This window comes from Anaerococcus porci (genome assembly GCF_009696575.1).
Lineage (GTDB): Bacteria > Bacillota > Clostridia > Tissierellales > Peptoniphilaceae > Anaerococcus > Anaerococcus porci.
Genome location: NZ_VULQ01000012.1, coordinates 1 through 57,671, shown reverse-complemented (window position 1 = coordinate 57,671; position 57,671 = coordinate 1). Strand labels below are relative to the sequence as shown.

Genomic DNA, 57,671 nt, shown 5'->3' with positions numbered 1-57,671 from the left:
TGTCATTAATTGCTACTACAATGAGGATTTATCACTAAATGAAATAGCTCAAAATAACAATAAATCAAAACAGGCAATCTCAGATATGATCCAAAGGTCTGTTGATAAATTATTTGAGTTTGAAAATGAACTTTCTTTATTAAAAAAGAGAAGTCTTTTGAGAGAAGATTTATCTTTGTTAAGAGAGTTGATCGAAAGTTCAAACAAAGAAGCTATTGATAAAATCGATGAGATGATAAATAAAATTTAGGATGTGAAAATATGATTTTTTCAAGTCTTTCTGAAAAATTGCAAGACACTTTAGGTAAACTTACAGGAAAAGGAAAATTAAGCGAAAAAGACATCGATAATGCAACCAGAGAAATAAAACTTTCTTTACTTGAAGCAGATGTTAATTACAAGGTAGTTAAGGAATTTATAAAAAAAATCAAAGAAAGAGCAATGGGTGAAGATGTCATGGGTTCACTAACCCCAGGACAGACAGTTATAAAGATTGTAAATGATGAACTTACAAATCTTATGGGAAAGGAAAATTCCAAGCTTGAGCTTACTGGTTCTACACCACATGTTGTTTTAATGGTAGGACTTCAAGGTTCAGGTAAAACAACCCACTCTGGTAAACTTGTTAAAAAACTTAAAAAAGAAGGTAGAAATCCACTTTTAGTAGCCTTAGATATTTATAGGCCAGCTGCCATTGAACAACTTAAAGTTGTAGGAAAGCAAGCTGAAGTTGAGGTTTTTGATAGGGGTAAACAAGATCCTATAAAAACTGCTCAAGAAGCTAAGGAATATGCAAGAAGAAACAACAATGACGTTGTCATCATGGATACAGCCGGACGTCTTCAAATCGATGAAGATTTGATGAATGAATTAAGAAATATAAAAACAAGTGTAAAACCTAATGAAATACTCTTGGTTGTTGATGCCATGGTTGGTCAAGAATCAGTAAATGTTGCAAAGACATTTGATGATTACTTAGATATTACAGGAGTAATATTGACTAAGCTTGATGGTGATGCAAGAGGTGGTGCTGCACTTTCTATAAGAGAAGTTGTAGGAAAGCCAATTAAATTCATAGGTACAGGAGAAAAACTAGAAGATTTAGAAGCCTTCTATCCTGATAGGATGGCATCAAGAATACTTGGTATGGGCGATGTCCTATCTCTAATAGAAAGAGCAGAAAAACAAGTTTCTTTAAAAGAAGCAAAAGAGCTTGAAGAAAAGATGCGAAATCAGTCCTATACTTTAGATGATTTTATTGAACAAATAAATCAAATAAGGAATATGGGGCCGCTTGAAGATTTACTTTCTATGATTCCAGGTGTCAATAATAAGATGCTTAAAAATGTAAATATTGATGACAGTGGATTTGTAAGGATTGAAGCTTTAATTTCTTCTATGACAAAAGAAGAAAGAGAAAAACCTGAGATAATTGGCAAAAGTCGTAAAGAAAGAATTGCTAAGGGCTCAGGTGTTGATATGAAAGAATTAAATCAACTATTAAAGCAATTTAAAGAACTTAAGAAAATGATGAAACAATTTACTAATATGAAGAAAAAAGGAAGAAAAGGTAAAAGAAAGTTTAATATGCCTTTCTTTTAATTATGGAGGTTATAATGGCAGTTAAAATTAGATTAAAAAGAATGGGACAAAAGAAAAGACCATTTTACAGAGTAGTTGTAGCAGATTCTAGAAGTCCAAGAGATGGAAAATTCATTGAAGAAATTGGTTATTACAATCCAATATCAGAACCAAAAGAATTTAAAATTGATAATGAAAAAGCTAAACAATGGATTAAAAATGGTGCAAAACCAACATCAATAGTTGAAAAGCTATTCAATGACAACAACGTTTTAGCTTAAAGATTAAAAAAATGAAAGATTTAGTCAAACTAATAGTCACAGAGCTTGTAGAAGATAAGGACTCTGTAGGAATAATAGTAGACGAAAATGATGGAGAAGTTGACATTAAAATTAATGTAGCTGAAAAAGACAAAGGAAGAGTTATAGGTAGAGGTGGAAATATTATAAATTCTATTAGAAATATAGCTCGTGCTTGTGCAGTTAAGGAAGATGTCAAAGTTAATATAAAAATATGAAAATAACTGTAGCAGAGATAATTAATACACATGGAATAAGAGGAAATCTTAAGATTAAATCATATTCAGATAATGAAAATAGGTTTAATAAGGACTCAAAACTTTTTTTAGATGATGAGGAAGTTGTTATTGAATCATCTTTTAAGCATAAGGGTAGTATTATTATAAAACTCAAGAACTATGATGATATTAATGAGGTAGAAAAGTTTATTGGACACGAACTTACTATCGATGAAAATGACTTAGAAGATTTAAATAATGGAGAGTATTATTTATTTGATTTGATAGGACTTAGGGTCTATGAAAACGGAGAGAAAATAGGAAGTGTGGTAGATGTTATAACAGGTGTTTATCCTAATGATATCTATGTAATAGAAAAAAATGGGAAAGAGGTATATTTTCCAGCCCTAAATGCTACAATTAAAAATATTGATTTAGAAAACAAAAAAATAGAAGTAGAAAACTTCAAAGATTATGAATAAGATAACTATACTTACACTATTTCCAGAAAGTTTTAAATTTTTAGAAAGCTATGGTGTAATAGGCAAGGCTATCCAAAAAGGACTTATTGAAATTAATGTTGTAAATATAAGAGATTATAGCAAGGACAAACACAACAGAGTAGATGATACAGTATTTGGTGGAGCAGCAGGAATGCTTATGAGGCCTGACCCTATATTTGATGCACTTATTGCTAATAAAACTTCAAAATCAAAAGTTATATATATGTCTGCAGCAGGAGAAATCCTAACGCAAAAATTAGCAATCAAATTCGCAGACTTTAAAGATATGGTAATCTTGTGTGGACACTATGAAGGAATAGATGCAAGAATTACTAATCACTATGTTGATTATGAAGTTTCGATAGGTGACTATGTACTTACAGGTGGTGAAATCCCAGCCATGGTACTTATAGATTCTCTATCTAGATTTATAGATGATGTTGTAGGAAAAAAAGAGTCCCTAGTTACTGATTCACACTATAATGGACTATTACAATATGATGAGTACACAAAGCCAAGAAATTTTAGAGGCTATCAGGTTCCAAGAGAGCTTATAAGTGGTAATCATAAACTAATAGAAGAATGGAAAAAAAAATCATCTCTTTTAAAGACTAAGAGAGTAAGAAAAGACTTATACGATAGATATATCAAGGAGGATCACGATGGAATTAATTAAAAAAATCGAAAATGAACAACTACGTGAAGATAATCCAGACTTTAGAGTTGGAGATACTATAAGAGTAAGCTACAGAATCAAAGAAGGAGATAAAACAAGACTTCAAGACTTTGAAGGTGTAGTAATTAAAATCAAAGAAGGAAATCTCGGAAAAACTTTCACACTTAGAAGACTTTCTTATGGTGTAGGAGTTGAAAGAACTTTCCTATATCACTCACCAAGATTAGAAGCATTTAAAATTGTTAGACGTGGTAAGGTAAGACGTGCTAAACTTAACTACCTAAGAGAACGTCAAGGTAAAGCTGCTAAGGTTAAAGAAAAAACAAATTATTAAGCTTATATCCAAAACCCCTTAATCTTACGAGAATTAAGGGGTTTTATAATGCTGAGAAATGTAGACAATTATAAATTTTTGTATCTTAAAACTTTTATTATTCACTTATATATTATTTTTTTAAGAAAGTCTTTATTAACTCAAGTTTAGTTTTCTATAAATGTTTATAAATCTAAGCTTATATTGAAATTATTAAGTAAATTTCCTATAATAAGGTATATAATGTAATATTTGAGTAAAATTATAGTTAAAATTTAATGTTAAGAATATTTTTATATTATTAATTGTAATATTGTAAATAATTAATAATAAATGTAGGAGACAATTTAATGAATAAAAAAAATGAATTGACTCATAGTCAAATCCAAGAAGAATTAATTGAACTTTTAAAAAAGACAGATGAATTTTTAAGAAAAAATGAAATAGAATATACTATTTCTTATGGAACTTTACTTGGAGCAGTTCGTCATAAGGGATTCATTCCTTGGGATGATGATATTGATATTTCTATGAAAAGATCTGAGTATAATAAATTTTTAAGTCTTTTAAGGAAAAAAAATGAAATAGAAGAAGGAATATCAGTCGAAGGAATTTGCCTAAACAATAACGAAATACCATTTTTAAAAATAGTAAATAATAATATCAAAGTTTGTGAAGAAATCAATGGTGGTTATAATGATGACTATTTGTGGATAGATGTTTTTCCAGTAGATTATGTACCTAATCACTTTCAAAAAATATTTTTTGCCATTATCTATAAATACTATAGAAAATTTTATTATTTTTCAAGATTTTATGAAAAGGGCTGGGAATCTCATGCAAAGAAGTGCTTAGCAAATAGTATATTAGCAAAATTTGCAAAAAGAAAAAACTCTTCTTACTATTCAAGAAAGTTAGATGAGTTTTCAGAATCTATAAAAGAATCAAAGTTTTTAGCTAATAATGTTTTTGGCACAAGTGGTGAAAAAGAGCTAGTTGATGCCAAATTATTTGATTCATATATAGATTATAACTTTGAAAATATAAAGGTAAGGGGAATAAAAGATTATGACACTTACCTTAAGGTAAATTATGGAAATTATATGGAAATACCACCAGCTGAAGATAGGATAACACATGGATTAAGAGCGTGGAAATATGAAGAATAGGATAACATTACTTAATTCCATCTCAGCTTTGCTTTTACAGGTTTTTACAATAATAAGTGGATTTGTAATACCTAAAATAATTCTCTTATATTTTGGATCTAGAGTTAATGGTTTGGTTTCATCTTTAACTCAATTTCTAAGTTATATTTCTCTTGTAGAAGGTGGTATAACAGGAGTTATATATGCATCACTATATAAGCCATTAATACAAAAGGATGAGAAGAAGATAAGCCGTATATTGGTGACAACTAATAAGTTTTATGAGACTATAGGTTTTATTTTTATAATATATTCTATAGTACTGGCTATTATATATCCAATATTTATAAATAAAGATTTTGGCTTTTTTTATGTATTTTTATTAACTATAGTTTTATCATTAACATTGTTTATTCAGTATATGTTTTCTCTGACATTAAAAACATTGTTGATAGCAGATAAGAAATTATATGTTATATCATTTACTCAAATTGGAATAATAATTTTAAACATAACATTTACTTATTTAAGTGCCAAGATATATCCAAATATTCACATCTTGAAATTTATTAGTGGATCAATGTTTTTATTACAACCTATAATGTATAGACGATATGTAAACAAGACTTATAATATTTCTTGGAATGAAAAATATGATAATGAATTATTAAAAGATAGGTGGAATGGCTTTGCAATAAATGTTGCAGCTTTTATCCATACATCAACAGATATAACTATTTTGACTTTATTTTCTAATTTAAAGTCAGTATCGATTTATTATGTTTATGCACTAGTTACAAATGGACTTGGAAGCTTAATAAATTCCATTTCTTCTGGAATAGAGCCTACTATTGGACAAGCCTATGCAAGGGGAGATTCTAAAGAATTAAACCAAAAGATGGATATGTATGAATTTATAATATTTTTTTTAGTAGGAGGTCTTTTTACAGTAGCAGCCTTGCAAATAACCCCATTTGTCATGCTATATACAAAAAATATCACAGATGCTAACTACTATAGGCCATTATTTGGCTATATGTTAGTATTATCAGAAGCCCTATACTTATTAAAATATCCACACTTAAGCCTAGCATATACTGCTAATAAATTTAAAGAAATCACTATTCCGGCATATTTAGAAGCAATAATAAATATTATTATTTCGATAATTTTGGTAAATAAGATTGGACTTTTGGGAGTAGCTATAGGTACAAGTTGTGCCATGCTATATAGGATGGTATTTCATGTTTATTATACTAAGAAGATATTAAAGAATAGAAAACAAAGAATATTTTATAAAAAACTTTTATCTATAGGAATAGCAACACTTATATCAATAGGAATTTCTAGTATAACTAAAATTGATGAGCCAACATTTATACATTTTATTATAGGAGCAGGGAAGGATAGTGTAATAGTTCTTTTAGTATACCTAATAACGGCAATTCTATGTTTTAGAAAAGAACTTAATTATATGCTTTCATATCTTAAGATAAAACATAAATAAAGCTTTATTACAATCATACATTATCAGTATCTTTACTGATTTTTACAAAAATATTTCTTAACAAAGACTAGTTTTACTAGCCTATATAAAATAAATTATTAATTAATAAAAGATAGTGAGGGAAATCATGGACAAAATAGAAATGGATATATTATTATCTATAAAAGATGTAGACTTTGTAAGTCAAGCAGATTTATCTAAAAGATGTGGATATTCACTTGAACTTGTAAATAAATCTTTAAAAAGCTTAATTAAAAAAGGACATCTTGATAAAAGATATAACTTATGTGATATGGCAAAAAAAGCAATTAAAAATAAGTCTCCCCAAAATGCCATAATTTTAGCAGCAGGCTTTGGAATGAGAATGGTGCCAATAAATAGCGATTATCCTAAAGCCTTATTAGAGATAAAGGGTGAAGTTTTAATTGAAAGAATAATTAGGCAGTTAAAAGAGATAGGAATAGTTGACATTTCTATAGTTGTTGGATTTTTAAAGGAGAAATTTGAATACTTAATTGACAAGTATGGTGTAAAATTAATAATTAATGAAGAATATAATATTAAAAATAATCTTCATTCCCTAAATTTAGCTAGTAATTTAATATCAAATACTTATATAATTCCTTCTGACATTTATTTAAATGAAAATTTATTTAGAAAAAACGAATTATATTCTTGGTATATGATTACTAATGAAAAAAATAAGGAAAGCAAAGTCAAAATCAATAAGAATGGTAAACTTATAAAAACAGATGATATAGGAAATACTATAATTGGTATTTCTTATCTAACGGATGAAAATTCTAAAAAATTAGTATCAAATATTAATAAAATGGATAAAGATAGTAAATATAATGATTATTTTTGGGAAGAAGCCCTATATGTTATAGATGAAATACCAATTTATGCTAGAGAAGTTGATCATAAGAAAGCAATAGAAATCAATACCTACGAACAACTTAGGGAGATTGATAGCACTTCAAATCATCTAAAATCTGATGCCATTGATACAATTACAAAGGCTTTAATTGCAAAAGAAGATGACATAAAAAATATAAAAATTTTAAAAAAAGGTATGACAAACAGGTCTTTTCTGTTTGAATGTAAAAATAAAAAATATATTATGAGAATTCCTGGTGAGGGTACAGACCAACTAATAAATAGAAAAGAAGAAGCAGAAGTTTATGATAAAATTAATGGTAGAGGAATTTGTGATAATATAATATATATAAATCCAGCCAATGGATACAAGATTACAGAATACTTAGAAGGATCAAGGGTATGTGATCCAAGCAATATAGATGATTTAAAATTATGTATGAAAAAATTAAAAGACTTCCACAAATTAAATCTAGAAGTTTCTCATGAATTTGATATTTTTAAACAAATAGATTTTTATGAAAGTTTGTGGCAAGGGAAAAAATCTATTTATAGAGATTATATGGAAACAAAAGAAAAAGTTTTTTCTCTAAAAGATTATATAGGTAAGCATATAGAAAGAAAAATCTTATGTCATATAGATGCAGTTTGTGATAATTTTCTTTTTACAAACACAAATGATTTAAGATTAATTGATTGGGAATATGCTGGTATGCAAGATCCAGATGTTGACATTGCTATGTTCTGTATATATGCACTTTATAATAATGAAGAAGTGGAAAGACTTATAGATATATATTTTGAAGATAAATGTCCTTTTGATACAAGGCTTAAAATATATTGTTATATAGCGGCTTGTGGCCTTTTGTGGAGCAATTGGTGTGAATTTAAGAAAAATCTTGGAGTGGATTTTGGAGAATATGCTATAGCTCAATATGCTTATGCTAAAGATTATTATAATTTATTTAAGGAAAAGGTAAATGAGGGTAGATAATGCAATAATACTTGCTGCAGGAATGTCGAGTAGGTTTGCTCCTTTATCCTTTGAAAAACCAAAAGCTTTAATAGAGGTAAAGGGTGAAATATTAATAGAAAGACAAATTAGGCAGCTAAAAGAAGCAGGTGTAAAAGAAATAATAATTGTAACAGGTTATAAGGCTGATAGGTTTTCATATCTTGAAAAAAAATTTAGTGTAAAGCTTGTTTATAATGAAGATTATCTTATTAGAAATAATAATTCTAGTATATATGCGGTTAGAGATTACCTAGGTAATTCTTATATATGTTCATCAGATAATTATTTTTTAGAAAATCCATTTGAGATAGAAGTTGATGATTCATTTTATTCATCAGTATATGTAGAAGGATATACTGATGAATGGTGTATTGATACTTTTGATGATGGATTGATTAAAAATGTAAAAATAGGTGGCAAAGATTCTTGGATTATGCTAGGCTATGTCTTCTGGTCAAATGATTTTAGCAAAAAATTCATTTCTATCTTAAAAGATGAATACGATAAAGAAGAAACTTTTGATAAATTGTGGGAGAGTATTTATATAGAGCATATAGATGATTTGAATATGTATATTCATAAACATCCTAAAAATATTATATTTGAGTTTGATAGTCTTGATGAACTTAGAGAATTTGATAATACATATATAAGCGATACTAGGTCTAATATAATAAAAAATATAGCCTTTAAATTAAAGACTAAAGAAAAAGATATAATAAATATAAGACCACTTAAGGATAAAAATAAGATTCAAATAGGCTTTACATTTGAAGCTAAGGATAAATATAGATATTATTATGGGAAAGATATACTAGAAAAGATATAATAAAAATCAAAGATTTAACTTGAAGATGACCCTTTTGGGTCATTTCTTTATATATTATAAACGTGATAATATTGCATAAATATATGTGAAATTATTTATATAATAAAAATGATAATTAGACTATAAATTAAAAGGGTAAAATATAAATAGTTATTGTTAAAAATTATACATCTATAAATGCTTAACAAATAAAAATTAAGATTTTTTATATAAAAAGCTAGGAGGAATTATGAATATAAATTGGTATCCAGGCCATATGAAAAAAACAAAGGAAGAGATAGAAAAATCTCTGAAATTAGTAGATATAATTTTGGAGGTTATAGATGCAAGGATTCCCAAATCATCAAGAAATCCGCTTATTTCTGAAATTGTTAAGGATAAAGAGACAATTATTATAATGAATAAAACAGACCTTTCAGACCCAAAAGAAAATGAGATGTGGGTAAAAAAGTTTGAAGATGAAGGATTGAACGCTTTAAAAATCAATGCCAAAGAGCCTATAAATACAGGAAAAATTTATAAAGTTGCCAAAAATATTTTGAAAGATAAATTTAAGAAAAATGAAGAAAAACAAATAGAAAATGAAAATATAAGGATGATGGTAGTAGGTATTCCAAACTCAGGAAAATCTACTTTTATAAATAACATTGCTAAAAGGAAGGGAACTAGGGTTGGAAATAGACCTGGAGTTACCCAACAAAAACAATGGATAAAGACAAACTCCAATATACTTTTATTGGACACTCCGGGTGTTTTATGGCCAAAGTTTGATAATGAAACGGGACTTGCCCTATCTTTTACTAATGCCATAAAAGATGAGATCTTAAATATAGAGGAGCTTTGCCTTAAATTTATAGAATTTATGAAAGAATCATACCCAGAAAACCTAGAAGAAAGGTATAAAATAGATTCGAGTAAGATGCCTATTGATATATATGATGAAATAGCAATTAAAAGAGGAGCCATTATAAGAAAGGGAGAAGTAGATTACACAAGATGTGCAAATCTTATATTCAATGATTTTAGAAGTGGAAAATTAGGAAGGATTACCATTGAAAAAGCTTAATTATTCTGAATTTAATGATAATATAAGAAAGGAAATTCACGAAAAATATGATCTTATAGCAGGTATAGATGAGGTAGGAAGGGGACCTTTAGCAGGGCCGGTTGTAACTTGTGCAATCATTATGAAAAAGGACTCCCATATTAATGGAGTTACTGATTCTAAGAAATTGTCTAAAAAGAAAATGAAAGATTTATCTCCAAAAATTATAGGTGAATCAGTGGCATATGCCTTTGGCTATGCCAATAATATACTTATAGATAAGGAAAATATAAAGAATGCTACAAAGATTGCTATGAAAGATGCCTTGGAAAAACTTGAAATAAGACCTGAAATTGTACTAATTGATGCTGAAAGAATAGAAACTGATATAAAGCAACTTAATATAGTAAAAGGTGATTTATATGAATATAGCATATCTTGTGCCTCAATACTTGCTAAGTTAAGAAGGGATAAGATAATGGAAAATTTCGCAAAAATTTACCCTTACTATTCTTTTGAAACTAATGCTGGTTATGGTACTAAAAAGCACTATGAAGGCTTAGAAAAATATGGAGAATGTCCAATTCACAGAAAAACTTTTCTAAGGAAATTTAAGGAAAGGCAGCTTTCTTTTTTATGACACAAACTAAAAAAAGGTCAATAGGAAACTTTGGAGAAGATTTGACATCTAAGTATTTGGAAAAAAATGGCTATACTATTCTTGATAAAAATTATCTTAAATCTTTTGGAGAAATTGATATAATTGCTGTAAAAGATGATATTTTATCTTTTGTTGAAGTTAAGACAAGAAAAAATGATAAATTTAAAAGGGCAAGCCTTGATGTAGGATATTTTAAACAAGAAAGGATAAAAAAGGCAGCTCAGGCTTATATAATTGAAAAAAAATTAGATTCTTTTTTAATATCATTTGATGTCTGTGAAGTCTATCTTGAAGAAAGAATTATCCACTATATAAAAAACGCCTTTGGTGATTGACATGAAAAAGAGAGAATTATTAATTTATTTAAATTTTATATACTTGCAAAATAGTTTAATACTTGATTTTTGTGAAAATCTTGATATGGAAAATTTTTTTGACCTTGATAGGAAAATTTTTAATAAGCTGAGTAAGAAAAATTATGACAAAATTTTTAGTCCGAAAAACCTTGAATCTTTCAAATATTATAAGGAAAAAATTATAAAAGGTTCTTATAAAGTTTCCACAATTTATGATAAAGATTATCCGGAAAATTTAAAAAATATATATGATAAACCAGCCTTATTATTCTATAAGGGTGAAATAGAAGAAGATGATAAATATGCTATAGCCTTTATTGGAGCTAGAAAGTGCACCGACTATGGTAAATGGGCAACTAAGAAGATTGTGGAAGGTTTTAAAGATACTAATATAAGAACAGTTTCAGGTCTTGCTTATGGAATCGATGCTATAAGTCATAAGGTAAGCCTTGATAATGGTATAAAAACAATTGGTGTTTTAGGTTGTGGAATAGATAAAATTATCCTAAAAGAAATAAATTTCTTTATGATAAAATGGAAAATGAAGGACTTATTATATCAGAATTTCCCTTAGGAACAGAACCAATATCTTATAATTTTCCTAGAAGGAATAGAATTATTTCAGGCATAAGTAGAGGAGTTTGTGTGATAGAGGCAAAAGAAAAATCAGGAACTATGATTACAACAAACTTTGCCCTAGAACAAGGAAGAGATGTATTTTGTCTTCCTGGAAATATAAATTCTATATATTCAAAAGGCTGTAATAAGCTAATTCAAGAAGGCTCAAAACTTGTTATGGATGCAAGTGATATAATAGATGAGATTGAAGATTTTAAAAATTTAAAGACAAAAAAAACTATTTTAAACCTAGATTTACTTGATAAAGATAGTGTAGATGTAGTAAAGTATATAATCGATAATCCATCTTCAAGTGCGGATGATATTTCAATTAATTTATCACTTCCAATTGAAGATGTAAGTTATATACTCATTTCTTTAGAGTTAAAAGATTATATAGAAAATATAGGAAATAATGAATACGTAAGTAAGGGTGATTAAATGGCTAAAAATTTAGTAATTGTAGAGTCTCCAACTAAGGCTAAGTCTATAACTAAGATGCTGGGCTCAAACTATAAGGTTAAGGCAACCTATGGGCATCTTAGAGATTTGCCAAAATCTAAGCTTGGAGTTGATATTGAAGATGATTTTGAACCTAAATATATAAAGGTTAGGGGAAAGGCGAAGACTATAAATGAGCTCAAAAAAGAAGCGGATAATGCTCAAAATGTATATCTTGCAACAGACCCTGATAGGGAAGGTGAGGCTATTAGCTGGCATTTACAATATCTATTGGGTCTTGATAAAAATGAAAAAAATAGGGTTGAGTTTCATGAAATAACTAAAAATAATGTAAAAAATGCTATCAAAAATCCAAGAAAAATTGATCAAAATCTTGTTGATAGTCAACAAGCTAGAAGGGTGATGGATAGGATTGTAGGTTATGAAATATCTCCTATTCTTTGGAAAAGAGTTAAATCTGGACTTTCAGCAGGTCGTGTTCAATCAGTAGCACTAAAACTTATAGTAGATAGGCAAAAGGAAATTGATGCTTTTAAGCCAGAAGAATATTGGACAATAAGCGCTAAGCACAAAGAAGAAAAGATAGAATTTGAATCAGAATTTTATGGAACAAAATCTAAAAAGATAAAAATATCCAATGAAAATGGAGCTGATAAAATTCTTAATAAAATAGATAAGGATAAGTTTGAAGTAGTTGATATATCTAAAACAAAGAAAAAAAGAAAGGCTCAAAAACCATACACTACTTCAACTTTGCAACAAGATGCTTCAAATAAACTGGGTTTTTCCACCAAATACACAATGAGCCTTGCCCAACAACTATTTGAAGGAATTGACCTTGGAGATAAAGGTAGAGTAGGACTTATTACTTATATGAGAACTGATGCTACAAGACTTTCTAGTGAGATTATTGGAGAAAGTTTATCATATATTAAGGAAAAATATGGAAGTAAGTATGCTTCAAATGGAAGAAATTATTCCAAGAAGTCAAAACAGACTCAAGATGCCCATGAGGCGATTAGACCAACATCTATATACAATGACCCTATTTCGGTAAAAGATTACCTTACAGACCAACAATACAAGCTATATAAGATGATTTGGACTAGGGTAGTCCAATCCCAAATGACAGACTATGAATACTTATCTACATCTATATCGCTTGATTCAAATGGAATAGTATTTAAGGCTAGTGGAAAGATTACCTTATTTGATGGTTTTATGAAGGTATCTTCGTCTAAGGAAAATGAAAATTTCTTACCAGATTTAGAAAAAGGTGATGTAATAAAGGCAACAAGTATCACAAAAAATCAACACTTCACAAAGCCACCTGCAAACTATACAGAAGCATCTTTAGTAAAGGTATTAGAAGAATATGGAATAGGTCGCCCTTCTACCTACTCATCAACCATAGCTTCAATTATTTCAAGAAATTATGTTGAGTTTGAAGACAGAAAAATACTACCTACTAAACTAGGCATAAGGGTAAATGACTTTTTACAAGAAAACTTTAATGATGTAATAAATGTAGAATTTACAGCAAAGATGGAAAATGAGCTTGATAGGATAGCTCAAGATGAAGTTTATTGGAAAGATGTACTTAAAGGATTTTATGAAGGGTTCGAAAAAGACTTAAATGCTGTATCAAAAGATACAAATGACTATAAAGTAAAAGATAAAATTCTTGATGAAAAATGTCCTAAATGCGGTTCTCCTTTAGCAATTAAGCATGGTAGAAATGGTAAATTTATAGGTTGTACAAACTTTCCTGATTGTAATTTTACAAAGTCAATTATAAAAACCACAGGTGTAAAATGCCCTAAGTGTAATGATGGAGAGCTTATAGAGAAAGTATCCAAAAAAGGCAAAAGATTTTATGGTTGCTCAAATTTTCCATCTTGTGATTATGCTACATGGGATACGCCAACAGGAGATAGGTGTCCTGAGTGTGGAGACTTGTTAGTTCACAAGAAAAATAGGTCAACTGATGAGATAAAATGTAACTCATGTGATTATGTAAAAGAAAAGATAAGATAATAAAGAGTGATGAGCAGGATAAAATCTTTTATCCTACAACATCACTTTTTTAAATAAATTATTTGATTTCTTCTGAAAAACCTTCAAGCTTAGATGTGCAGTGAGGACATCTTGTAGCTTCAATGTTGATTTCACTTTTGCAGTGAGGACAAATTTTTGTAGTAGCTTCTTCTTTAACTTCTTCTTTTCTTTTAGCCTTAGCTAAAGTTTTTACTATCATAAATAGGAATAATGAAATAATTAAAAATGTTATAATTGCATTAATAACATTACCTACTTGTAGTTTTGCACCAAATATATCAAAAACTAAGTCTTTATAGTCAACACCTGCTGTTAGTCCTGAAATAATAGGCATAAGTATACCCTCTACAATAGCATTTACTATTGCTGTGAAAGCAGACCCCATAACAAGACCTATAGCCATGTCAATTACGTTACCTTTTGAAATAAAATCTTTAAATTCTTTCCACATAAAAACTCCTCATATTAATAATTTTTATTAATATACCCAATTTATTTGATGATTTTATTTTTTTTAAAATATAAAGATGTAGTATAGTATAATTAAACAATAGAAAGGTTTTTTTAAATGAAAAGTATACAAGTTGATGATGAATTTTATAAGAAAATTTCAAATTATGCAGTTTTTATTCCCTTAGTTGAAATAAATGGCAAAGATCATATACTTTTTGAGATAAGATCAAATATAGTAAAGCAACCTGGAGAAGTATCCTTTCCCGGTGGAGGACTTGAGTATGGAGAAAGCTTTGAGATGGCAGCCATAAGAGAGACTATGGAGGAGCTTAACTTAAATGAAAAAGACATAGAACTTATGGGATATTCATCTATGATTTTATCTTCTTCAAATAGACATATAAAGGCATTTTATGGTAAAATTTGTAGAGAATTTGAAAATATAAGCTATAATCAAGAAGTATCTTCACTTTTTACAGTAGATATTAATTATTTTATTAATAATCCACCTAAAAAATATACGGCAAAGCTTGATATGAATTTTCCTAAAGATTTTCCTTTTGACAAGATACCAAATGGAAAAGATTATAATTTTCATAATTATTTTCATACTATGTACTTTTATGACACCAAGCCAGTTATATGGGGATTAACTGCCAAATTACTTAAAGATTTTATTAAAATCTATCAAAAGCGATAATTATTATATGAGATTAGCTTTTTGTGGTAAAATTATGATATGTAAGAAAGACTTTGTAAAAGAAAGATAGGGATATGAAAAATTATATTATAGAAAAATTAGAAGATTATTCTAAGTCTAATGATAAAGTCAAAGCTTTATTTTATATAAAAGAAGACAATAATGATGAGCATTTTTCAGAAGTTTATCTTCTTATGAAAGAGATTATTATTTCTAAGATGAAAGAAGACTTAGAAATAATATTTGATGATTTTGTTTTAATTAATAAGAAAAAAGGTTATTTCAGGATAGAGAAAAGAGATCAGCAATTTACAAAATTCGAAATATTTACCTTGGATTCCACAAAAATTACTGTAAATATCATTCATAATGACTTAAAAGTTGATTTTATAAAAAGTCTTAAGGGTGATTTAAATTTTATATACGATGAAGATGGAATAGAAAGTGAGTTAGAAAGAGAAGAAAATTTATATAAGATGCCTAAGGCATATGAATTTGAAGAGTGTAGTAAGAATTTCTTCTCTATGTCTTTAGATACTTCTTTCTCACTTTTATCAAGGGATAAGATAAGTGCAAGTTTTAAAATGCAAGCTTTAAGAGATGAGCTATATAAACTATTAAATTGGTACATAATAGATAAGTACAATGGAGGAATGGATATAGGTCTTTATGGTAATAATCTTATCCATACTCTTGAAGCAGATATCAGAGATGATCTCGTAGAAATTTTTTCGAATTCTGATATTATAGATACTTATACAGCAATATTTAAATCTTGTCAGATATTTAGGAAAATTGGAATGGAATTTGCTAAGAAAAATAATTTTACCTATCCAAAAAGAGATGATGTGTATAGCCTTAAGCTACTTAGAAAAAATTACAAAAAGATGGAGAGTCTTTTAGCGTAGGAGTATAGATGAAAAGAGGGAAGAAAACACTTATATTTTTCTTAAGTTTAATCTTTATAATCTCTCCACTTGTTTCTTTTGCTGATGATAGTGAAAGACAAGCTGGAGATAATATTGTAGGGGTAGATGAAAATGTAAGAGCCTATATAATAGGAAATGAAGAAAATGGAGATATATTCTATCAAAAAGATGCAGAGACTAAATATCCTATAGCATCTATGTCAAAGCTTATGACTTTTCTTTTGGTAAGAGATCAAATTGATCAAGGCAAGCTAAGTCTTGACACAAAAATAAAGGGAACAAAAGAGGCTGAAGAACTTACAGGGCCAGGATATTCAAAGCTTGGAATAAAAGAAGGGGAAGAATATACTGTAAAAGAACTCATTACAGGTTTAATTGTAGTAAGTGGTAATGACTGTGCAAATCTTTTGGCAACAAGTATTTCTGGAAGTGAAGATAAATTCGCGCAAAATATGAATGAAAAAGCAAAAGAATTAGGTCTTACTAGTCAAGAATTTTATAATGCTTCTGGCCTTAATACAGAAGATAATAAGCAAAATTCCTCATCTGCCAAAGATTTATTTGAGCTTGTAAGAATTATTCTTGATAAGTATCCAGATATATTAGAATATTCTAAAATTAGAGAGATAAATGACTCAAAAAGAGGAATCAACGAGAAATCTACTATTCCGCTTATAGGAGAGATTGATGGTGTAGATGGACTAAAGACTGGAACAACTGAAGAGGCAAAGAGTTGTCTAACTACAACTATAGATATGTCAAAGCTTAATAATAAAAATAATTATAGGGCAATAGGCATAGTTATGGGTGCTAGTGATAAAGAGGTCAGGGATATGGCTATGACTGATTTAATATATTATGTATCAAGAGTTTTTAACTTCAAAAAAATAGCTGATACAAATCATCCTTTAAAGTCCGTAAGGGTAAACTCAGTAAAAGAAGGTTATGTAGAGCTTTATCCAAGTGAAGATTTAAGTTTTATTGTAAAAGATAATACTATGCCTAGTGTAAAATATGACATAAATAAAAATATTAAGGCTCCTATAAAAAAAGGAGAAGTCTTTGGTAAGGCCAATATTTCATATAATGATAAGAATTATGAAATTGACCTAGTTAGCAATAAAGAACAAGAAAGAGCAAGTGACTTTACGAGATTTAAAAGAACTATATCTGATGCTTGTGATTTTTTAGTCAAATGTATAATAGCTAGATAGAAAAAGTTTTACTTTTTCTATCTTTATGTTATACTTATAAAGTAAGTCTTGGTAGCTCAGCTGGATAGAGCACCGCCCTCCTAAGGCGGGTGTCGGAGGTTCGAATCCTCTCCAGGACGCCAAAATTATAAGGGAAAGATTGATTTACAGTCTTTCCTTTTTCTTATCTTAAATAAAATATATAATAATAAACTAAAAAATTTAAGGAGAAATTATGGACGATAGATTTTACATGAAAGAAGCCATAAATGAAGCTAAACTTGCAAAACTTGAAGATGAAGTTCCTATAGGATGTGTTATTGAAAGAGGTGGAAAAATTATAGGAAGGGGTCATAACTATACCTTTAAGGGAAAATCCGCCTTAAAACATGCTGAAATTATTGCCATAGACAAGGCTACAAAAGTTGTAGGAGATTTTAGGCTATCAGATTGTACAATGTATGTAACAATGGAACCTTGTTCTATGTGTGCAGGTGCTATAATAAATTCGAGGATAAAAAGACTAGTAATTGCTCTTGCTGATGTAAAAAGAGGAGCTTGTGGGTCAAATACCAACATAACTGGAGATAGGACTCAGTTACACTACCTTGATGCAGAATTTGGTTTAATGAAAGATGAAAGTCATAAATTGTTGAAAGATTTTTTTGAAAATTTAAGAAAAAGAAAAAAGCCGAACTAAGTCGACTTATGTATCTGCAATTATTTGCCAATGAACATTATATTTATCAATAAGAGTTGTGAATAATTTCTTATTAATTTTTTGGGGTTCCATTAAAATTATAGATTCTTCTTTTAATTTTTGAAAGGCCTTATATAAATTTTCGCTATTTGTTTCTATAACAACCCTTCCATTGTTACCATTTACCCAATGTTTATCATCTGTAGTATCAAATAAATAAACATTATTACCATATATCTCAAGCTTTGAATTATAAATCCTATTTCTTACATCTTTAGGGAAGTTATAGCACTCGAAGTCTGAGTATCTTATTATTTTTTTCGGGAAATCTATACCAAATATATCACAATAATATTCTATTGCTTCCAAGCATTTTCCCTCTTTAAATGAAATTCCTACTGCCATTATTAAATCCTTTCTTTAATTAAATTTATCATATTGGTATAATATAATCAAGATTATTAAGTAAATATAAAAGGAGTAATTATGAAAATATCTTTAATAGATCCGTTAGTTGTAGATGATAAAAAAATTAAGGCTCACAAAAAAAAGCTAGAAGAATTAGGACACGAATTTGAATATTTCAAAGAAAGTGCTAAAGGTGATGATGAGATTATAAAAAGACTTGAAAATAGTGAAGTTGCTATGATTACTAATAATAAATTTTCCAGAAATGTAATAGAAAACACCAATCTTAAATTGATAGATGTTGCCTTTACAGGTGTTGATCATGTTGATCTTAAGGCTTGTGATGAAAATAATATTATAGTTGAAAATGCAAGTGGGTATTCCGATGATTCAGTAGCTGAGCTTGTAATTGGACTTATTATTTCAGTTATGAGAAAGTTTGACCTAAATAAGAAAAATATGTATGAAGATGAAAATAATAATCTTTTAGGACAAGTAATTAAAGGGAAAAAGGTTGGAGTAGTTGGTACAGGTAAGATAGGACTTAGGGTAATAGAATTATTAAAGGCATTTGGTGCAGAAATCTTAGCCTATAATAGAAGTGAAAAAGATAAGGCTAAGAAATTAGGAGCTAAGTACGTAAGTCTAGAAGAGTTGTTAAAAGAATCTGATATTGTTACAATTCATCTTCCACAAAATGATGAAACAATTGGATTTATTGGACAAAAAGAATTAGATTTGATGAAGGATAAGTCTATTTTAATAAATTGTGCAAGAGGGCCAATAGTAGATAATAACTATCTTGCTAAGTTATTGAATGAAGATAAGCTTAGGGCAGGAATTGATGTATTTGATATGGAACCTCCAATAGATAAGAATTACCCATTAAGAAATGCTAAGAACGCAGTTTTGACTAATCATATAGCATTTTTTACCCAAGAGGCTATGAATATAAGATGTGATATAGTATTTGACAACTTATATAAGTTCTTGAATGGGGAAATATCAAATAGAGTAAATTAAGATGGAAAGTAAGATTATTGCTATAGCAGGGGGATCTGCAAGTGGAAAAAGCACTATTGTAGATTATATTAAAAATTACTTTGCTGATGATTTATTTGTTATGGGTCATGATAATTATTATAAAGCCCATAATGATATTCCTTTTGAAAAAAGGGAAAAATTAAACTATGATGAGCCTAATGCCTTTGACAATGAAATGTTTATTAGGGATTTAAAAAGACTCAAAAGTGGTAAGGAAATTGATATGCCTATCTATGATTATAATATCCATACTAGAAGCGATAAAACTGTCCATGTATCACCTAAAAAGATTATCCTTATTGAAGGAATTTTAGTTTTATATGATAAAATGATAAGGGATATTACTGATACTATGGTATTTGTAGATGCTGATAGCGATGTTAGGCTTCAAAGAAGAATATTAAGAGATACAAAGGAAAGATCAAGGTCGCTTGATTCAGTACTAACTCAATATATTAAGCAAGTTAAGCCTATGCATGAAAAATATGTAGAGCCTACAAAAAAATATGCAGATATCATAATTCCTAGAGGAGCAAAAAATACTAGGGGTATTGAAATACTGATAAAACATATAGAAGATTTATTAAAGGAATAATATGGATGTTAAAATTTTGGATGTTGATTATGAAAATCTAAAATCCTATATAAGTGGAGATAACTTTACGGCTTTTGATATTTTTGGAGCAACAAAGTATGAAGATGGTTATATATTTAGATTATATGCACCTAATGCAAATAGGGCCTTTATAAGAGGTGATTTTTCAAATTGGGAAGATATTGAAATGTACAAAGATGAAGAATTTGGATATTTCTTTAAATATATAAAGGCAAAAGAGGGAGATTTTTATAAGTATCTTTTGGAAAATAATGGATTTAGATTTGAAAAATTTGACCCTTATGCAAACTACCTTGACCAAGCTCCTCAATTTGCATCAAAAATTGTAGATACGTCATTTGAATTTACAGATGATAAATGGCTTAAAAAGAGAAATAAAAATTTTGATAAACCCTTAAATATATATGAAATTCATATAGGTTCTTGGCTAAAATATGGAAAAAATTTAAATATACTTGATATAGCAGATAAATTGATTTTTTATATAAAGAAAATGGGGTATAGCCATATTGAGCTTATGCCTCTTACAGAACATCCTTATTATCCTTCTTGGGGCTATCAAGTTTCAGGCTTTTTCGCATTTACTTCAAGGTATGGCTCTATCAATGATTTACAAAAATTTATAAATCTTTGCCATAAAAATGATATAGGAGTAATATTAGATTTTGTCGTAGTTCATTTTGCTGAAGATTTTTATGCTTTGAAATACTTTGATGGAGATAGCCTTTACGAACCTGATTATAAAGATTTACAATACTCACAGTGGGGATCTTTAAACTTTGATTTTTCAAAGGGCCATGTTAGAAGTTTTATGAAATCAGCTATAAATTTTTGGATAGAAAAGTGTCACTTAGATGGAATAAGGATAGATGCAGTATCTAATATGATTTATAATGATGGAAATAAAAATAGGGGTTTAAATAAAGCTAATATTAGATTTTTAAAAGAACTTAATTCCTATTTAGATAAAAGGTATCCAAGTTTAATGAAAATTGCAGAAGATTCATCTTCTTATGAATTTGTTACAAGTAAGAATGGTAATGATAGCCTTGGATTTGACTATAAGTGGGATTTAGGGTGGATGAATGACACTTGTAAGTACTTTGAAATTGATTCTATTAATAGGATTAAGCATCAAGGAAAGATTAATTTTTCTATGTACTATTTTTATAGGGAGAATTTTATACTTCCACTTAGCCATGATGAGGTAGTTCATTTAAAAAAACCTATGATTTTAAAGATGAATGGATCTTATATTGATAGGTTTAAAGAACTTATGCTTTTATACACATATCAAATAACTCATCCTGGGAAAAAACTTAACTTTATGGGAAATGAGTTAGCAACCTTTGATGAGTGGGACGAAAATGAGTCTTTAAATTGGGATATATTGAAATTTCCAATCCATGATAACTTCAAAAAATATATTAGGTCTTTAAATAACCTATATTTAAAAAATAAGGCCTTTTATGAAAAAGACTTTGTTGAGGATGGTTTTTCGTGGAAGGTTGTTGACGATAATCAAAATTCAGTCTTTGTTTATGAAAGAAGAGCCAATGATTCGAGATTTCTTGTGGTATTGAATATGACAAATACCTATAAGAAATCTTATGAGGTTTCATTTGATGAAGACTTAACTTTTATAGAAAGATTAAATAATTTATCCAAAGATTTTGGATATGATAAAGAAAAAAGAGATGATATAAAAATTAGCAAGGGGGAGAATCTTAAACTTGAGCTTTGGGAATATGAAGCCCTAGTTTTTGAAATAAAATAAGATGGCAAGAAATGATAAAGCTATCAATCTATCATGGTTGGTAGAAAAATGGACAATTTGGGATAATCCATATCTTAAAAATATTTGGTTAAATTTAAAAACGCTTGATCTTGTAAGAATTATGGAAGATGTAGACACAAATGAAGATATAGAAGAATCTTATATTGATATAGAACAGAATATGGAAGAGTTTGTCTGTATGCCTGGAAAAGAGGCTGTAAATGGGAAGCTTGCTCGTGAAGCTTTTATAGATATGCTTGATAGTCACATTAAGGATAGGTTCTTTGAAAACTATAATGAATATGCTCAAGGTGAAGAGTTTTTAGATATTATTTATGAATTGGGTCTTGAGAATAAACTTCAGGCTTTTAGAGAAAAAATAGCTGGCGATATCTTATTGAATTGGGCTAATGAAGAGAATATTAAGGTTGTTAAGGATATGGATACAATTAATATATATAATAGGGATAAATTTTAATTTATGATAAAAAAAAGCGTATTAGCTCTTATACTTTTACTTAATTTAACTGCTTGTTCTAATAAAGAAGTTAAGAAAGTAGAACCTGCATCAAAAGAAAGTTTAGGTATAGAGGATAAGAAAAAATCTAGCAAAGATGATACAAGTGCATCCGAGCTTCAAAAATATGAAACAAGTATATATGATTATTTTGATACTATAACATCTTTTACAGCTTACTGTAAAAATGAAGATGAATATAATAAGTATAAGGAATTAGTAGAAAGTGAAATGGCAAAATACCATAAACTTTTTAATAATTATGATTCATATAAAGATATAAATAATATCACAACCATAAACGAAAAAGCTGGAAAAGAGAAGGTAAAGGTTGATCAATCCATAATAGATCTTATAAAAGAAGGTAAGAAATGGTACAAAGAAACTGATGGTGATATTAATATAGCCTATGGAAGAGTATTACAGATTTGGTCGGATTACAGAGAAGAGGGTCTAAATAACAAGGATAAGGCAAGACTTCCTAAAGATGAAGAATTAGATGAAGCAAGTAAGCATAAAAATATAGATGCTATTGAAATTGATGAAAATGAAAAAACAGTATATATAAGTGATCCTGATGTTCAAATTGATATTGGTGGTATAGGTAAGGGCTATGCAACAGAACTTATAAAAAGAGATTTGATTAAAAATGGACTTAAAAGTGGTCTCTTATCAGTTGGAGGAGATGTGGCAATAATTGGAAATAATCCAAAAAAAGGTGTAGATAATTTTAAGATTGCTATAAAAGATCCTTCTTTATCTGAAAAAAATCCTTATGCTGCAATAGTATCTGTAAAAAATACTTCAGTTGTTACAAGTGGAGATTATGAAAGGTTTTATGAGGTAGATGGCAAAAGATACCATCATATTATAGATCCAAAGACAAACTATCCATCAACAAACTTTAAATCAGTTTCAGTTATCCTAGATGATATTGGCCAAGCAGATGCGTTATCTACAGCTCTTTTTATAAAAGATCTAGATGAAGGTAAGAAACTGTTAGAAAAATTTAAGGCAGAGGCAATGTGGATAGATAAAGATAATAAAGTGTATAAGAGTGCTGGTTGGGATAAATTTGATGTTAGTGATGAAAATTAGGTACGTTTTATCGTATCTTTTTTTTATTTTATATAAAAAAGTCATTTTTTATATGGTATAATGTAATCTGTATTATAGGAGGTAGGTATGGAAAAAAAAGCTTTTAATAATGATAAATATATAGAAATTCAATCAGAAAAAATTGAAGAAAGAATTAAAGAATTTGACAAGTTATATCTAGAATTTGGTGGTAAACTTTTCGATGATGCGCATGCATCTAGAGTTTTGCCAGGTTTTCTACCTGATTCCAAACTTCAAATGTTGAAGAAACTTAAGGATATTACTGAAATAGTAATAGTAATAAATGCAAATGATATCGAATCAAATAAAATTAGATCAGATCTTGATATAGGTTATGATAGTGAGGTTTTAAGATTAAAGTCTGCTTTTGAAAATTTGGGATTTTTTGTAAACTCTGTAGTTATAACACAATTTGATAATCAACCACAAGCTATTAAATATGCTAAGTATCTAGATAGTCTAAATATTAAAAATTATAAGACATATGATATAGAAGGTTATCCAAATAACATTCCTAATATCATAAGCAAGGAAGGATTTGGAAAAAATGATTATATAGAAACTCAAAGAGACCTTGTTGTAGTTACAGGACCAGGTCCAGGAAGTGGAAAACTTGCTACTTGTCTTTCTCAGATGTATCTTGAAAATGAAAGAGGAATAAATGCAGGATATGCTAAGTTTGAAACATTTCCAGTATGGAATCTCCCACTAAAACACCCTGTAAATATTGCTTATGAGTCTGCTACAGCTGATCTTAATGATGTGAATATGATAGATCCTTACCACCTAGAGGCTTATGGAAAAACTACAGTAAATTATAATAGAGATGTAGAAGCCTTTCCAATATTAAAGCAAATGTTTGAAAGAATATCAGGATCTTGCCCTTATAAGTCACCTACAGATATGGGGGTAAACATGGTTGGTTTTTGTATAGAAGATGAAGATAAAACTATAAAGGCCAGCAAGGATGAGATTATACGAAGATATTATAATGCTTTAGTTGACTATAAACTTGCAAAAATAGACTTTAAACCAGTAGAAAAAATAGAATTTTTAATGAGTGGACTTAATCTTGAAGCAAGTGATAGAAAAGTAGCTGTAAGAGCACGTGAAAAGCAAAAACAAAGTCATGTAGAAAGTTTCGCTATTCAACTTAGTGATGGAGAGATAGTTACTGGCAAAAAATCAACTCTTATGTCTGCACCTGCAGCCTGTATTTTAAATGCTTTAAAAAAAGTTGCTGGTATAAATGATGACATACCACTTATATCACCGCATATACTTGAACCAGTGTTAAAGCTTAAAGAAGATATTTTAAAAGAAAAGGATGAGTCATTGTCAGTAAATGATGTTTTAATAGCTTTATCCATATCTGCTACAACTAATCCTGTGACTCACCTTGCTATGGAAAAATTAGCTTACCTTAAAAATTTAGATGTACATTCAACAAATATTTTAGATGAAAGTGATAAGAAAACTCTTCTTAAAATGCACTTTAACCTAACTCAAGAACCGGTTTTGTCACAAGATTATATAAATTTATAAAAAGCACCCTATGGGTGTTTTAATTTTAAGTTGCTTGACAAAAATTAAACAATAGTATATCATATAAAATATAGTTAGAAATCGTTATATAAATTTAAAGGAGATTTACAATGAATAATATTAAGCTAAATGTTGAAAATGAAATTGCTTATGTTACTATCGACAGACCAAAAGCTCTTAATGCTCTTAATACTGAAACTTTAAAAGAATTAAATGAAACTTTTAATGACATTAGAAGTAGAAAAGATGTTAAAGTTTTGATTCTTACAGGTGGTGGAGAAAAATCTTTTGTAGCTGGTGCTGATATCTCTGAAATGGTTAACTCTAATTCTCAACAAGCAAGAGATATGAGTTTACTCGCTTATGAAACATTTAATATGCTTGAAGAAATGCCACAAGTTACTATAGCTGCTGTAAATGGATTTGCCTTAGGTGGTGGATGTGAAATTTCTATGGCTTGTGATATAAGAATAGCAAGCAAGAATGCAAGATTCGGTCAACCTGAAGTAGGTCTTGGAATAATACCAGGATTTGGTGGAACACAGAGGCTTCCTAGATTAGTGGGAAAGGGAATTGCTAAAGAATTAATATTTACAACAGACTCAATCAAAGCTGATGAAGCTTATAGAATTGGTCTTGTAAATCATGTAGTTGAAAAAGAAGAGTTAATTGATTATTGTACACAAATGGCTGAAAAGATAAAAGCTCAAGCAAGTTATGCAGTAACTTTAGCAAAACAAGCCATAAATCTTGGACTAGAATCAGATCTTCATACAGGTATCCAACTTGAAGCAAATACTTTTGCATCAACATTTGATACTCATGATAAAAAAGAAGGGATGACAGCATTCTTAGAAAAAAGAAAAGCAGATTTAAAAGACTTTTAAAAAAATTAATGAAAAATGACTATTGCAGATTCTGCAGTAGTCATTTTTTTAAATTAAGAATTATTTTAATTTCTTATAAATAAAAATTAATGGGCTCTAAGTCAAAATGACAATTTTTATGAAAAATTCCATATAAATGGGGCAATATATAGTAAATTTAATGATGAAATTATTAAATAAAATGATAATGAATAATTTAAAAAGGTAAAATGTGATTACGATTTAAATATATAGTTATCTATACTTTAAGATGAAATATGGGAATATAATTTTAATGGTAACAATTTAATAATTATTATTAAGTTTACATATGATTTGAAAATCGGTCTGTTGCAATTAGTGATGTGTACTTTCTTTACTTGTTTTTCTAGTAAAGAGAGTACATATCATTAATAAGAAGTTCTTATTTTTTATCATCATATTCTACATAGGCAAAGTAATGATCTCTTTCATTTAAGTCTTCATTTTCATAGGTTTCAATGACTTCACTATTTATTGACTTAACAAGATCGATTATATAAGAACGAAGATTTGCCCTTCCAAGAATTTTCCTTCCCATATTTTCTTTTATATCAGTAACTTTTTTATATGATACAATAAATTTAGCTATATCAACTCCCTTAACTGCTCTTTTTTTCAAGATAAACTTAGCAATAAAGGTTAAAAGCTGATGAAGATTATTTGATTTTCTTTTTATATAAGTTATTATACCTTGGAAAAAAAGTCCCCTACTAGTAAGAAGAGTATCGAAAAATTCATCTTTAGATCCATTTTTTTCAAATGAAATATTTTTAGTTAAAAATTCAAAGATTTCATTTATTTCACTTTCACAATAATCAATAACTGTATCAGTTATAGAAAAATCCGGGTTGTTAAGTTTTGCCATAAATTCTACTACATAAGATGGAGTGCTTTTTTCATTTAAGTTTTTGTATTGATAAATATAGTTCGAAAAATCATAAAGAGTTTGGTCATGATTTTTGCCTATAGGCATAGAAAGTACCTTTTTCATAAGCTTATCATAATAATAAATGATATTGTCTGTGGTCATAATCTTATCTTCGAACTGCTTTACCAATATTTCTATGCACTCTTCTAAATCACTCGTTTTTATATAGGCATGAGATCTATAAGCATCTATTTTTATAAATGATTCATCTTTAAGTTTAATATAAGATACATCACCAAACTTATCAATGTGAAATGGAAATTTATCCATGTATTTATCAAAAATTTCTTCAAGATAAAGTTTATTTGAAAGATGTATTTTTAGCGTTCTACTTAAATTATTTAAGATTAGTTCTTTTATATCCATATTTGAAATCAATGGGTTTTTAGCCATTGAATGGACATAGTTAAATAATACATCCTTTAGACTTAATTGATTTTCTAGGGCATATTTTATGGAATTACTTATTTTCTTATCTTCACCCTTTAAGTCAGTAAATTCAAATGATTTTATAAGCTGAGTTTTCATATCAAGTGAAAAACCCTTAAAATCTTCTATATCATCATAAGCGTTAATTTGTCTTATAGGGAGGGGATAAGTTACAGTAGAGCCTGTTTGGATATTAAATATTTCATTTCCACATTTTGACTTATATTTGGCAGTTCCATTTTCATGGAGGTGACCTGTAAAGACAAATTTAACTTTCATATCAGCCAAAACTTCTATGGGTAGTTTATTATTTATACGCTTATCGGAATCTTCATATTTTTTATTCCAATTTTTAATGATAAAAGGTCCAAGTACCAATCTTTGATTTCTGAAGTTTGGAATTAAGGCATGGTGAGCTAGGACAAAAATCATATCCTTTCTTTTTTTAGCTTTTTCAATCTCATCTACGGCCCATTTCATAAGATTTTTATCAAGAGCTCCAACTACATTATTTTTTCTATCTTTATGATTTTGTTCATAGTCTAGTGAATAAATTGAAGAATCTAAAAATATTAGAGATATAGAATTTTTATTTGACAGCTTATCATCAAGTCTTGCTGCAAAAGAAAGATAACCCTGGCAGTAGTATTTATCCCTATCATCTCTTGCATATTTTTTATTAAGTATATCTAGATATTTCTTAAAATGATAACTATCCTTATAAAAACTTATAATATTGTTTTTATAAGTAAAATCATATATATCGAAAAAATCTTTAGGTTCAATAGTTTTAGTATTTTCAAGTTTTCTATAATTATATGCTTGGTAGTTATTTATATCGTGATTTCCAGGAATTAGAAAGATTCGCCTATCCTTATCTTCATCTTTCCATTTTTTAAGGATAGAGGATACTTCAAGGTGAGATTTTAATTCACCATCTTTTGTCAAATCTCCTGGTATTAGAAGATATTTACTTTCATTTGTGCTTGCAAGTTTTAAGGCCTCTTTTAAAAGTCCTTGCCCCTCTACTAAAAATTTCCTATCATATTTTACAGCCATATTAAATTCTTTATTATCTGCCATTAATTCTCTAGATAAAATATGGGTATCAGAAATAATGGTAAAGCTTATCTTATTTTTATCTTTATTCAAAATTACACTTCCTTGTACACTTTCTTTATATCAATATACCATAAGAGTCTTGATTTATAAATTCTAAGATTATGAGTTGAATTTTATAAACGTTTATTTTTTATAGCGGTTAATTTTGATGACTCAGATTACTTCACTCAACCAGGTCTTTTATACAATGCTATGACTGAAGATCAATATGTGAAATACTGCAAGGGCTATTGGGAATTCAACATATCAAATTAAACATAGGTGGATTGATTTATACTATCAAGCTGATTAAGACTATGGAAAAAGGCTTGCAAAAGCTTTAGAAATTGATATAAATGATGTAGACTTAAATCTTCCAAAAAGAGACAGTGAAGAAAGAAATTTTAAGGCAAACAATGATCATCCAGAATTAAATAAACCATCTAGGAACTTAAGTGAAAAAGATTGGAAAGAGATAAAAACAGATTATGATCCTACAAAGTTTATAGATCCAGAAGATGATCCATATCTATTATAATGATATAATAAATTTTTAAGAAAGCTAGCCTTAAAAAGGTTAGCTTTTTTTGTGAAAAATTGTATAATCTATTTAATAAACGTCCTATAAAAAATTAAGAAAGGATTTTTATGATAGAAAAATCAAATAAGAAAAATGATGCCTTGTTATTTGCTATAATAAGTTCGATTGTTTTATTTTTATCACAATATTTACTGGTTTTTTCTTTAAGTATTCCCATACTTATGACTATAAAATTAGGAATGTATGATAAGAAAGAAACTTTTATATACTTGTTTTTAACAGGTTTATTTTCATCTATTCTGGATTTAAGCCTTACACTTATAGTTTTATCTCCAAGTCTTATCTTTTCATTACTTATTATTTTTTTAATAAGAAGAGATATAGAAGATAAAACTAGCCTTTTTATATTGACGTCACTTACATCAATATTTATATTGACTTTACTTGGGTATATTTATAGTAAAGGTTACATAGACTTTAAAATAATCGTAGGCGAGTTGTCAAAAGCTTTTGAAAGTGAGGGAGTTGAACTTGATGAAATATTTATAGTAAACGCTCTTAGAACAATTCCTGCAATGTGTGTAATATTAAATCTTATTTATAATTTTATTTGTCTAAAACTTATAAGAAATTACCTTAATTACAGGGATGATAAGATTAGGGATTTAATAAGTATAAATAGATTTAGGTTGGAAATTAAGGATATTATTATATTATTTATAATATTTTTATTAATTTCCACCTTTGCATATTTTCTAGGTTTAGACTTTGAAATTATTAAATTAAATGCTTTATCAGTTACAATGAGTCTGTTACAGATAAATGGTCTATTGTTATTAGATTATTTTTCAGCAAAAAAATCAAAGCTTACTAGATTTATAAATTGGGTTTTGATATTCTTTGTATTTGCAATTTTATCAGATGTTTTTGCTGTAATTGGAGCAATTGATGTAGTATTTAATATAAGAGAAAAAGTGAGGCAATATGAAAGATAAACTTAAGTTTTTTACTAAAGAAAATTATATATTTTTACTTATCTTACCTATTTTAGTATCTATAGTATTATTTTTTTATGAAAAAATATTTGCAACTATTGGATTGATACTTTCTATAGTCTTATATTTTTATATAAAAAAACTAGATGAGGATAAGAGAGATTTTTTTCAAGAATATATAGATGAGATGGATTATTCCTTTGATGAAATAACAAAAAATGTTGTATTTCAAATGCCCTTTCCAATTGTTATACTTGAAGATGGTAAAATGATAAAATGGCATAATTCAAATTTTAAAGATATATTTGAAGCCAAACATTTAATAGGCAAAAGTGTAAATAATTTTATAAGCGATTTTAGCGAGGTAGATTTTGATAGAGAATCATCAAAGCCTATTACTGTAAAAATATATGATAAAACTTATGAATTTTATTATTCAACCATAAAAAGGGATAAGTTTGATAAAGATCTTACCTTTGTATATGGAATAGATAATACAAGTGATGAAAATATAAAAAAGATATTTAAAGATAGAAGACTTGTTGTATTGTCCATGTATATAGACAATTATGATGATTTAAGGCAATCTACTAAGGCAAGTGATAGATCCTCTCTTACAGGTGAGATTGATAGGATTATAATGAACTACTTTGAAGAGTATGGGGCTATGGTTAGAAAGTATGAAAATGATAGATATATAGTAATGCTACACTTTGATGATTATAAAAAAATCTATGAGTCAAAGTTTAAGATTCTTGACCTTGTAAGAGAAGTGGATAGGGGAAATACTATTCAACCTACTTTATCAATAGGGGTAGGCCTTGCGGGGAAAAAACCATTAGATGTATATGAAGATTCAAGAATATCAATAGACATTGCCCTATCTCGTGGCGGAGACCAAGTTGTTATTAAAGAGGGAGATAATTATGAATATTTTGGAGGAAAATCAAAAGCAACTGAGAAAACTTCAAAAGTTAGATCAAGGGTGATATCTCAAGCTCTAAAAAGACTTATTGAGTCTTCTTCAAAGGTTTTTGTTATGGGTCATAACAATCCGGATATGGACTCCTTTGGCTCAGCTCTTGGAGTTTATGAAATAGTAAAAAGTACTGGAAAAGATTGTTATTTCTTACTTAATGAAGTTAATAAACCCATAGAAAATATATATAATAGGACAGTTGATAGTTTAGACGGATTTAGGGAGAATGTAATAACAGAAGTTAGGGCACTTGAATTAATGGATCAAGCATCCCTTGTAATTGTTACAGATAATCACAGGAAAAATTCAACTGAAGCTCCATCACTTCTTGATAGGACTGACCAAATTGTAGTAATAGATCATCATAGGAGAGGGAATAATTATATAAGAAATGCAACGATTTCGTATATAGAGCCTTATGCATCAAGTGCAAGTGAGCTTGTAACAGAGATTTTAAATTACTTTGATGAATCCTTTAAGGCAAGAGTTCCGGTTGCAGAGGCCCTTCTTGCAGGTATAACCGTAGATACTAAGAATTTTGTTTATCAAACTGGTGTAAGGACGTTTGAAGCTGCATCAATCTTAAAAAGATGGGGGGCAGATTCAATTATTATAAAAAGAATGTTTAAAGATGACTTTGAAATAGTAAAATATAAGTCTGAGGTTATAGCTGACTCCTCTGTTGTAAATGACTTCATAGCTATAGGACATTTTAATAGAGAAATGGATGGCTCAACCTTAATAGCAAGCCAGGCAGCAGATGATTTGTTAAATATAAAAGGAGTTAAGGCAAGTTTTGTTTTAACAAGATCAAATGATAGAATTCACATATCTGGTAGAAGTCTAGGTGATATATCTGTCCAACTTATTCTTGAAAGAATCGGTGGAGGTGGTCATTTAACAGCAGCCGCAACCCAACTAGATATGGATATAGATGAAGCAGAGCTTATGCTTAGGAAAGCAATTAATGAATACTTAGAAGAGGAGATGACAGAAGATGAAGATAATTTTAACTGAAGATGTTAAGAAAATTGGGAAAAAGGGTGAAGTTGTAAATGTAAAGCAAGGATACTTTAGAAACTATATCCTTCCAAACAATCTTGGAATCGAAGCTAATAAGGAAAATTTAGCTAAGCTTAGAGAACATCAAGCAGAGATTAAAAAGCAAGAAGATGAAAATATAGCTAAGGCTAAGGAAAATAAAGAAAAAATTGAAAATACTGAAATCACTATTAAGGTTAGAGCTGGAGAAGAAGGAAAATTATTCGGTTCTATTACCAGCAAGGATATAATGGAAGCTTTAAATAAAAAGAATATTGAAGTTGACAAAAAGAAAATAGATAAGACTGATAAGATTGATTCTTTGGGAGAATATACAGTAGATATCAAGTTATACCAACAAATAAGTGCAAGTTTAAAAGTTATAGTTGAGGCAGAATAATGGAAGAAAGTCTTAGGCAAATGCCTAGTGACATTCGTTCAGAAATGGCTATAATTGGATGTATATTAACAAAAAATGAAACCATAGACCAGGCTATAGAATTAATAAAGCCATATGAGTTTTATGATTCAAGATGTCAAAGAATTTATAAGACTTTGATTTCTATGTATCAAAAGGACATAAAAATAGATGAAGTAAGTCTTATATCAAAATTAAAATCAGAAAACATTTTGGAAGAAGTAGGGGGAGAGGAGTTCATTGCAGAGATAACACTCTCCTCATTTTATACTCCAAATATTGACCAATATGCTGAAAATGTCAAAGAAAAGGCCTTACTTAGGGCTCTTATTACAACATGTGAAGAGATAGTAGGAGAATCCTATAGTGAGAAAAAAGAAGCTAAAGATGTAATAGAGAAAGCTGAGTCAAGGATATTTGAAATAAGCCAGAATAATCTTGATAAGGGTCTCATTAGAGTCTCCGATACCATGGATGATACCATAAGACAACTTGAGCTTTTAAGTTTAAATGATGGAAAGATAACAGGGGTTACAACAGGTCTTTCAACAGTTGATGATAAACTTTCAGGTCTTCAAAACTCTCAATTAATTCTTCTTGCAGCAAGGCCAGCTATGGGAAAAACCGCCTTAGGACTTACTATGGCTTGGAATGCAGCAAAAGTTGGAAAATCAGTAGCGTTTTTTTCGCTTGAGATGTCTACATATCAGCTTAATCAAAGGCTTATCTCAATGGTTTCTATGATTGAGCTTGAAAATATAATAAATGGTCAACTTGAAGCAGATGAGTGGATTGCCATAGTTGAAGCTATAACAAGTATAAAAGAAAAAGATCTTTATGTTGATGAAACGGCGGGAATTACTTTATCGGAATTAAGGAGTAAGTGTAAAAGACTAAAGGCTGAATCAGGCCTTGATCTTGTAGTCATAGATTATTTACAGCTTATGACAGGGGAAGGAAGATTTGACAATAGACAACAAGAGATTGCAAATATTTCTAGGGGGCTTAAGTCTTTATCAAAAGAAATAAATTGCCCAATTCTTTCTCTTGCACAGTTATCCCGTGAGGCTGATAAAAGAAGTGACCATAAGCCAATCTTATCAGATCTTCGTGAATCAGGGGCAATAGAGCAAGATGCCGATGTTGTAATGCTTTTATATAGGGAAGATTACTATGACGAGGAAGACAATCCGAATGTTGCAAAAGTAATACTTGCCAAACATAGAAATGGTCCAACAGGTATTATGGAACTATTCTTCCATAAGAAATGTACAACCTTTACAGACCTTAGCTTAAAAGAAGAGTAATATGGAAATAATTGGAAAAGATGAAGAAATTTACCTAAAAGAAATTGATATAGATGATGCTTTTGATTTAAGATATTGGAAACTTTTCGAAGATGAAAGGCTTAGGGGATATAATTATGGAAATTTTACAGAAATTGACAGTGAAATCTGGTATAGGAATGTAAAGGGATTTAGGAAAAAGTACTTTGCAGTCAGAAGAATTAAAGATGATAGATTTATAGCCTTTATAGGGCTTAAGGATATAAATAAAATCATAAAAAAATCAGTCCTTGGTATAGTCTTTGATCCAGCTTTTACATCAAAAGGGTATGGATTTAAAGCTATGACTATACTACTAGATTACTATTTTAATGATATGAAATTTTATGAGCTTTATCTTGAGGTCAACGATTTTAATGTAAGGGCAAAAAAATTATATGAAAAGCTTGGTTTCAAAAAGATAGGTACAAGTTTTGAAGTCTTTGAAAACCAGGATGTTGAAATAGATGGTGAGTTTTTTGTAAAAAGATATAACAAGGTTTATTCAAAGATAAGCCAGATGAGAATTAGAAAAGGTGAGAGGTAGAAAATTGGAATTTAAAATTCAAAATTTAAGCCTTGACATGGGTGAAACTTCATTTGAAAATATGTTTCTAAATACCTATGTTCCAATGGCTGATGGTGATAGCCTAAAACTTTTCTTGCTTGTTTATAAGGACTTGAAAAATGAGGGAAGTGTCGATTTAGAAAAGATAAAAAAACAGCTTCTTTTTGATGATGAAAAACTTGAAAAATGCCTGAATTATTGGGTTAATATGGGAGTTTTTAGAAAAAAGGATAAGGGAAATGGTGAGTATTTTTATGAAATCATATCTCTAAGACAGCTTTATTTTGGAGAAAGTAAAAATGAAGATTCATCTTCTATGCTTGATATATCAAAAAGAAAGTCGGTTATGTTTGACTCTGTGGAAAGAATTATACAAAGAAAGCTAACCCCTCAAGATATTAGAAGAATTCAAGAAACTCTAGATGAATACAAGCAAGATCCAGAACTTGTAACAGAGGCTTTTAGGCAGGCAAAAGAGATAAATAATGTTGATGTTAAATATGTAATGGGTTTTTTAAAAACTTGGAGAGATCAATCTATATTTAGCCTTAATGATTTAAAAATTAAAGAAGAAAGAGAAAAGCTTTTAAGGCAAAAACAGTCTAAGAAAAATATTAGGAAAAAAATCTTCACTTCAAAAAATAAAAATTCAGCCAATAAGTCTTTCTCTCAAAAAGCAAGGGAGGAGAGATTTAGAAGAATTCTTGAAGGAGATGATAGGTAATGGATATTAAGGACAATATTTCAAGAATACTAGAAAATAGAAGGATAAAGGATAAAGAAGATCTTCAAAAAAGAAAAGAAGAAATCTATGAGAAATTCCCTAGAGTAAAAACTATAGATAATACCATTAAAGCATTTGGATTTAAGGCGGCATCTATGGCCTATGATGGTTTTGATGTAGAGGAACTTAAAAAAAGACTAAAGGAACTTGAAGAAGAAAAACAAACAATACTTTTAGAAAACTTCTACCCTAAAGACTACCTTAAAATTCACTATCATTGCAATATTTGTAAAGATACAGGCTTTATTGGAAATGATATATGTAGATGTAGAAGACAACTTATAATTGAAGAAAGATATTCCCAATCAAATATCAAAAATTTACTTCAAAGAGAAAACTTTAGAACTTTTAACCCAAATCTTTATTCTAAAAATCTATACAAGGATTATCCTATAAGTCCTTATGAAAATATTATAAGGGTTGGAAAGGATGCAAAAGCCTATATAAATAGCTTTGACAAGTCAAGCACAAACCTTTATATCTTTGGAGATGTAGGAAGAGGAAAGACATTTTTAATAAATTCTATCGCAAAAGAGCTCTTAGATAGGAATTTTTCAGTAGTTTATATGACAGCAACTAAAATTTTTTCCTTTATGAATGATTATCTTTATGCTTTTTCTGAAAGAAAGGAATTTTTACAAGAGGAGTATGACCTTATATTTAAGTCAGATCTTTTAATTATTGACGATTTGGGTAGTGAAAATGATAGAAATTCCAATGAGTCTAATCTTTTTGATATTGTAAATGATAGGATTATAAATAAAAAATCTATTATATTTTCATCAAATTATTCAGAAGATGAATTAAGAGAAATATATGGAGAGAGAATTTTTTCAAGAATCATGGGTTCATCTCATGTTATAGAGATATATGGAGACGATTTAAGACTTTTATTTTAGGAGATATTATGATAATTGTAGATAGAGAAACTATGAAAAATATTGATGCATATGCTATAAATGAGCTTAAAATTCCATCTATTTGTCTTGTAGAAAGAGCAAGTCTTGCTGTTTTGAATAATATAAATCTTGATATAAGAAATTCTTTTGGAATTGTTGCAAGTGTTGGAAATAACGGGGCAGATGGTATGGCTTTAGCACGTAACCTACTCTCTATAGGCAAAAAAGTAGAAATTTATATAGTTGGAGATATAAAAAAAGCAAGTACTGATTTTCTAATAAACTTTGAGTCTTGTAAAAAAATGACTGACAAAATTTTTGAGATAAGGACTATAGACGACATAGAATTTTTTAAAAATAATTTAGAGAAGATAAATACAATAATTGATGCAATATTTGGAACAGGCCTTAATAGGACAGTTTCTGGAATTTATTCTTATGTGATAGAGATAATAAATCTAAGCAATATTTTTACTATATCAATTGATATTCCATCAGGTTATGATTGTGATGGAGAAATGGACTTTGGAACATATGTAGATTCTGATTTTATAGTATCAATGCAACTTATGAAAAAGGGTCTTTATTATGATACTTATTTTAGAGATAAGATAGTTGTAGAAGATATTGGAATTGCCCAAAAAGCAATAGATAAATTTATTAATATTTGAAAAAAATAAAAGAAAAAGTATACTAATAATAATTGAATAAAGCAATGATAAGAAGCAGTAACTAGAAATAGCCTTTAGAGAGAAGATGTTTGGTGAAAATCTTTGGTGAAAGTTAGTGAATCCGTCTTTGAGCTTATAATTAGAGTGAATGAATAATTTTCATTAAATTGGGTGGTACCGCGATAATCTCGTCCCTTTTGGGAGGAGATTTTTTTATTATAAAAATTAACTTTGAAAATTATTTATTAAGAGAATTTGGAGGAAATATGTTAGATATTAAATTTGTAAGAGAAAATCCTGAAGTTGTTAAAGAAAATATTAAAAAGAAATTTCAAGATGAGAAATTACCATTAGTTGATGAAGTTATAGCACTTGATGAGAAACTTAGAGATGTAAAAACCGAAGGTGACAACCTTAGGGCTAAAAGAAATAAGACATCAAAAGAAATAGGTGTTCTTATGGGTCAAGGGAAAAAAGACGAAGCTGAGAAAGTTAAGGAAGAAGTTGGAGAAATAAACGATAGACTTGTTCAAATTGAAGAAGATACCAGAAAATTTCAAGACGAGTTAAAAGAAAAAATGCAAGTTATTCCCCAAATCATTGATGATTCAGTTCCAATAGGAAAAGATGATTCGGAAAATGTAGAAATAGAAAGATTTGGAGAAAATTATACAACAGATTTTGAAATTCCTTATCATGTTGACATCATGGATACATTTAATGGTATTGACCTAGATTCAGCAAGAGATACATCAGGAGCAGGATTTTATTATCTTAAAGGAGATATAGCTAGACTTCACTCAGCGATTCTTTCATATGCAAGAGACTTTATGATTGATAAGGGATATGAATACCATATTCCACCTTATATGATAAGATCTGATGTTGTGACAGGCGTAATGAGTTTTGCAGAAATGGAAGATATGATGTATAAAATAGAAGGGGAGGATTTGTATCTAATAGGTACAAGTGAGCACTCTATGATTGGTAAATTCATAAATACAATTACAGATGAAGAAGATATGCCACTAAAACTTACTTCATATTCACCATGTTTTAGAAAAGAAGTAGGAGCTCATGGGATAGAAGAAAGGGGTGTTTATAGAATTCATCAATTTGAAAAGCAAGAAATGGTAATTATCTGTAAACCAGAAGAATCTAAGAAATACTATGATGAATTATGGAAAAATACAGTGGAATTTTTCAGAAGTCTTGATATTCCAGTAAGAACATTGGAATGTTGCTCAGGAGATTTGGCAGACTTAAAGGTAAAATCATGTGATGTTGAAGCATGGAGTCCAAGACAAGGTAAATACTTTGAAGTAGGTTCATGTTCAAATCTTGGTGATGCCCAAGCTAGGAGGCTTAAAATAAGGCTAAGAGGGGAAAATGGAAATTACTTTGCCCATACCTTAAATAATACAGTAGTAGCACCTCCAAGGATGCTTATAGCATTTTTAGAAAATCTTTTACAAGAAGATGGATCTGTAAGAATACCAGAGCCACTTCAAATGTATATGGGCGGTAAGGAAAAAATTGTACCTAAAAAATAATTAATGATTAATAAAAATGCTATTGCAAGGATTAATTAATCTTTGCAATAGCATTTTCTTAAATTATTTTTTTATCACTTATAATCATATCAAGTTTTTCGTCAAGTGGATCAAGATTAAGGTTAAATGACTCGCTTATATCATAAAATAACCCTATATAAAAAGACTCATTATCCTTTATGAATTTATCATAAAATCCACCACCATATCCAATCCTATGCCTATTTTTATCAAAGGAAAGACCAGGTACAAGTGAGATTTCGATTTTATTACTTGTTTTCCTGTTTTTTGAAGTTTCTATATCATATAATCCATAAGTTAAATCATTAAACGATTCTAGTAAGACAGGAATCATTTTTCTATCTTCTGTGATTTTTGGTATATAAACTTTTTTTCCCATTTTCCAAGATTTTTCTATGATTTTTCTTGTATCGACTTCATCATTTTTAGAAAGATAGGTGAAAATTTCTGATGCATTTCTAAATTTATCAAGATTAAAAAGTTTTTTTCTTATCTCTTCATTCCAAGTTTCTCTTTCGTATTCACTTATCCTATCTCTTAAAGCTTTAAAATATCTTCTCATTTCTCTTTTCATCAACCTACTCCAAAATCCGTAATATTATATAGATAATCTATTTTTGGATTGTTCTTTAAAATTTTATGGTATTTATAAACAAACCATTCTACCAAATCGTCATCTCTTTTTACATCAGTTGAATTATTATTAAAGATATTTACAGTAGCATGAGGAAATTTATTTAAGATAATATCCATATCCCTATCTATCATATCTTTTGTCTGACCTTCAATACCTACCATAATGCATGGAGAATCAAAATATTTTAAAATATCCTTATAGGTCTTAAAATTTGCTCCTTTATTTAGGTATTTTTCTCTAAATTCATTATCAAAGCTTTCAACACCAGTTTTTAAAATTATTTTTTGTTCTTTAAAATATTCTCTTATCTCATTAACCCTACTTCTATAAATCCAATGAACTTCAAAAAATAAGGTGTGAATATTTTTCTTTTTTACAAGATCTTTTATCATTACTAATGTATTTTCCGTAAGTTCAAAAAATGAAGCAGAGTTTATTACTTCAACAGCCGAATAAAGTCCAGTAACTTTAGATAAGGCTTTTTCATTTATTTCATCTATTATTTTATCATCTATTTCATTATCATTTATATAGTCACAAAATCTGCATTGGCCCCACTTGCAGGGTTTAGCTTTTAGTAGGACTATTTCCCTTTTATATTTTTCATTTATTGTTGAATATCTTTTCACTGTTTTAACCTCTTTTTACTATTACTAACTTTCATATAAGTTGCTATTATTTCAGCCCCCAAAATAAGAGTTAGTGAAAACAAAAGCATCCAAGCTAAAAGAGCAATTATTCCTGCAAGCGTTCCATAGATTACTGACATATTGCTCATATTCTGTAAAAAGAAAGAATAAGCAAAACTTGCTACAGATACCATGATAGTTGCTGAAACGCTACCTATAAGGGCATCTTTAAAGCCGATTTTTATGGAATCATTGAACGGTGCTGATTTGTATAAAAATGTAAGAGAAAGAATTAAAGTAAGAGGTGGTATAATTGCAGAAAATAAATTTATTAATACTGAAAATTCGCTTAATGAAAAATCTGAATTAATAAGTCTTAGTATATTTTCAACAAGTCTTAGGAGACTATCGGCATATATTTTTAATAAAAATAAGAAAAATACTATAAAGATAAGGATAAAAGTATAAAAAAATCCAAATATCTTATTTTTTATCATAGAGTGATCATCCTCAAGCCCATAAGCAACATTTATAGCTATAAGGATTTTAGAAACACCTTTTGAAGCTGACCATAAGGCGAAAAGTAGGGTGATAGTTGAAATAGTTGTAATTGATGATGAGTTAAGAATTGAATCAACTATCATAGTTATAATTGCTCTGATAGATTCTGGCATAAGAGCAATAAATTCAAGGATTACATCTTCATTACCCTTCATGTATTTTGTAAGAATATTTAATAAAACTAAAAGCATTGGTATAGATGCTGATAAAAAGTAGTAAGAAAGTGATGAGGCAAGGGTCATTAAATCATGTTCTCTTACTCTTTCAATTAAGGTAAGGACAAAGTGTTTGACCTTGTCCTTAGAAAAATCTTTAAATATATCTCTCATTTTAAATAAGTATCAAACCATTCTTTGATAGCTTCAAGTCTTTTTATTCTTGCCTTAGGTTTACCAGATCTTGAAAGCTCATGGTTTTCTCCATGAAAAATATACATTTTACTATCTACGCCATTTTCTTTAATTCTTGTATACATTTGAAGACCTTGTTCTAAAGGACATCTATAATCTTCATCTGAATGGATAAACATGGTTGGTGTTTTTACATTTTTAGCGTGTTTTATTGGTGATTGTTCCCACATCTTATTAAGATTATCCCAAGGATTTGCTCCAGTTTGGTCAGGTGCAAAATAATAGCCTATATCAGATACTCCATAGAAGGAAGTCCAATTTGAAATAGATCTTTGTGAATTTGCTGCTTTAAAGCGGTCTGTATGCGATACTATCCAATTTGTCATAAAACCACCATAGGATCCACCATATACGCCCAAGTTATTTATGTCTATTTGGGGATATCTTTTTATAGCTTCATTAGTAAATTTCATTAAATCCTCATAATCGATACTGCCGTATTTTCCTCTTATATCAGAATATGCTACCCCATTTCCACTTGAACCATGTGGGTTAGTATAGATTACTATATAGCCATCATTCGAAAAAACTTGGTGTTCGTGGTGAAAAATATTTGAAAACTCAGTTTTTGGTCCTCCATGTATTGAAAGAAGGGTAGGATAAATCTTATTCTTATCAAAATCAGTAGGAAGAAGGACAAATCCTCTTATCTTATCACCATTTGATTCAAAGTAAAATTCTTCAATCTTTCCTATAGCAGACTTTACCTTATTATCAATAAGGATTTCATCATTATTTAAATCTTTTAAGTGACTTAGTCTTTTATCATCCATTGCAAAATAATAAATTTTATTATCTCCAACAACAAATTCTTCCACACAGCCATCTTTTAATAATTTTAGATTTTTTTCCTTATCAAATGAGTAAAGCTTAGATTCTTCTTTTTCTGTGACTAGAAAATAAAGAGTAGAATTTTTAAAGTAAAAGCTACGACCTGAGCCAAATCTTGCATCAGTACCTATGGAATTACCAAAAGATTTATCAAAATCATCAGGACTTATTTTTATATAATTTCCTTGAAAATTGATTTCATATATAAAACAGTCTTCATTTATTCCACCCTTTTTATGATCAGATCCAACAAAAACTATTCTATCATTATCAAAGAAAATATCATAATATGAAAATTTATCTCTTATGATAATTTTTTCTATATTTTTTTTAAAATCTATAAGGATTAAGTCTTCTTTGAGATTTCCTACCCCATTATAGCTTTTTAGTACAGTTACAGCGATCTTATCTAAATTATCATTTATAGCAAAGCTTTGAAGCTTACTATTATCAAATTTTCTTATTTCTTTTAGTTCATCTTTATCCTTATCATAAAAGTATAGAGATTCTATTTTATCATTATCATAGCCTAGACCATTATAATAGAAAGGAACTTTTGTAATTTCTTTATAAAAAGAATTTTCTTTTTCTTCCTCTCTTTCTTCTTTACTTAACTTATCACTTGCTTTAATTAGAAATCTTCCATCTTTTAGAACTTTTATAAAGGAAACATTTTTATTTATTTTAAAACAAGGTTGTGAAACATTTAAAGTCATATCTTTTTTATAAAAATAATCATATTTATCATCTGATTTTTCTTTAAAAATTAATATATTTTCTCTATCAAAGAAAAATAAGTTTATATTATTATTATCACTTACCTTATATGAAGCCTTTTTTTCTATATCATAAAGGTTAAGGAAAGAATCATATTTATTTTCTTTTAAATTTGCCTTGCTAGATTTAAAGGCCAAATATTTATTATCGTAGGATATCTCTAGATTCGAGTAAAATTTATAATCTAGAATATCTTTAATTTTAGTCTTTTCCATATGTCCTCCTATTTATATATATTATACATTATTTTCTAGTAAGAAAAAACTCTAAGGTTTATAAAAATATAAAAAGGGTATATATTTAATAACAAAATGATGGAGGTAGCCATATGAAATTAAATATTAAGGGAAAAAATATTAATGTTTATGATAGCTTAAAACGAGAGGCTCAAGAGAAATTTAATAGGTTGGATAAGTACTTCAATGGTGAAGAGGAAATGGACCTAAAATTCTCAACTGAGGGTAATCTTAAGAAAGTTGAGGCTACAATTTTTCTAAATGGAGGCACAATACTTCGTGCTGAAGAAGAAAATGGAGATTTTTCTACAGGAATCGATAGGGTAATTGATGCCTTAGTTAGACAAATTAGAAAACATAAGACAAAACTTGAAAGAAATCGTAAAAATGGAGAATCTATTAAGTTTGACTTGTTTGATGATGATGCAGAATTAGAAGAAGATGATAGTCCGAAAATTGTAAGAACTAAGGAGCTTATTCTAAGACCTATGAGTGATGAGGAAGCTGTTCTACAAATGGAGCTTTTAAACCATGATTTTTTCTTATATCTAGATGATATAGAAATGAAACAAAGACTAGTTTATAAAAGAAGAGATGGAGATTATGGACTAATTATCCCTGAATAAGGATTATGAGGCTAGCTAAGCTAGCCTTTTTTTTATAGGTGAATTTTGGTATAATATAAAAAAATATTTATAAAAAAAGGTGTAAAATGAAAAATATAGCAATAGTAGGTCTTGGTTTAATGGGTGGTTCGTTTGCCAAGGCTTTTATAAAATATACTAATAATAATATTTTTGTCTATGATATAGACAAAAAAAGTCTGGAAGATGGGAAAAATTTTGGAATAAGGGAAATTTTAAATTTAGAAGATTTATCCAAAATGGATTTAACAATAATTTGCTTAAATCCAAATATTATTATGAATTTTGTTAAAGAAAATCATAAATATTTTAAAAATACTGTAATGGATATAGCAGGAGTAAAAAATGAAGTCTATCCTTTGATTAAATCTTTTGAAAGTGAAGGTTCATTTATTTATAAATCAATCCATCCCATGGCAGGTAGAGAAATTTATGGTTTTAAATCATCTATAGATGACTTATATAAGGATGCTTCTATGATTTATGTGGATGAATTAAATGAGGAAGAAGTTTTTCTATTTAAATCTATAGGATTTAGTAAATTTGTAAAAGCATCTTGTGAAGTACATGATAAAATGATATCTTTTACCTCTCAGCTTTGCCATGTGATTTCAAATGCTTACATATTAAATGATAAGAGTTTAAATTATGATGGATTTGCTGCAGGAAGTTTAAAGGATATGACAAGAGTAGCAAAGATTAATGAAAAACTTTGGTCTGAGCTTTTTTTAGAAAATAGAAAATTTTTGCTTGAAGATATAGATATCCTTATTGATAACTTAAAAAATATAAAAAATTGTTTAATATATAATGATAGAAAATCTCTCGAAGACATACTTTTGAAGGGATCTAATATAAGAAAGAAGATGTGGTAATGAAACTTAGAGTAGATTTAGATAAGCCATATGATATAGAAATAAATGCAGGCTCAATAAATTGTCTTAATAGATATTTAAAAGAAAATTATAAAAATTCAAAGATTCTTTTAGTTAGTGACGACTTGGTATTTAATATACATAAAGAAAAAATACTTAAAGAATTAGATGGCTTTTTTTATAAGACTTATATACTTAAAAATGGTGAGAGTTCTAAAAATACAGAAAATCTTATTGAAATGTTAGAATTTGCAGCTAAAAATGAATATAGAAGATCTGATCTAGTATTAGCCTTTGGTGGTGGAGTTGTCGGAGACATAACAGGACTTTTTTCAAACCTATATCTTAGAGGACTAGACTTTATAGCAATTCCTACAACATTTTTATCAGCTATAGATTCATCTGTTGGTGGAAAAACAGCTGTAAATTTAAAGGAAGGTAAAAATTTATGTGGGACCTTTTACCAACCTAAGAAGGTCTTTATAGATACTGATTTCCTTAAAACTTTGTCTGACTACACTTTTAATGATGGATTAGCTGAGGCAATTAAGTATGCAATGATAAGAGATAAATCTCTACTTAAAAAACTCATGCAAGAGAAGATAGATAAGAATTATGAAAATCTTCCGTTAGTAATAAAATCTTGCCTTGATATAAAAAGAGAAGTTGTTAGAGAAGATGAAAAAGATTTAGGTATAAGACAAATTTTAAATTATGGTCATACTTTTGGTCATGCCATAGAAAAAAAATCCAATTTTAAGATAGGTCATGGTCATGCTGTAGCCTTGGGTATGTTAATTATGGTTAAATATTTTAATGAAGACTTTTATAATGATTTCTTAAAATTATTAGAAAAATATGGCTTATATGATAATATAGATTTCAATACGGAAGAAATATTAAAGCTATGCATGGTAGATAAGAAGTCTAGAAAAGATAGAATAACTATTATTGCAGTAAAGGAAATAGGTTCATGTGAGCTTATTGAAATAGGGTTAAAGGATTTAAGAAAGATATATGAAAACAGACAAGATTACAATTAAAAAGGGAAAGTTAAAAGGAGAGATTGATGCAATCTCTTCTAAATCTTTCGCTCATAGAGCTTTAATAATGGCAGGACTTTCAGATAGTCCAACAGAAATTTTTATTAATGAATTTTCTAAAGACATTAATGTTACCATTAAAGCCTTAGAAGATTTAGGTGCTTATATAGAAAGATATGAGGATAAGATAATACTAATACCAAGTAAAAAGAAACTAAATAAGGCTATAATTGATATGTATGAGTCAGGTTCATCTTTGAGATTTTTTACAGCAGTAAGTACTCACTTTGCAAAAGAAATTAAAATTATAGGTGAAAAAAGATTAAGCCAAAGACCGAATCTTGCTTTGATTGAAAACTTAAGAGAAAACGGACTTTCTATAGATAATGATAGACTTCCCTTTACTATTTCAGGAGATTTTTTGGGAGGGAATTTTAAATTATCCCATGATGAATCTAGTCAATATATTACGGCTCTTCTACTTGCTGGAAGCAAGAGTGCTAGAACTTTTATTGAACTTGATAATCTTGCAGAATCCGTTGGTTATGTAGATATTACAATTGATGTCTTGAAGGATTTCAATGTAGATGTTATAAAAGAAGGATTCTCCTATAAGATAGAAAATCCTAAAATTATATCACCCAAAAAATACTATGTAGAAGGAGACTGGTCAAATTCAGCCTTTTTTTATGGAGCGAATCTTTTGGGTTCTGATATAAAAATTAATAATTTAAATTTCAATACATCACAAAAAGATAAGGAAATAATAAGTATAATAGAAAGAATAAAAGAACATAAGAATAATGGAAAAACTCTTAAAATTGATATATCACAAATTCCAGATCTTGCTCCAATCACAGCTATCCTTCTTACAACATTAGATAAGCCCTCTTATATAGTAAATGGAAAAAGACTTAGGATAAAAGAAAGTGATAGGCTAATATCAACATGTCAAATGCTAAACAACCTAGGGGCAAAAGCTGAGATAAGGGGAGATGATCTTAAGGTGGAAGGAAAAATTAAAGGAGGAGTTGTAGATTCTTTTAATGACCATAGAATAGTAATGGCAGCAAGTATTGCATCAAACCTTGCGAGTGAAGATATTACAATACTAGACTATAAAGCAGTTAATAAGTCTTATCCTAACTTTTTTAATGACTTTGAAAAATTAGGGGGAGAATTAAGATAGGTGAATAAATGAGAAATATAAAAGATATAAGATTTGACATAGATAAGGTAGATGAGAAACTTATAAAATTGTTAGAAAAGAGATTTGATCTTTCAAAAGAGGTTAGCTTATATAAAAAAGAAAATAATAAGCCTATTTTTGATAAAGAAAGAGAGAATGAAATTCTTAAAAATTTGGAAAAAGAAAATAAAAAATATGGGCCGTATTTTAGAGAAATCTACAAAACTATTATGGAACAGTCGAAAAATTTGCAAAAAAAATGTGAAAGGTATGGACTCTTAGGGAAAAAACTTGGTCACTCTTTTTCAAAAATAATTCATGAAAAAATTGGAAACTACACTTATGAATATTTTGAAAAAGATGAAGATGAACTTAGTGATTTTTTTCAAAAAAGAGATTTCAAAGCTATAAATGTTACTATTCCATATAAAAACGATGTTATAAAATATTTGGATGTAATATCAGATAAGGCTGAAAAAATAGGGGCTGTAAATACTATAGTAAATATAGAGGGTAAACTTTATGGTTACAATACTGATTATGAAGGCTTTTTATATAATCTTAAAAAACACAAAATTGATATAAACGGAAAAAAAGTCTTAATTCTAGGAAAGGGTGCTACAAGTAATACCGTAAAAGTAGTTTTAGAAGATTTAGGTGCTAAAAAAATTGTAAGACTATCTAGAAGATTTAAGCCCTTCTTTAAGGATGTAAGCAATTATATAGATTATCAAATTATTATAAATACAACTCCTGTTGGTATGTTTCCTAATAATGAAAAAAAACTTTCTGATATTAACATTGATGATTTTAAAAACCTTGAAGCTTTTGTTGATTGTATATATAACCCTTTTATGACAAACTTATCTATAGATAGTAAAATTAAGGGGATTACATTTGCCACAGGTCTTGATATGTTAATAGCCCAAGGAGTTAGGGCTGCTGAATACTTTTTAGGTAAAAAAATTGATGATAAAAAAATTTGCCAAATAAGAAGTTCGATTTTTAAAGAACAAATGAATATAGCTCTTATTGGAATGCCAGGCTCTGGCAAAACAAGCATTGCTAATATACTTTCAAAAAAACTTGATAGAGAATTCATAGATATAGATTGTGAATTCGAAAAAAAATATGGAAATATAGAGGACTTTTTTAAGAGATATGGAGAAGATGAATTTAGAATAAAAGAAAGTGAAATTTTAAAAGAATATGGCAAAAAGGTTGGTCTTGTTATAGCCTGTGGTGGAGGAGTAATAAAAAAAGAAATAAATTATTATTATCTTAAGCAGAACTCTTTTATTGTTAATATAAAAAGAGATTTAGATAAGCTTGCCATAGAAGGTAGACCACTATCACTTGAAAAAAGAATTGAAGACTTATATAAGGAAAGAAAGGACTTGTATGAGAAATTTGAAGATGTAAGTGTTGAAAATATTGATATTAATGATTGTAGTGATGAAATTATAAGGATATTTTATGAAAATATTAGTTATTAATGGACCTAACTTAAATATGTTAGGAATAAGGGAAAAAGAGCTTTATGGGAAAAAAAATTATAAAAATCTAATAAAGACAATTAAAGACTATTGTGAAAAAGAAAAAATGACGGTTGAAATCTATCAGTCAAATTATGAGGGGGATTTGGTAAATAAAATCCAAGAAGCCTACAAGAACTATGATGGTATAGTTATAAATCCTGCAGCTTACACACATACATCAGTAGCAATACTTGATGCCCTTAAGGCTGTTTCTATACCAACTGTCGAAGTTCATCTTACAGATGTAGATCAAAGAGAAGAATTTAGAAAGATATCTTTTGTTTCTTACTATGCCCAAAAAACAATAAAGGGATTAGGCTTTGATGGCTATTTGAAAGCCATAGATTTTTTAAAAGAAAATTACAGTAAAATTTAATAAAAATATTTTACATTTGAAGGATTTTCATTTAATATTATATTTGTGAGAGTTTAATCCTAGCAAATTGAATAATATAAGAAAAATGGTAGGGTATACAGTGAATTAGAGGTGAAGAATTTGGCGTTATTAAATTTATTTAAATCATTTAGTCAAAAGGAGATAGACAACAATAAAAAGATTGTTGATAAAATCCTTGCTCTAGATGAAGATATGCAAAAATTAACAGATGAACAGTTACAACACAAGACGGTAGAATTTAAAGAAAGACTTAAAAATGGAGAAACACTAGATGACCTTCTAGTTGAAGCTTTTGCTACAATAAGAGAGGCAAGCGATAGAGTATTAGGAATGAAACACTACCCAGTTCAACTTCTAGGTGGAATTGTTCTACATAATGGACAAATAGCAGAAATGAAGACAGGTGAAGGTAAGACCCTTGTAGAAACAGCACCTGCTTATCTTAATGCCCTTGAAGGAAAAGGAGTTCATATAGTTACAGTAAATGATTACTTAGCAAAAAGGGACCAAGAATGGATGGGAAAAGTTTATTCATTTTTAGGCCTAAGTGTAGGTTGTATAATTTATGGACTTACAAACTCAGAAAGACAAGAAAATTATGCTTGTGACATAACTTATGGTACAAATAATCAGTTCGGTTTTGACTACTTAAGAGATAACATGGTTATATATAAGGATAATATGGTGCAAAGGGGACTCCACTATGCCATAGTTGATGAGGTTGATTCAATTCTTATAGATGAGGCAAGAACCCCACTTATAATATCAGGTGAGGGAGATGAGTCTACTGATACTTATCAAAGAGCAGATGAGTTTATAAAGGGACTTGAAGGAAGAATATTAGATCCAAATGAAGATTTAGACCAAGATCCGTTTGATAGGGAATTTGTTGTTGAAGATGTAGACTTTTTAGTTGATGAGAAAAGAAAATCATCAAACCTTACAGAAAAAGGTACAGCAAAGGCTGAAAAGTTCTTTGGGATAGATAATTTATCAGACCCAGAACATCTTGAACTTTCCCACTATATTAATAACGCACTTAAGGCAAATACTACAATGACAAGAGATATAGACTATGTAGTAAATAATGGTGAGGTTATGATAGTAGATGAGTTTACAGGTCGTATTATGCAAGGAAGAAGATATTCAGATGGTCTTCATCAAGCAATAGAGGCCAAAGAAGGTGTAGAAGTACAATCAGAATCAAAAACTTTAGCTACAATTACCTTCCAAAATTACTTTAGAATGTATGATAAGCTATCAGGTATGACAGGTACAGCAAAAACTGAAGAAGAAGAATTCTCAGAAATATATAAGTTGGATGTAGTTGAAATACCAACAAATAGACCTATTCAAAGAGTAGATGATGTTGATCATGTTTATATTAATGAACGAGGAAAATTCAATGCTATAGTTGAAGAAATAAAAAAAGTACATGCTACAGGTCAACCAATCCTTGTAGGTACAATTTCAATTGAAAGTTCAGAAAAGCTTTCAAATGAACTAAAGAAAGAAAAGATAAAACATGTTGTCTTAAATGCTAAAAATCACGAAAGGGAAGCTGATATAGTTGCCCAAGCAGGAAGGCTTGGATCTGTTACAATAGCAACCAATATGGCAGGCCGTGGTACAGATATTATGCTAGGTGGTAATGCAGATCACATGGCAAAGCAAAAACTTAAAAAAGAAGGGATATCAGATGAATTATTGGAACAAGTAGATTCCTTCCAAGATACAGACAACCAAGAAATCCTTGAAATTAGGAAAAAATACAGACATTATAAGTCACAAGTTAAATCTGGAATTGACAAGGAAGCTGAAAAGGTAAGAGAACTTGGTGGACTATATATCATAGGTTCTGAAAGACACGAATCAAGACGTATAGACAATCAGTTAAGAGGTCGTTCAGGTAGGCAAGGTGATCCAGGTAGATCAAGATTCTTTATTTCTCTAAAAGATGACCTTATTAGACTTAATGTAGGGGAGCAAGTATCTAAATTTGTAGAAAACCACAATTATCCAGAAGATGAACCTATAGTTTCAAAAATGGTAACAAAATCTATTGAAAAGGCCCAAAAAAGAGTAGAGGCAAATAACTTTGCAACAAGAAAAAGGGTTCTTCAATATGATGATGTTATGAATAAACAAAGAACTATAATCTACAATGAAAGAAAACAAGTTTTATATGGGGAAAATATGAGGGATTCAATCTTAGGTATGCTTAAGGATTCAATTACATCAGCAGTATACTCTTTTACAAATCCACAAATAAAACCTGAAAATTGGGAAATGGTGGCCTTATTAAATCATCTTAACACAATGGGTATACCTGTAGAAAACCTAAGATTTCCAAATATAAATGAATACACCCAAGAAAAGTTGATAGATTATATATATCAAATAAGCCTTGATAAATATATGGAAAAAGAAAAACAGTTTGGTGAAGATAACATGAGAGAGGTAGAAAGAGTTGTACTTCTTAGGGTTATAGATACAAAATGGATGGAACATATAGACTCAATGGATCAAATGAGAAAAGAAATAGGTGTAAGAGCAATGGGTAATGATGATCCAGTTAGAGCTTACACTAATACTGGATTTGATATGTATGAAGAAATGACAAAGTCTATTCAAGAAGAAACTGTAAGACTTATGATGGGTGTTGAAATTAGACAAAACATCGAAAGAAAGCAAGTACTAAAACCAGAAGAAGAAAAAACTCAAAATCCTCAAGAGGAAGAAGAAGCTACAAATAGGGCTGAAAGAAGAAGACTTAGAAGAGAACGAAATAAATCCAAGATAAAAAGATAGGTAATTATGGCAGAAATTTACGAATTAAAAGAGATGATTGAAATTGAGAATAAAAACTTAGAAATGATCGGGGTTCGTCTTTGACCCAGATAGCTTAAGTGAAGAGATAAAGATTTTAGAAAAAAAATCTATGTCAAAAGACTTTTGGGATAATAGTCAAAAAGCTCAAGAAATTATGACTAGTTTATCTGAAAAAAAGGATAAGTTTAATAATTATAAAAGATTTGTAGATGACTTAAAAGATTATAGTGATCTATTAGAAATAATAGAAGAAACTAATGAAACTAATGTGCTAAATGAAATTGAAGATTCACTAAAACAAATACAAAAAGAACTTAAAAAATTCAAAATACAAGTTGAACTTGATGGAGAATATGACAAAAATAATGCTTATATGGTAATACATGCAGGAGCAGGAGGGCTTGAGGCAACAGATTGGGCTCAAATGCTTATGAGAATGTATACTAGGTATTTTGAAAGAAGAAATTTTAAATTTGAGCTTCAGGACCTAAATAATGAAGAGGCTGGTGGAATAAAATCTGCTACCATACATGTAAAAGCTCCTTATGCATATGGTTATCTTAAGGGAGAGAAGGGAGTCCATAGACTTGTAAGAATATCTCCTTTTGATTCATCAAAAAGAAGGCATACATCTTTTGCATCAGTAGATATATTTCCTGAATTAAATGATGATATGACAGTTGAAATAGACCCGAAAGATATTAGGATAGATACCTATAGGGCAAGTGGAGCAGGTGGTCAACATGTAAATAAAACTGACTCTGCAGTTAGAATTACTCATATTCCAACAGGGGTTATTGCCTCATCTCAAGCTGAAAGAAGCCAAACACAAAATAAAGAAACAGCTATGAAACTTCTTTATGCTAAACTTATTCAAATTAAGGAAGAAGAACATAGGGAAAAAATAGAAGACATTCAAGGAAACTACACTCAAATTGCTTGGGGTAGTCAGATTAGATCTTATGTATTTCATCCATACACACTTGTGAAAGATCACAGAACCAATTATGAAGTAGGTAATGTGGAGGCTGTTATGGATGGAGATATAGATGGTTTTATAGATTCATATCTAGCAAGTGGAGAAAGCAAATAGCTTTTTCTAGAATTAAGCTGTTTTGAGATTTTTCTTAAGACAGCTTTTTATATAAGGAGAAAAAATGAAAGATATAATACTTACAGCTGATAGGCCGACTGGAAAACTTCACCTAGGTCATTACGTTGGTTCACTTAAAAATAGGGTTAAGATTCAAAATGAAGGAAACTTTGATAAGATGTATGTAATGATAGCAGACGCACAAGCTCTTACTGATAATTTTGATAACCCTCAAAAAATAAGAGAAAATATAACAGAGGTGATGCTTGATTACTTGTCAGTAGGGCTTGATCCAGAAAAGGTAACAATCTTTGTCCAATCGTATGTTAAAGAGCTAACAGAATTAACTTTTTATTTACTTAATCTGGTTACAGTATCAAGACTTGAGAGAAATCCAACAGTAAAAAGTGAAATAAAGCTTAGAAATTTTGAAACTAGCCTTCCTGCAGGATTTTTAATCTATCCTGTAAGTCAAACATCAGATATTATTCTTTTTGATTCAAATATAGTTCCAGTAGGAGAAGATCAAGAACCAATGCTCGAGCAAGCTAGAGAATTGGTTCGCTCCTTTAATCATACCTACAAGGAAATTTTTAGAGAACCAAAAGCTGTAATTCCTGAAAATAAGGTATGTAGAAGACTTCCAGGAACTGATGGAAATGCTAAGATGAGCAAGTCACTTAATAACTGCATATATCTATCTGACTCAAAAGAAACAGTTAAAAAAAAGGTAATGAGTATGTTTACAGACCCTGATCACTTAAAGATATCTGATCCAGGGAAGGTTGAAGGTAATACGGTTTTTACCTATCTTGATGCTTTTTGTGATGAAACTCATTTTAAAAAATATCTTCCAGATTATAAGAATTTAGATGAATTAAAAAATCACTATAGACGTGGTGGACTTGGAGATGTTAAAATAAAGAAATTCTTAAATAAAGTACTTGAAGATGAACTTGAACCTATAAGAGAAAGAAGAGCATATTATGCTAGAGATATAAATAAACTTTTTGAAATCCTTGAAAAGAGTTCTAAAGAAGCGAGCGAATATGGTCAAAAGAAACTTGCTCAAGTAAAAGAAGCTATGGGTATAAATTATTTTGATGATAGGGATTTAATTCTTAATCTTCAAGCAAAATATGAAAAGTAGAATAAAAATCGAAAAGTAGATTGTTAAAAAAAGTGTAAGTTTTCTTGCACTTTTTTATTACTATGTTATAGTGAAAAAATAGTCATGAACGAATCTATATTTATTTGATTAGATAAATATAGATAAAAAGGAGTATTTAGAGAAATGAACAAAACTAAAAAGAAAAAATTAGGGTTAATACCTAAGCTTTTGATAGCGATTGCCCTAGGTACTATGGCAGGTTTATATCTACCAGAATGGTTTGTAAGAATAGCGGTAACATTCTCATCCATTTTTGGTGCTTTTTTAAACTTTGTTATACCACTTATGATTATCGCTTTTGTAACTAAGGGAATTGCAGATCTTGGAGAAGGGTTTCGTGTCATAATAGTGATAGAGGCAAATAGTTATGTAAATACAAGGAATTCAAGACTTCTACCAAAGTTTAAAACTCAAAAAATAAATAATTGGTGTGCTGCTTAGAGTATCCATTTTAATAATGGATATTGTAAATAGCATACCAATAAAACTAAGAATTCTTTAAAGAGTCTTATTTTGTGATGAAAATTTAATATGTAAATCTCAGACGATAGAAAGCAATAATTCTATCGTCTTTTTAGTACCATAAATAGTGTAAGAAAGGAAGTAATTCCTATCTTGCACTATTTTTGTATAATGAAGAAGTAGTATGACGAGGGTCTTTTAGGGTTAAAACATCCGACATAAAAACTGTCAACTACCTTTTCATTATTCATATTCGATTAAGCAGGTAGGGCAAAACGTCCGTGTCACGAGCTAAAATGAGTGTAATGGTGGTGTAAATGTCAAGTGAAAAATGGTCCACTTATAGTAAAAATATAAGTTATTAATTCATTTACCTTTCCCCATCACTGTTACTAGAAATTACATCTTCCACTATCAATTCATCAGCATCTAAAGAATACTTTTTCAAAACCTTAATTATCTGATCTAAATCTTTATCTTTATATTTTTCAATTAATTCTATGAATTTTTTTGGATTTTTGGTAAAATACTTATCAAGGCATATTTTCTAATTATCTTTACACTACCTTCTACATGTCCCTTCTCATTACCAGAAAAACAATTAGTTACATTAATCGAAAAGCCATAGTAGTTTGCAAATTCAAGAAGTCTATAATTAAGTTTCTTCTCATTTTTACCAATGAATTTACTAACAACATTTTTCATATTATCATAGACTATTTCCTTATACATACCACCAATCATTCAAAAAACCTCACTTGAGAATCAAAAAACACATCTTTATTTTGACTTTTGTACAGATAAGCCCATCTAAAATTTGTGCAGGTGAGCTCATAACAGCCAAATTTAATTTTTCTAATTTACCATCAATTAAAAGTTTAACTTCTCCAAAATCATATTCTAATCTATCAGCAAAGTCATATTGTTGTTTTATGAAACATTCTTTTGTCTTATTTCTTTTCTTTCTAACATATGCTGCAATAGATGGATATGATATATCATAACCTTTATCTAAGATCATCTTATGAATTTGAACAGCACTTAAACTTTGTTTATGATTTCTAAGTCTTATTATTGCATGCTTATCCATTAAATTAATCACCTCACATACCTCCGTATTTTTATTTTACATATGGAGGATAAACTAAAACAAGTGGACCATTTTTCGATTAGAATTAATCGATTTTTGGACCACTTTTAGTTTATCATTTACAATTGTAAAGATTGTACAAATAAATCTTTTTGTATTCGATGTTCAGGCGTTGCACACAGTGAATCTGGTAATTATCTCAAATCTTATGCTTTTGCATGTCAAATGGCAGAAGTTAGACATTACAAATATAAGCAAAGAGAGGAGGATTTTTAGAATGAGAGTTAATGAGAATAAACAAGTTTTTACCAAACCTGTTGTTCATCAAGGAGAAAGCAAAGTTATACATGTAGTATGTAAATCAGCTAATTGTAGTGGAAGTTCTACTAATATTTCAATCAATAAACTTGATGAAGTGACAAAATCTAAAGTTGCATAGTTTATTGATAAATAGGTCATCTTATAATTTTAATTTCGAAAAGTCGTTTCCAATATCTTGATAGTTAGAAACGACTTTTTTAGTGACAAGATTTTAAATATAATTTTATAAAAATAAAAATTTATTTTTTATGGTGAGGGGAGAGAAATCACGAATAAATCTAATTCTCCATAATAAAAATATAAAGTGAATGATACTTGGAAAGTCAGGATTCTAAAATAGGAAATAAAATTTTAGAATCTCGGCTTAAACTTTTCATTTATTTCAAATTTATATTTTCAAGAGCGAACGAAGTGAGTTTATATACCATTGATAATTACAAAGGACTGATTTTAAATCAGTATCTTTATTGCTCCACGCAAGGGTAAAAGCTCTGCAGGAGGCAAGACACCTAAAAGGTGTATAATTGCGCCCTTAGAAAATCTAAGGGAAATTGATTAGTGAAAGGAAGTGAGAAAATAGCAGAAAGTTTTCACTTTTATATCTCCATGATTAGTAGGGGAAAAGGAAAAAGTGCCGTAGCAAGTGCAGCATATATCTCTTGTAAAAAACTAAAAAATAAATGGGATGGTATTACACATGATTACCATAATAAAAAAGGACTACTCCATGAAAAAATATATCTACCAGAAAATGCAAAAGAAGAATTTAAAGATAGAAACACATTATGGAATAGTGTTGAACTAAATGAAAAAGCAATCAACGCACAACTTGCAAGAAATTTTATTATTGCTCACCTAAAAGAGTTAAGCGTTGATGAAAATATAAAAATGATGGAAGAATATATCAAAGAAAATTTTATACAAAAAGGAATGATTGCTGACTAATGTATTCATGATGAAAGTGATGAAAAATCATAATATCCATGCACATATTATGACAACTGTTCGACCATTAAATCCAGAAAGTGATTAAAGATTTTTCTTACACTATTTCTACAAAACAAATGAGAGTACCAAATTTTGGAATAATAGATATTGGAAATGCTAAATATAGGTATTTAACAGAAAGAGAATGTTTAAGACTCATGGGTTTTGATGATAGTGATATAGACAAACTAGAGGGAGTACATCCAAGAAGAAAAAATTGCACCTCAAGTAAACTATATAAGCAGGCCGGCAATTCTATTGTGGTCGATATTTTAATGGAAATCATTAAAGTGTTAATGTAGGTTAGTGTAATTAATATACTAAAGATGATATAATATCTACAAGCAGATTTTTTATATACTAGTAGAATCTGTATGCTATTTTAAAGGAAGGGAATAAAATGAAGAAAATATTTTTTAGAATCTTTTTAATAGTTATTATTTTAGTAGTTTTAGTTTTTATTCTTAGAATATATAATGACTATAAGTATAAAGATACCAATGCTTTGAAATCTCCTGAATATTATAATGATGTTACTAATATAAGTTTATATCCTACAGATATTGACGGAGTTGATGTAACTTATGTAGATGAGGGTAGGATGCAAGGCTTTAGATTTATACCTAAAGAAAAATCACATAAGGGTCTTGTAATTTGTTTTGGAGGTTCTGAGGGAAGTCCAAATTTTGAAACTGCTAAAAGATTGGCTGAAGAGGGATATGAAACCTTTGCACTATTTATGTTCGGCATGAAAAACCAAGAACAAACTTTGAGAAAAATCCCTTTAGAACAATTTAAAGATGTTATCAATTATATAAATAAAAATATAAAAGACAATAAGCCAATAAGTGTTTTGGGAGCGTCAAAAGGTGCAGAATATGCCCTTAATTTAGCTAGCAAATATTCTGAAATAGATAATCTGATTTTAATAGCACCTTCATCTTATAATTTCGCCGGTCTAGATTTTAATGACTATGGTTCATCATGGACATATAAAGGAAAGGAACTTCCATATATAGATATAAAAAAATCATCATTTAACTCATTTTTAAAAAATATTATTGTTCCGAATATTATTAAAAGTCCTATTAGCTATAAAGAAACTTATAATAGTGCAATAGAAAAAGACTCATCAAGCCAAGAAAAACTAATACCAGTCAAAGATGTTAAGGCAAATATATTGATGATTGTAGGCGAGGATGATTTGATGTGGGATAGCCTTGCTATGGCAGATAAAATAAAAGAACAAAACCCTAAGGCAAAGATTTATTCATATAAAGAAGCAGGGCATATATTTGCTAGCAATGGTGTTTTAAATTTAGGAAAAATTAGAATTGCAACAGGTGGGACAACTGAAAGCAATGATAAAGCAGAAAGTGAATCAAGAAAAACTATTGATGCTTTCTTAAAAGAAAACCATAAATAGAAAATTACTTGGATATTTAAGGACGGTAGAAAATTAAAATCTATCGTCTTTTTTTGCTCTAAAAAGGAGGTAGGAAATGCAAGTAAATGATTTTAAGAATATACAAGAAGCAATAAAGTATGAAGTGTTACAAGATGAAAAAGAATATTTAAAACTCTTAAAAGTTATAGGCAATAATCAGAAATATGATTT

General features: G+C 28.9%; 55 protein-coding genes, 1 tRNA gene, 4 pseudogenes and 1 other annotated feature (1 of these 61 running past the window's edge). Of the genes and pseudogenes, 51 read left to right on the top strand and 9 right to left on the bottom strand.

The genetic code is table 11. The features are described from left to right. The 16 genes and pseudogenes from ylxM to topA all read left to right on the top strand — a co-directional run. Window positions 1–250, top strand: partial view of a YlxM family DNA-binding protein gene (gene ylxM / locus FYJ26_RS08930; protein ID WP_154541663.1) — the 3' portion only. The gene continues 71 nt to the left of window position 1, outside the view; only the last 250 of its 321 coding nucleotides appear in the window; its start codon lies off the left edge, out of view; the stop codon is at window positions 248–250. Between the two features lie 11 nt (window positions 251–261). Then, a complete protein-coding gene (gene ffh / locus FYJ26_RS08925) occupies window positions 262–1,602 on the top strand; it encodes a signal recognition particle protein (protein ID WP_154541661.1) in 1,341 nt (446 codons plus the stop codon). A gap of 14 nt (window positions 1,603–1,616) precedes the next feature. After that, the gene (gene rpsP / locus FYJ26_RS08920) at window positions 1,617–1,862 is read left to right on the top strand and encodes a 30S ribosomal protein S16 (protein ID WP_154541659.1); all 246 of its coding nucleotides are present in this window, start codon (window positions 1,617–1,619) and stop codon (window positions 1,860–1,862) included. 11 nt (window positions 1,863–1,873) lie between these two features. After that, window positions 1,874–2,098, top strand: a complete 225-nt coding sequence (locus tag FYJ26_RS08915; RefSeq protein ID WP_154541657.1) for a KH domain-containing protein — start codon at window positions 1,874–1,876, stop codon at window positions 2,096–2,098. Next, complete coding sequence (gene rimM / locus FYJ26_RS08910; RefSeq protein ID WP_154541655.1) at window positions 2,095–2,580, top strand: ribosome maturation factor RimM; 486 nt, start codon at window positions 2,095–2,097, stop codon at window positions 2,578–2,580. Before FYJ26_RS08915 ends, rimM begins: the two co-directional genes overlap by 4 nt. Next, window positions 2,573–3,277: a tRNA (guanosine(37)-N1)-methyltransferase TrmD gene (gene trmD / locus FYJ26_RS08905; protein ID WP_154541653.1), complete on the top strand. Its 705-nt coding sequence runs from the start codon at window positions 2,573–2,575 to the stop codon at window positions 3,275–3,277. The genes rimM and trmD overlap by 8 nt, the downstream gene beginning before the upstream one ends. After that, window positions 3,264–3,611, top strand: a complete 348-nt coding sequence (gene rplS, locus FYJ26_RS08900; RefSeq protein WP_154541651.1) for a 50S ribosomal protein L19 — start codon at window positions 3,264–3,266, stop codon at window positions 3,609–3,611. The genes trmD and rplS overlap by 14 nt, the downstream gene beginning before the upstream one ends. A 329-nt stretch (window positions 3,612–3,940) precedes the next feature. Then, a complete protein-coding gene (locus FYJ26_RS08895) occupies window positions 3,941–4,759 on the top strand; it encodes a LicD family protein (RefSeq protein ID WP_154541649.1) in 819 nt (272 codons plus the stop codon). Then, a complete protein-coding gene (locus FYJ26_RS08890; protein WP_154541647.1) occupies window positions 4,749–6,245 on the top strand; it encodes a lipopolysaccharide biosynthesis protein in 1,497 nt (498 codons plus the stop codon). Before FYJ26_RS08895 ends, FYJ26_RS08890 begins: the two co-directional genes overlap by 11 nt. Window positions 6,246–6,372: 127 nt before the next feature. Next, window positions 6,373–8,118 (top strand): phosphotransferase, encoded by a 1,746-nt coding sequence (locus FYJ26_RS08885; RefSeq protein ID WP_154541645.1) that lies wholly within the window; start codon window positions 6,373–6,375, stop codon window positions 8,116–8,118. Next, a complete protein-coding gene (locus FYJ26_RS08880; protein WP_154541643.1) occupies window positions 8,105–8,968 on the top strand; it encodes an NTP transferase domain-containing protein in 864 nt (287 codons plus the stop codon). Before FYJ26_RS08885 ends, FYJ26_RS08880 begins: the two co-directional genes overlap by 14 nt. 229 nt (window positions 8,969–9,197) lie before the next feature. Then, entirely contained in the window at window positions 9,198–10,034 is an 837-nt protein-coding gene (gene ylqF / locus FYJ26_RS08875; protein ID WP_154541641.1) for a ribosome biogenesis GTPase YlqF, read from the top strand. Then, complete coding sequence (locus FYJ26_RS08870; RefSeq protein WP_154541639.1) at window positions 10,021–10,653, top strand: ribonuclease HII; 633 nt, start codon at window positions 10,021–10,023, stop codon at window positions 10,651–10,653. Before ylqF ends, FYJ26_RS08870 begins: the two co-directional genes overlap by 14 nt. Next, entirely contained in the window at window positions 10,650–11,009 is a 360-nt protein-coding gene (locus FYJ26_RS08865; protein WP_154541637.1) for a YraN family protein, read from the top strand. The genes FYJ26_RS08870 and FYJ26_RS08865 overlap by 4 nt, the downstream gene beginning before the upstream one ends. Before the next feature lies 1 nt (window position 11,010). Beyond that, window positions 11,011–12,089 (top strand): annotated as a pseudogene (gene dprA / locus FYJ26_RS11460) (DNA-processing protein DprA). Continuing rightward, window positions 12,090–14,147: a type I DNA topoisomerase gene (gene topA / locus FYJ26_RS08855; protein ID WP_154541635.1), complete on the top strand. Its 2,058-nt coding sequence runs from the start codon at window positions 12,090–12,092 to the stop codon at window positions 14,145–14,147. It begins immediately after the preceding pseudogene. A 58-nt stretch (window positions 14,148–14,205) separates the two neighbouring features. On the opposite strand, the gene mscL is transcribed toward topA, so the two are convergent. Further along, window positions 14,206–14,619, bottom strand: a complete 414-nt coding sequence (mscL, locus tag FYJ26_RS08850; protein ID WP_154541633.1) for a large conductance mechanosensitive channel protein MscL — start codon at window positions 14,617–14,619, stop codon at window positions 14,206–14,208. 117 nt (window positions 14,620–14,736) lie between these two features. On the opposite strand from mscL, the gene FYJ26_RS08845 reads away from it, so the two are divergent. The 5 genes from FYJ26_RS08845 (at window position 14,737) to FYJ26_RS08825 (ending at window position 18,143) form a co-directional block, all read left to right on the top strand. After that, a complete protein-coding gene (locus FYJ26_RS08845) occupies window positions 14,737–15,321 on the top strand; it encodes an NUDIX hydrolase (RefSeq protein WP_154541631.1) in 585 nt (194 codons plus the stop codon). Window positions 15,322–15,395: 74 nt separating this feature from the next. Further along, window positions 15,396–16,229, top strand: a complete 834-nt coding sequence (locus FYJ26_RS08840) for an aminoglycoside 6-adenylyltransferase (protein WP_154541629.1) — start codon at window positions 15,396–15,398, stop codon at window positions 16,227–16,229. 8 nt (window positions 16,230–16,237) lie between these two features. Continuing rightward, window positions 16,238–17,464, top strand: a complete 1,227-nt coding sequence (locus FYJ26_RS08835) for a D-alanyl-D-alanine carboxypeptidase family protein (RefSeq protein WP_154541627.1) — start codon at window positions 16,238–16,240, stop codon at window positions 17,462–17,464. Between the two features lie 45 nt (window positions 17,465–17,509). Beyond that, window positions 17,510–17,586 (top strand) — tRNA-Arg (locus tag FYJ26_RS08830). A 92-nt stretch (window positions 17,587–17,678) separates the two neighbouring features. Then, window positions 17,679–18,143 (top strand): nucleoside deaminase, encoded by a 465-nt coding sequence (locus FYJ26_RS08825; RefSeq protein WP_154541625.1) that lies wholly within the window; start codon window positions 17,679–17,681, stop codon window positions 18,141–18,143. Between the two features lie 6 nt (window positions 18,144–18,149). Here FYJ26_RS08825 and FYJ26_RS08820 read toward each other — a convergent pair whose 3' ends face one another. Further along, on the bottom strand, window positions 18,150–18,548 hold the full coding sequence (locus tag FYJ26_RS08820) for a VOC family protein (RefSeq protein ID WP_154541623.1): 399 nt from the start codon (window positions 18,546–18,548) through the stop codon (window positions 18,150–18,152). Window positions 18,549–18,629: 81 nt separating this feature from the next. Between FYJ26_RS08820 and FYJ26_RS08815 the strand changes: the two genes are divergently transcribed. The 7 genes from FYJ26_RS08815 (at window position 18,630) to FYJ26_RS08785 (ending at window position 26,056) form a co-directional block, all read left to right on the top strand. Then, the gene (locus FYJ26_RS08815; protein ID WP_154541621.1) at window positions 18,630–19,574 is read left to right on the top strand and encodes an NAD(P)-dependent oxidoreductase; all 945 of its coding nucleotides are present in this window, start codon (window positions 18,630–18,632) and stop codon (window positions 19,572–19,574) included. 1 nt (window position 19,575) lies between these two features. Beyond that, entirely contained in the window at window positions 19,576–20,190 is a 615-nt protein-coding gene (gene udk / locus FYJ26_RS08810) for a uridine kinase (RefSeq protein ID WP_154541619.1), read from the top strand. A gap of 1 nt (window position 20,191) precedes the next feature. After that, window positions 20,192–21,988, top strand: a complete 1,797-nt coding sequence (glgB, locus tag FYJ26_RS08805) for a 1,4-alpha-glucan branching protein GlgB (RefSeq protein ID WP_154541617.1) — start codon at window positions 20,192–20,194, stop codon at window positions 21,986–21,988. Between the two features lies 1 nt (window position 21,989). Then, the gene (locus tag FYJ26_RS08800) at window positions 21,990–22,466 is read left to right on the top strand and encodes an acyl carrier protein (RefSeq protein WP_154541615.1); all 477 of its coding nucleotides are present in this window, start codon (window positions 21,990–21,992) and stop codon (window positions 22,464–22,466) included. A 3-nt stretch (window positions 22,467–22,469) separates the two neighbouring features. After that, complete coding sequence (locus tag FYJ26_RS08795) at window positions 22,470–23,603, top strand: FAD:protein FMN transferase (protein WP_154541613.1); 1,134 nt, start codon at window positions 22,470–22,472, stop codon at window positions 23,601–23,603. Between the two features lie 87 nt (window positions 23,604–23,690). Beyond that, the gene (locus tag FYJ26_RS08790) at window positions 23,691–25,169 is read left to right on the top strand and encodes a DUF1846 domain-containing protein (protein WP_154541611.1); all 1,479 of its coding nucleotides are present in this window, start codon (window positions 23,691–23,693) and stop codon (window positions 25,167–25,169) included. Between the two features lie 110 nt (window positions 25,170–25,279). Beyond that, window positions 25,280–26,056 carry an enoyl-CoA hydratase-related protein gene (locus FYJ26_RS08785; protein ID WP_154541609.1) on the top strand — a complete coding sequence of 259 codons (777 nt, stop codon included), beginning with the start codon at window positions 25,280–25,282 and terminating at the stop codon, window positions 26,054–26,056. A gap of 403 nt (window positions 26,057–26,459) precedes the next feature. On the opposite strand, the gene FYJ26_RS08780 is transcribed toward FYJ26_RS08785, so the two are convergent. Then, entirely contained in the window at window positions 26,460–28,586 is a 2,127-nt protein-coding gene (locus tag FYJ26_RS08780; protein ID WP_229771239.1) for a metallophosphoesterase family protein, read from the bottom strand. Between the two features lie 597 nt (window positions 28,587–29,183). On the opposite strand from FYJ26_RS08780, the gene FYJ26_RS08770 reads away from it, so the two are divergent. From FYJ26_RS08770 to serS, 9 genes are all read left to right on the top strand, one after another. After that, a complete protein-coding gene (locus FYJ26_RS08770; protein ID WP_154541607.1) occupies window positions 29,184–30,071 on the top strand; it encodes a DUF2232 domain-containing protein in 888 nt (295 codons plus the stop codon). Beyond that, window positions 30,061–32,067: a DHH family phosphoesterase gene (locus tag FYJ26_RS08765; RefSeq protein ID WP_154541605.1), complete on the top strand. Its 2,007-nt coding sequence runs from the start codon at window positions 30,061–30,063 to the stop codon at window positions 32,065–32,067. The genes FYJ26_RS08770 and FYJ26_RS08765 overlap by 11 nt, the downstream gene beginning before the upstream one ends. After that, window positions 32,048–32,491 carry a 50S ribosomal protein L9 gene (gene rplI, locus FYJ26_RS08760; RefSeq protein WP_154541603.1) on the top strand — a complete coding sequence of 148 codons (444 nt, stop codon included), beginning with the start codon at window positions 32,048–32,050 and terminating at the stop codon, window positions 32,489–32,491. Before FYJ26_RS08765 ends, rplI begins: the two co-directional genes overlap by 20 nt. Beyond that, complete coding sequence (gene dnaB / locus FYJ26_RS08755) at window positions 32,491–33,816, top strand: replicative DNA helicase (RefSeq protein WP_154541601.1); 1,326 nt, start codon at window positions 32,491–32,493, stop codon at window positions 33,814–33,816. The genes rplI and dnaB overlap by 1 nt, the downstream gene beginning before the upstream one ends. Before the next feature lies 1 nt (window position 33,817). Then, on the top strand, window positions 33,818–34,381 hold the full coding sequence (locus FYJ26_RS08750; protein ID WP_154541599.1) for a GNAT family N-acetyltransferase: 564 nt from the start codon (window positions 33,818–33,820) through the stop codon (window positions 34,379–34,381). Beyond that, on the top strand, window positions 34,371–35,126 hold the full coding sequence (locus FYJ26_RS08745) for a DnaD domain-containing protein (RefSeq protein WP_176269661.1): 756 nt from the start codon (window positions 34,371–34,373) through the stop codon (window positions 35,124–35,126). Before FYJ26_RS08750 ends, FYJ26_RS08745 begins: the two co-directional genes overlap by 11 nt. Beyond that, window positions 35,126–36,085, top strand: coding sequence for an ATP-binding protein (locus FYJ26_RS08740; protein WP_154541597.1), 960 nt, complete (start codon window positions 35,126–35,128; stop codon window positions 36,083–36,085). The genes FYJ26_RS08745 and FYJ26_RS08740 overlap by 1 nt, the downstream gene beginning before the upstream one ends. Before the next feature lie 8 nt (window positions 36,086–36,093). Continuing rightward, entirely contained in the window at window positions 36,094–36,756 is a 663-nt protein-coding gene (locus FYJ26_RS08735; RefSeq protein ID WP_154541595.1) for an NAD(P)H-hydrate epimerase, read from the top strand. 35 nt (window positions 36,757–36,791) lie between these two features. Beyond that, window positions 36,792–36,955, top strand: a binding site (T-box leader). A gap of 67 nt (window positions 36,956–37,022) precedes the next feature. Beyond that, the gene (serS, locus tag FYJ26_RS08730) at window positions 37,023–38,309 is read left to right on the top strand and encodes a serine--tRNA ligase (protein WP_154541593.1); all 1,287 of its coding nucleotides are present in this window, start codon (window positions 37,023–37,025) and stop codon (window positions 38,307–38,309) included. Window positions 38,310–38,367: 58 nt separating this feature from the next. Here the strand turns inward: serS and FYJ26_RS08725 are convergent, their stop codons facing one another. From FYJ26_RS08725 to FYJ26_RS08710, 4 genes are read right to left on the bottom strand one after another with little or no spacing between them, the layout of a single operon-like run. After that, window positions 38,368–38,904, bottom strand: a complete 537-nt coding sequence (locus tag FYJ26_RS08725; RefSeq protein WP_154541591.1) for a 5-formyltetrahydrofolate cyclo-ligase — start codon at window positions 38,902–38,904, stop codon at window positions 38,368–38,370. Continuing rightward, entirely contained in the window at window positions 38,904–39,596 is a 693-nt protein-coding gene (locus tag FYJ26_RS08720) for a radical SAM protein (protein ID WP_176269659.1), read from the bottom strand. The genes FYJ26_RS08725 and FYJ26_RS08720 overlap by 1 nt, the downstream gene beginning before the upstream one ends. After that, the gene (locus FYJ26_RS08715) at window positions 39,593–40,486 is read right to left on the bottom strand and encodes a YihY/virulence factor BrkB family protein (RefSeq protein ID WP_154541589.1); all 894 of its coding nucleotides are present in this window, start codon (window positions 40,484–40,486) and stop codon (window positions 39,593–39,595) included. Before FYJ26_RS08715 ends, FYJ26_RS08720 begins: the two co-directional genes overlap by 4 nt. Next, a complete protein-coding gene (locus FYJ26_RS08710; RefSeq protein WP_154541587.1) occupies window positions 40,483–42,390 on the bottom strand; it encodes an alpha/beta hydrolase family protein in 1,908 nt (635 codons plus the stop codon). The genes FYJ26_RS08715 and FYJ26_RS08710 overlap by 4 nt, the downstream gene beginning before the upstream one ends. 113 nt (window positions 42,391–42,503) lie before the next feature. Between FYJ26_RS08710 and hpf the strand changes: the two genes are divergently transcribed. The 10 genes and pseudogenes from hpf to FYJ26_RS08660 form a co-directional block, all read left to right on the top strand. Then, a complete protein-coding gene (gene hpf, locus FYJ26_RS08705; RefSeq protein ID WP_154541585.1) occupies window positions 42,504–43,037 on the top strand; it encodes a ribosome hibernation-promoting factor, HPF/YfiA family in 534 nt (177 codons plus the stop codon). 86 nt (window positions 43,038–43,123) lie between these two features. Continuing rightward, entirely contained in the window at window positions 43,124–43,930 is an 807-nt protein-coding gene (locus tag FYJ26_RS08700) for a prephenate dehydrogenase (protein WP_154541583.1), read from the top strand. Further along, a complete protein-coding gene (aroB, locus tag FYJ26_RS08695) occupies window positions 43,930–44,973 on the top strand; it encodes a 3-dehydroquinate synthase (RefSeq protein WP_154541581.1) in 1,044 nt (347 codons plus the stop codon). Before FYJ26_RS08700 ends, aroB begins: the two co-directional genes overlap by 1 nt. Next, window positions 44,948–46,162, top strand: a complete 1,215-nt coding sequence (gene aroA, locus FYJ26_RS08690) for a 3-phosphoshikimate 1-carboxyvinyltransferase (RefSeq protein WP_154541579.1) — start codon at window positions 44,948–44,950, stop codon at window positions 46,160–46,162. The genes aroB and aroA overlap by 26 nt, the downstream gene beginning before the upstream one ends. Before the next feature lie 8 nt (window positions 46,163–46,170). Then, on the top strand, window positions 46,171–47,658 hold the full coding sequence (locus FYJ26_RS08685; RefSeq protein WP_154541577.1) for a shikimate kinase: 1,488 nt from the start codon (window positions 46,171–46,173) through the stop codon (window positions 47,656–47,658). Then, complete coding sequence (gene aroQ / locus FYJ26_RS08680; protein ID WP_154541575.1) at window positions 47,639–48,076, top strand: type II 3-dehydroquinate dehydratase; 438 nt, start codon at window positions 47,639–47,641, stop codon at window positions 48,074–48,076. The genes FYJ26_RS08685 and aroQ overlap by 20 nt, the downstream gene beginning before the upstream one ends. A 120-nt stretch (window positions 48,077–48,196) precedes the next feature. Then, complete coding sequence (secA, locus tag FYJ26_RS08675; protein ID WP_154541573.1) at window positions 48,197–50,908, top strand: preprotein translocase subunit SecA; 2,712 nt, start codon at window positions 48,197–48,199, stop codon at window positions 50,906–50,908. Window positions 50,909–50,914: 6 nt separating this feature from the next. Then, window positions 50,915–52,022, top strand: a protein-coding gene (prfB, locus tag FYJ26_RS08670) for a peptide chain release factor 2 (RefSeq protein ID WP_154541571.1) whose coding sequence is annotated in 2 segments (ribosomal slippage) — window positions 50,915–50,989 and window positions 50,991–52,022 — 1,107 coding nt in all. Because the reading frame shifts where the segments join, the coding sequence is not laid out codon by codon here. Between the two features lie 64 nt (window positions 52,023–52,086). Next, window positions 52,087–53,172: a tryptophan--tRNA ligase gene (gene trpS, locus FYJ26_RS08665; RefSeq protein ID WP_154541569.1), complete on the top strand. Its 1,086-nt coding sequence runs from the start codon at window positions 52,087–52,089 to the stop codon at window positions 53,170–53,172. 144 nt (window positions 53,173–53,316) lie between these two features. Beyond that, window positions 53,317–53,526: pseudogene (locus FYJ26_RS08660) on the top strand (cation:dicarboxylate symporter family transporter); the annotation flags it as partial. Between the two features lie 627 nt (window positions 53,527–54,153). On the opposite strand, the gene FYJ26_RS08655 reads toward FYJ26_RS08660, so the two are convergent. After that, on the bottom strand, window positions 54,154–54,399 hold the full coding sequence (locus FYJ26_RS08655; protein ID WP_154541567.1) for a hypothetical protein: 246 nt from the start codon (window positions 54,397–54,399) through the stop codon (window positions 54,154–54,156). Between the two features lie 10 nt (window positions 54,400–54,409). Next, window positions 54,410–54,745, bottom strand: coding sequence for a hypothetical protein (locus FYJ26_RS08650; RefSeq protein WP_154541565.1), 336 nt, complete (start codon window positions 54,743–54,745; stop codon window positions 54,410–54,412). A 277-nt stretch (window positions 54,746–55,022) separates the two neighbouring features. Between FYJ26_RS08650 and FYJ26_RS08645 the strand changes: the two genes are divergently transcribed. The 4 genes and pseudogenes from FYJ26_RS08645 (at window position 55,023) to FYJ26_RS08630 (ending at window position 57,479) form a co-directional block, all read left to right on the top strand. Further along, a complete protein-coding gene (locus FYJ26_RS08645) occupies window positions 55,023–55,184 on the top strand; it encodes a hypothetical protein (RefSeq protein WP_154541563.1) in 162 nt (53 codons plus the stop codon). A 458-nt stretch (window positions 55,185–55,642) separates the two neighbouring features. Continuing rightward, window positions 55,643–56,096, top strand: a pseudogene (locus tag FYJ26_RS08640) (MobA/MobL family protein); the annotation flags it as partial. Then, window positions 56,089–56,355, top strand: a pseudogene (locus FYJ26_RS08635) (DNA cytosine methyltransferase); the annotation flags it as partial. The pseudogenes FYJ26_RS08640 and FYJ26_RS08635, both read left to right, overlap by 8 nt. Before the next feature lie 98 nt (window positions 56,356–56,453). After that, the gene (locus FYJ26_RS08630; protein ID WP_154541561.1) at window positions 56,454–57,479 is read left to right on the top strand and encodes an alpha/beta fold hydrolase; all 1,026 of its coding nucleotides are present in this window, start codon (window positions 56,454–56,456) and stop codon (window positions 57,477–57,479) included. Window positions 57,480–57,671 lie beyond the last annotated feature (192 nt).

Coding starts and splice junctions, on each gene's coding strand:
- ffh (WP_154541661.1), top strand. CDS start 262: ATGATTTTTTCAAGTCTTTCTGAAAAATTGCAAGACACTTTAGGTAAA.
- rpsP (WP_154541659.1), top strand. CDS start 1,617: ATGGCAGTTAAAATTAGATTAAAAAGAATGGGACAAAAGAAAAGACCA.
- FYJ26_RS08915 (WP_154541657.1), top strand. CDS start 1,874: ATGAAAGATTTAGTCAAACTAATAGTCACAGAGCTTGTAGAAGATAAG.
- rimM (WP_154541655.1), top strand. CDS start 2,095: ATGAAAATAACTGTAGCAGAGATAATTAATACACATGGAATAAGAGGA.
- trmD (WP_154541653.1), top strand. CDS start 2,573: ATGAATAAGATAACTATACTTACACTATTTCCAGAAAGTTTTAAATTT.
- rplS (WP_154541651.1), top strand. CDS start 3,264: ATGGAATTAATTAAAAAAATCGAAAATGAACAACTACGTGAAGATAAT.
- FYJ26_RS08895 (WP_154541649.1), top strand. CDS start 3,941: ATGAATAAAAAAAATGAATTGACTCATAGTCAAATCCAAGAAGAATTA.
- FYJ26_RS08890 (WP_154541647.1), top strand. CDS start 4,749: ATGAAGAATAGGATAACATTACTTAATTCCATCTCAGCTTTGCTTTTA.
- FYJ26_RS08885 (WP_154541645.1), top strand. CDS start 6,373: ATGGACAAAATAGAAATGGATATATTATTATCTATAAAAGATGTAGAC.
- FYJ26_RS08880 (WP_154541643.1), top strand. CDS start 8,105: ATGAGGGTAGATAATGCAATAATACTTGCTGCAGGAATGTCGAGTAGG.
- ylqF (WP_154541641.1), top strand. CDS start 9,198: ATGAATATAAATTGGTATCCAGGCCATATGAAAAAAACAAAGGAAGAG.
- FYJ26_RS08865 (WP_154541637.1), top strand. CDS start 10,650: ATGACACAAACTAAAAAAAGGTCAATAGGAAACTTTGGAGAAGATTTG.
- topA (WP_154541635.1), top strand. CDS start 12,090: ATGGCTAAAAATTTAGTAATTGTAGAGTCTCCAACTAAGGCTAAGTCT.
- mscL (WP_154541633.1), bottom strand. CDS start 14,619: ATGTGGAAAGAATTTAAAGATTTTATTTCAAAAGGTAACGTAATTGAC.
- FYJ26_RS08845 (WP_154541631.1), top strand. CDS start 14,737: ATGAAAAGTATACAAGTTGATGATGAATTTTATAAGAAAATTTCAAAT.
- FYJ26_RS08840 (WP_154541629.1), top strand. CDS start 15,396: ATGAAAAATTATATTATAGAAAAATTAGAAGATTATTCTAAGTCTAAT.
- FYJ26_RS08835 (WP_154541627.1), top strand. CDS start 16,238: ATGAAAAGAGGGAAGAAAACACTTATATTTTTCTTAAGTTTAATCTTT.
- FYJ26_RS08825 (WP_154541625.1), top strand. CDS start 17,679: ATGGACGATAGATTTTACATGAAAGAAGCCATAAATGAAGCTAAACTT.
- FYJ26_RS08820 (WP_154541623.1), bottom strand. CDS start 18,548: ATGGCAGTAGGAATTTCATTTAAAGAGGGAAAATGCTTGGAAGCAATA.
- FYJ26_RS08815 (WP_154541621.1), top strand. CDS start 18,630: ATGAAAATATCTTTAATAGATCCGTTAGTTGTAGATGATAAAAAAATT.
- udk (WP_154541619.1), top strand. CDS start 19,576: ATGGAAAGTAAGATTATTGCTATAGCAGGGGGATCTGCAAGTGGAAAA.
- glgB (WP_154541617.1), top strand. CDS start 20,192: ATGGATGTTAAAATTTTGGATGTTGATTATGAAAATCTAAAATCCTAT.
- FYJ26_RS08800 (WP_154541615.1), top strand. CDS start 21,990: ATGGCAAGAAATGATAAAGCTATCAATCTATCATGGTTGGTAGAAAAA.
- FYJ26_RS08795 (WP_154541613.1), top strand. CDS start 22,470: ATGATAAAAAAAAGCGTATTAGCTCTTATACTTTTACTTAATTTAACT.
- FYJ26_RS08790 (WP_154541611.1), top strand. CDS start 23,691: ATGGAAAAAAAAGCTTTTAATAATGATAAATATATAGAAATTCAATCA.
- FYJ26_RS08785 (WP_154541609.1), top strand. CDS start 25,280: ATGAATAATATTAAGCTAAATGTTGAAAATGAAATTGCTTATGTTACT.
- FYJ26_RS08770 (WP_154541607.1), top strand. CDS start 29,184: ATGATAGAAAAATCAAATAAGAAAAATGATGCCTTGTTATTTGCTATA.
- FYJ26_RS08765 (WP_154541605.1), top strand. CDS start 30,061: ATGAAAGATAAACTTAAGTTTTTTACTAAAGAAAATTATATATTTTTA.
- rplI (WP_154541603.1), top strand. CDS start 32,048: ATGAAGATAATTTTAACTGAAGATGTTAAGAAAATTGGGAAAAAGGGT.
- dnaB (WP_154541601.1), top strand. CDS start 32,491: ATGGAAGAAAGTCTTAGGCAAATGCCTAGTGACATTCGTTCAGAAATG.
- FYJ26_RS08750 (WP_154541599.1), top strand. CDS start 33,818: ATGGAAATAATTGGAAAAGATGAAGAAATTTACCTAAAAGAAATTGAT.
- FYJ26_RS08740 (WP_154541597.1), top strand. CDS start 35,126: ATGGATATTAAGGACAATATTTCAAGAATACTAGAAAATAGAAGGATA.
- FYJ26_RS08735 (WP_154541595.1), top strand. CDS start 36,094: ATGATAATTGTAGATAGAGAAACTATGAAAAATATTGATGCATATGCT.
- serS (WP_154541593.1), top strand. CDS start 37,023: ATGTTAGATATTAAATTTGTAAGAGAAAATCCTGAAGTTGTTAAAGAA.
- FYJ26_RS08725 (WP_154541591.1), bottom strand. CDS start 38,904: ATGAAAAGAGAAATGAGAAGATATTTTAAAGCTTTAAGAGATAGGATA.
- FYJ26_RS08715 (WP_154541589.1), bottom strand. CDS start 40,486: ATGAGAGATATATTTAAAGATTTTTCTAAGGACAAGGTCAAACACTTT.
- FYJ26_RS08710 (WP_154541587.1), bottom strand. CDS start 42,390: ATGGAAAAGACTAAAATTAAAGATATTCTAGATTATAAATTTTACTCG.
- hpf (WP_154541585.1), top strand. CDS start 42,504: ATGAAATTAAATATTAAGGGAAAAAATATTAATGTTTATGATAGCTTA.
- FYJ26_RS08700 (WP_154541583.1), top strand. CDS start 43,124: ATGAAAAATATAGCAATAGTAGGTCTTGGTTTAATGGGTGGTTCGTTT.
- aroB (WP_154541581.1), top strand. CDS start 43,930: ATGAAACTTAGAGTAGATTTAGATAAGCCATATGATATAGAAATAAAT.
- aroA (WP_154541579.1), top strand. CDS start 44,948: ATGAAAACAGACAAGATTACAATTAAAAAGGGAAAGTTAAAAGGAGAG.
- FYJ26_RS08685 (WP_154541577.1), top strand. CDS start 46,171: ATGAGAAATATAAAAGATATAAGATTTGACATAGATAAGGTAGATGAG.
- aroQ (WP_154541575.1), top strand. CDS start 47,639: ATGAAAATATTAGTTATTAATGGACCTAACTTAAATATGTTAGGAATA.
- trpS (WP_154541569.1), top strand. CDS start 52,087: ATGAAAGATATAATACTTACAGCTGATAGGCCGACTGGAAAACTTCAC.
- FYJ26_RS08655 (WP_154541567.1), bottom strand. CDS start 54,399: ATGATTGGTGGTATGTATAAGGAAATAGTCTATGATAATATGAAAAAT.
- FYJ26_RS08650 (WP_154541565.1), bottom strand. CDS start 54,745: ATGGATAAGCATGCAATAATAAGACTTAGAAATCATAAACAAAGTTTA.
- FYJ26_RS08645 (WP_154541563.1), top strand. CDS start 55,023: ATGAGAGTTAATGAGAATAAACAAGTTTTTACCAAACCTGTTGTTCAT.
- FYJ26_RS08630 (WP_154541561.1), top strand. CDS start 56,454: ATGAAGAAAATATTTTTTAGAATCTTTTTAATAGTTATTATTTTAGTA.